General features: G+C 64.1%; 54 protein-coding genes (2 of these 54 cut by a window edge). 22 read left to right on the forward strand and 32 right to left on the reverse strand.

All coding sequences use genetic code 11. The features are described from left to right. From lpdA to mdh, 12 genes are all read right to left on the reverse strand, one after another. Positions 1-125: the 5' end (the start) of a dihydrolipoyl dehydrogenase gene (lpdA, locus tag LB566_RS16265; protein ID WP_224625134.1), read on the reverse strand. Its footprint begins 1279 nt before the window's first position; the window shows 125 of its 1404 coding nt (coding positions 1-125); it begins with the start codon at positions 123-125; its stop codon lies off the left edge, out of view. A 26-nt stretch (positions 126-151) separates the two neighbouring features. After that, positions 152-907: an SDR family oxidoreductase gene (locus LB566_RS16270; protein WP_224625135.1), complete on the reverse strand. Its 756-nt coding sequence runs from the start codon at positions 905-907 to the stop codon at positions 152-154. After that, the gene (locus tag LB566_RS16275; RefSeq protein WP_140550720.1) at positions 904-1410 is read right to left on the reverse strand and encodes a hypothetical protein; all 507 of its coding nucleotides are present in this window, start codon (positions 1408-1410) and stop codon (positions 904-906) included. The genes LB566_RS16270 and LB566_RS16275 overlap by 4 nt, the downstream gene beginning before the upstream one ends. Before the next feature lie 38 nt (positions 1411-1448). Beyond that, a complete protein-coding gene (gene odhB, locus LB566_RS16280) occupies positions 1449-2735 on the reverse strand; it encodes a 2-oxoglutarate dehydrogenase complex dihydrolipoyllysine-residue succinyltransferase (protein ID WP_224625136.1) in 1287 nt (428 codons plus the stop codon). A 46-nt stretch (positions 2736-2781) separates the two neighbouring features. Beyond that, positions 2782-5766 carry a 2-oxoglutarate dehydrogenase E1 component gene (locus LB566_RS16285; protein ID WP_224625137.1) on the reverse strand — a complete coding sequence of 995 codons (2985 nt, stop codon included), beginning with the start codon at positions 5764-5766 and terminating at the stop codon, positions 2782-2784. A 147-nt stretch (positions 5767-5913) separates the two neighbouring features. Then, the gene (gene sucD / locus LB566_RS16290; RefSeq protein ID WP_140492789.1) at positions 5914-6816 is read right to left on the reverse strand and encodes a succinate--CoA ligase subunit alpha; all 903 of its coding nucleotides are present in this window, start codon (positions 6814-6816) and stop codon (positions 5914-5916) included. Between the two features lie 26 nt (positions 6817-6842). Further along, positions 6843-7259, reverse strand: coding sequence for a PIN domain-containing protein (locus LB566_RS16295; protein ID WP_224625138.1), 417 nt, complete (start codon positions 7257-7259; stop codon positions 6843-6845). Beyond that, a complete protein-coding gene (locus LB566_RS16300; protein ID WP_224625139.1) occupies positions 7186-7491 on the reverse strand; it encodes a hypothetical protein in 306 nt (101 codons plus the stop codon). Before LB566_RS16300 ends, LB566_RS16295 begins: the two co-directional genes overlap by 74 nt. A gap of 84 nt (positions 7492-7575) precedes the next feature. Beyond that, complete coding sequence (locus LB566_RS16305; protein ID WP_224625140.1) at positions 7576-8073, reverse strand: DUF1579 family protein; 498 nt, start codon at positions 8071-8073, stop codon at positions 7576-7578. Positions 8074-8076: 3 nt separating this feature from the next. Further along, positions 8077-8448: a cupin domain-containing protein gene (locus tag LB566_RS16310; protein WP_224625141.1), complete on the reverse strand. Its 372-nt coding sequence runs from the start codon at positions 8446-8448 to the stop codon at positions 8077-8079. A gap of 4 nt (positions 8449-8452) precedes the next feature. Then, positions 8453-9646 (reverse strand): ADP-forming succinate--CoA ligase subunit beta, encoded by a 1194-nt coding sequence (gene sucC / locus LB566_RS16315; protein WP_224625142.1) that lies wholly within the window; start codon positions 9644-9646, stop codon positions 8453-8455. Between the two features lie 30 nt (positions 9647-9676). Then, the gene (mdh, locus tag LB566_RS16320) at positions 9677-10645 is read right to left on the reverse strand and encodes a malate dehydrogenase (RefSeq protein WP_140492808.1); all 969 of its coding nucleotides are present in this window, start codon (positions 10643-10645) and stop codon (positions 9677-9679) included. Positions 10646-10880: 235 nt separating this feature from the next. On the opposite strand from mdh, the gene LB566_RS16325 reads away from it, so the two are divergent. After that, positions 10881-11309 (forward strand): GNAT family N-acetyltransferase, encoded by a 429-nt coding sequence (locus LB566_RS16325; RefSeq protein WP_224625143.1) that lies wholly within the window; start codon positions 10881-10883, stop codon positions 11307-11309. A 61-nt stretch (positions 11310-11370) separates the two neighbouring features. Here the strand turns inward: LB566_RS16325 and zapE are convergent, their stop codons facing one another. The 3 genes from zapE to LB566_RS16340 all read right to left on the reverse strand — a co-directional run bounded on the left by zapE (position 11371) and on the right by LB566_RS16340 (position 13711). Then, complete coding sequence (gene zapE, locus LB566_RS16330) at positions 11371-12564, reverse strand: cell division protein ZapE (RefSeq protein WP_224625144.1); 1194 nt, start codon at positions 12562-12564, stop codon at positions 11371-11373. A gap of 28 nt (positions 12565-12592) precedes the next feature. Beyond that, a complete protein-coding gene (locus tag LB566_RS16335; RefSeq protein ID WP_140550731.1) occupies positions 12593-13132 on the reverse strand; it encodes a protease inhibitor Inh/omp19 family protein in 540 nt (179 codons plus the stop codon). A 135-nt stretch (positions 13133-13267) separates the two neighbouring features. Beyond that, positions 13268-13711, reverse strand: a complete 444-nt coding sequence (locus LB566_RS16340; protein ID WP_224625145.1) for a VOC family protein — start codon at positions 13709-13711, stop codon at positions 13268-13270. Between the two features lie 128 nt (positions 13712-13839). Between LB566_RS16340 and LB566_RS16345 the strand changes: the two genes are divergently transcribed. From LB566_RS16345 to LB566_RS16380, 8 genes are all read left to right on the forward strand, one after another. Further along, positions 13840-14841 (forward strand): MBL fold metallo-hydrolase, encoded by a 1002-nt coding sequence (locus LB566_RS16345; RefSeq protein WP_224625146.1) that lies wholly within the window; start codon positions 13840-13842, stop codon positions 14839-14841. An 85-nt stretch (positions 14842-14926) separates the two neighbouring features. Next, positions 14927-15088, forward strand: coding sequence for a DUF1328 family protein (locus LB566_RS16350; RefSeq protein ID WP_140550734.1), 162 nt, complete (start codon positions 14927-14929; stop codon positions 15086-15088). A gap of 72 nt (positions 15089-15160) precedes the next feature. Then, positions 15161-16045, forward strand: a complete 885-nt coding sequence (dapF, locus tag LB566_RS16355; protein WP_224625147.1) for a diaminopimelate epimerase — start codon at positions 15161-15163, stop codon at positions 16043-16045. Beyond that, a complete protein-coding gene (mtaB, locus tag LB566_RS16360) occupies positions 16045-17370 on the forward strand; it encodes a tRNA (N(6)-L-threonylcarbamoyladenosine(37)-C(2))-methylthiotransferase MtaB (RefSeq protein WP_224625148.1) in 1326 nt (441 codons plus the stop codon). Before dapF ends, mtaB begins: the two co-directional genes overlap by 1 nt. 12 nt (positions 17371-17382) lie before the next feature. Next, complete coding sequence (ftsY, locus tag LB566_RS16365; RefSeq protein WP_224625149.1) at positions 17383-19215, forward strand: signal recognition particle-docking protein FtsY; 1833 nt, start codon at positions 17383-17385, stop codon at positions 19213-19215. A 51-nt stretch (positions 19216-19266) separates the two neighbouring features. Continuing rightward, positions 19267-19941, forward strand: a complete 675-nt coding sequence (locus LB566_RS16370; protein ID WP_140550738.1) for a septation protein A — start codon at positions 19267-19269, stop codon at positions 19939-19941. 23 nt (positions 19942-19964) lie between these two features. Beyond that, positions 19965-20585: a pyridoxamine 5'-phosphate oxidase family protein gene (locus LB566_RS16375; protein ID WP_140550739.1), complete on the forward strand. Its 621-nt coding sequence runs from the start codon at positions 19965-19967 to the stop codon at positions 20583-20585. A gap of 29 nt (positions 20586-20614) precedes the next feature. After that, positions 20615-21145, forward strand: coding sequence for an NADPH-dependent FMN reductase (locus LB566_RS16380; RefSeq protein WP_224625150.1), 531 nt, complete (start codon positions 20615-20617; stop codon positions 21143-21145). Positions 21146-21148: 3 nt separating this feature from the next. Here LB566_RS16380 and LB566_RS16385 read toward each other — a convergent pair whose 3' ends face one another. Both LB566_RS16385 and LB566_RS16390 read right to left on the reverse strand, forming a co-directional pair. After that, positions 21149-21355, reverse strand: a complete 207-nt coding sequence (locus LB566_RS16385) for a tautomerase family protein (protein ID WP_013892236.1) — start codon at positions 21353-21355, stop codon at positions 21149-21151. A 24-nt stretch (positions 21356-21379) separates the two neighbouring features. Beyond that, positions 21380-22297, reverse strand: a complete 918-nt coding sequence (locus LB566_RS16390) for an SMP-30/gluconolactonase/LRE family protein (protein ID WP_140550741.1) — start codon at positions 22295-22297, stop codon at positions 21380-21382. 308 nt (positions 22298-22605) lie between these two features. On the opposite strand from LB566_RS16390, the gene LB566_RS16395 reads away from it, so the two are divergent. Next, complete coding sequence (locus LB566_RS16395) at positions 22606-22773, forward strand: hypothetical protein (RefSeq protein WP_140550742.1); 168 nt, start codon at positions 22606-22608, stop codon at positions 22771-22773. 113 nt (positions 22774-22886) lie between these two features. Here LB566_RS16395 and LB566_RS16400 read toward each other — a convergent pair whose 3' ends face one another. Beyond that, positions 22887-23480, reverse strand: coding sequence for a hypothetical protein (locus tag LB566_RS16400; RefSeq protein ID WP_224625151.1), 594 nt, complete (start codon positions 23478-23480; stop codon positions 22887-22889). A gap of 44 nt (positions 23481-23524) precedes the next feature. Beyond that, positions 23525-24142, reverse strand: coding sequence for a TetR/AcrR family transcriptional regulator (locus tag LB566_RS16405; protein ID WP_224625152.1), 618 nt, complete (start codon positions 24140-24142; stop codon positions 23525-23527). Positions 24143-24215: 73 nt separating this feature from the next. Between LB566_RS16405 and LB566_RS16410 the strand changes: the two genes are divergently transcribed. Next, positions 24216-25499, forward strand: coding sequence for an MFS transporter (locus tag LB566_RS16410; protein ID WP_224625153.1), 1284 nt, complete (start codon positions 24216-24218; stop codon positions 25497-25499). Positions 25500-25587: 88 nt separating this feature from the next. Here the strand turns inward: LB566_RS16410 and LB566_RS16415 are convergent, their stop codons facing one another. Continuing rightward, positions 25588-25869, reverse strand: a complete 282-nt coding sequence (locus tag LB566_RS16415; protein ID WP_140550746.1) for a hypothetical protein — start codon at positions 25867-25869, stop codon at positions 25588-25590. Positions 25870-26067: 198 nt separating this feature from the next. On the opposite strand from LB566_RS16415, the gene typA reads away from it, so the two are divergent. Both typA and LB566_RS16425 read left to right on the forward strand, forming a co-directional pair. Then, positions 26068-27897: a translational GTPase TypA gene (gene typA / locus LB566_RS16420; RefSeq protein ID WP_224625154.1), complete on the forward strand. Its 1830-nt coding sequence runs from the start codon at positions 26068-26070 to the stop codon at positions 27895-27897. 38 nt (positions 27898-27935) lie between these two features. After that, complete coding sequence (locus LB566_RS16425) at positions 27936-28496, forward strand: hypothetical protein (RefSeq protein WP_224625155.1); 561 nt, start codon at positions 27936-27938, stop codon at positions 28494-28496. 44 nt (positions 28497-28540) lie between these two features. Here the strand turns inward: LB566_RS16425 and LB566_RS16430 are convergent, their stop codons facing one another. After that, positions 28541-29167 carry a DUF1062 domain-containing protein gene (locus LB566_RS16430; RefSeq protein WP_224625156.1) on the reverse strand — a complete coding sequence of 209 codons (627 nt, stop codon included), beginning with the start codon at positions 29165-29167 and terminating at the stop codon, positions 28541-28543. Positions 29168-29551: 384 nt separating this feature from the next. Here LB566_RS16430 and LB566_RS16435 point away from each other — a divergent pair, with 384 nt between their 5' ends. Beyond that, positions 29552-30166: a LysE family translocator gene (locus LB566_RS16435; protein WP_224625157.1), complete on the forward strand. Its 615-nt coding sequence runs from the start codon at positions 29552-29554 to the stop codon at positions 30164-30166. Between the two features lie 62 nt (positions 30167-30228). Here LB566_RS16435 and LB566_RS16440 read toward each other — a convergent pair whose 3' ends face one another. Together LB566_RS16440 and LB566_RS16445 are read right to left on the reverse strand one after the other, a co-directional pair. Continuing rightward, a complete protein-coding gene (locus LB566_RS16440) occupies positions 30229-30552 on the reverse strand; it encodes a hypothetical protein (protein ID WP_224625158.1) in 324 nt (107 codons plus the stop codon). 130 nt (positions 30553-30682) lie between these two features. Continuing rightward, entirely contained in the window at positions 30683-31246 is a 564-nt protein-coding gene (locus LB566_RS16445) for a peroxidase-related enzyme (RefSeq protein WP_224625159.1), read from the reverse strand. Positions 31247-31381: 135 nt separating this feature from the next. Between LB566_RS16445 and LB566_RS16450 the strand changes: the two genes are divergently transcribed. Together LB566_RS16450 and LB566_RS16455 are read left to right on the forward strand one after the other, a co-directional pair. After that, complete coding sequence (locus tag LB566_RS16450; RefSeq protein ID WP_224625160.1) at positions 31382-36214, forward strand: NAD-glutamate dehydrogenase; 4833 nt, start codon at positions 31382-31384, stop codon at positions 36212-36214. Between the two features lie 171 nt (positions 36215-36385). Then, complete coding sequence (locus LB566_RS16455) at positions 36386-37762, forward strand: MFS transporter (RefSeq protein ID WP_224625161.1); 1377 nt, start codon at positions 36386-36388, stop codon at positions 37760-37762. A gap of 108 nt (positions 37763-37870) precedes the next feature. On the opposite strand, the gene purH is transcribed toward LB566_RS16455, so the two are convergent. The 4 genes from purH to htpX form a co-directional block, all read right to left on the reverse strand. Then, positions 37871-39487 (reverse strand): bifunctional phosphoribosylaminoimidazolecarboxamide formyltransferase/IMP cyclohydrolase, encoded by a 1617-nt coding sequence (gene purH, locus LB566_RS16460; RefSeq protein ID WP_224625162.1) that lies wholly within the window; start codon positions 39485-39487, stop codon positions 37871-37873. Positions 39488-39577: 90 nt separating this feature from the next. Continuing rightward, on the reverse strand, positions 39578-41302 hold the full coding sequence (locus LB566_RS16465) for a heparinase II/III family protein (RefSeq protein ID WP_140550755.1): 1725 nt from the start codon (positions 41300-41302) through the stop codon (positions 39578-39580). A 248-nt stretch (positions 41303-41550) separates the two neighbouring features. Then, the gene (locus tag LB566_RS16470) at positions 41551-42972 is read right to left on the reverse strand and encodes an RsmB/NOP family class I SAM-dependent RNA methyltransferase (protein WP_263498191.1); all 1422 of its coding nucleotides are present in this window, start codon (positions 42970-42972) and stop codon (positions 41551-41553) included. Continuing rightward, entirely contained in the window at positions 42930-43943 is a 1014-nt protein-coding gene (gene htpX / locus LB566_RS16475) for a zinc metalloprotease HtpX (RefSeq protein WP_224625164.1), read from the reverse strand. The genes LB566_RS16470 and htpX overlap by 43 nt, the downstream gene beginning before the upstream one ends. A gap of 118 nt (positions 43944-44061) precedes the next feature. Between htpX and LB566_RS16480 the strand changes: the two genes are divergently transcribed. After that, positions 44062-44280, forward strand: coding sequence for a DUF1674 domain-containing protein (locus LB566_RS16480; protein WP_224625165.1), 219 nt, complete (start codon positions 44062-44064; stop codon positions 44278-44280). Between the two features lie 164 nt (positions 44281-44444). Here LB566_RS16480 and LB566_RS16485 read toward each other — a convergent pair whose 3' ends face one another. Continuing rightward, a complete protein-coding gene (locus LB566_RS16485; RefSeq protein ID WP_224625166.1) occupies positions 44445-45110 on the reverse strand; it encodes an HAD-IA family hydrolase in 666 nt (221 codons plus the stop codon). A gap of 199 nt (positions 45111-45309) precedes the next feature. Here LB566_RS16485 and LB566_RS16490 point away from each other — a divergent pair, with 199 nt between their 5' ends. From LB566_RS16490 to LB566_RS16500, 3 genes are all read left to right on the forward strand, one after another. Beyond that, positions 45310-46179 (forward strand): transglutaminase-like domain-containing protein, encoded by an 870-nt coding sequence (locus LB566_RS16490; protein WP_140550760.1) that lies wholly within the window; start codon positions 45310-45312, stop codon positions 46177-46179. A 290-nt stretch (positions 46180-46469) separates the two neighbouring features. Beyond that, positions 46470-47948, forward strand: coding sequence for a TadE/TadG family type IV pilus assembly protein (locus tag LB566_RS16495; RefSeq protein WP_224625167.1), 1479 nt, complete (start codon positions 46470-46472; stop codon positions 47946-47948). 364 nt (positions 47949-48312) lie between these two features. Continuing rightward, positions 48313-49581 carry an SAM-dependent methyltransferase gene (locus tag LB566_RS16500; RefSeq protein ID WP_224625168.1) on the forward strand — a complete coding sequence of 423 codons (1269 nt, stop codon included), beginning with the start codon at positions 48313-48315 and terminating at the stop codon, positions 49579-49581. 1 nt (position 49582) lies between these two features. Here the strand turns inward: LB566_RS16500 and LB566_RS16505 are convergent, their stop codons facing one another. After that, complete coding sequence (locus LB566_RS16505; protein ID WP_140550763.1) at positions 49583-50323, reverse strand: MOSC domain-containing protein; 741 nt, start codon at positions 50321-50323, stop codon at positions 49583-49585. 8 nt (positions 50324-50331) lie between these two features. Then, complete coding sequence (gene acs, locus LB566_RS16510) at positions 50332-52287, reverse strand: acetate--CoA ligase (RefSeq protein ID WP_224625169.1); 1956 nt, start codon at positions 52285-52287, stop codon at positions 50332-50334. Positions 52288-52590: 303 nt separating this feature from the next. Between acs and LB566_RS16515 the strand changes: the two genes are divergently transcribed. Further along, the gene (locus tag LB566_RS16515; RefSeq protein ID WP_140492921.1) at positions 52591-52863 is read left to right on the forward strand and encodes an usg protein; all 273 of its coding nucleotides are present in this window, start codon (positions 52591-52593) and stop codon (positions 52861-52863) included. 230 nt (positions 52864-53093) lie between these two features. On the opposite strand, the gene LB566_RS16520 is transcribed toward LB566_RS16515, so the two are convergent. After that, the gene (locus LB566_RS16520; protein ID WP_224625170.1) at positions 53094-54128 is read right to left on the reverse strand and encodes an aldo/keto reductase; all 1035 of its coding nucleotides are present in this window, start codon (positions 54126-54128) and stop codon (positions 53094-53096) included. 77 nt (positions 54129-54205) lie between these two features. Further along, the gene (locus tag LB566_RS16525; protein WP_224625171.1) at positions 54206-55387 is read right to left on the reverse strand and encodes an MFS transporter; all 1182 of its coding nucleotides are present in this window, start codon (positions 55385-55387) and stop codon (positions 54206-54208) included. A 124-nt stretch (positions 55388-55511) separates the two neighbouring features. Between LB566_RS16525 and LB566_RS16530 the strand changes: the two genes are divergently transcribed. Then, positions 55512-55998: the 5' portion of a LysR family transcriptional regulator gene (locus LB566_RS16530; RefSeq protein WP_224625172.1), read on the forward strand. The gene runs 419 nt beyond the window's last position; 487 of the gene's 906 nt are visible here — the first part of the coding sequence; its start codon is at positions 55512-55514; the stop codon falls past the right edge of the window.

Here is a 55998-nt window from a genome sequence, read left to right on the forward strand (position 1 = left end):
AGGCAGGTGCCGCCGAAGGTCGGGTTCTTCTCGACCACCGCGACCTTCAGCCCGAGCTGCGCCGCCTTGATGGCGCAGACATAGCCGCCCGGTCCCGAGCCGATGATTACGACGTCATAAGCCATGTTTGTTTCCCTTTTTCTTGGGGCGCTCAGCGGCCGCCGCTGACATTCAGGATCGCGCCGGTCGTGTAGGACGCGGCATCGGACAACAGGTAGAGAACCGCGCCCGCGACTTCATCCGCGGTGCCGGCTCTTTTCATCGGCAGAAGATCGCGGAACCGTTCTATCCGGTCCGGCTGTCCACCCGAGGCATGGATTTCGGTATCGATGATACCCGGCCGCACCGCATTGACGCGGATGCCTTCCAGCGCCACCTCGCGGGCGAGCCCGATGGTGAAGGTGTCGATCGCGCCCTTTGAGGCGGCATAATCGACATATTCGCCCGGCGAGCCCAAAGTCGCCGCCGCAGATGAGATGTTGACGATGGCACCGCCCGAACCGCCGTGACGGCTCGACATCCGCTTCACCGCTTCGCGGGCGCAGAGGAACGACCCCACGACATTGATGCGCATCATGCGCTCCAGCCGTGAAACATCCATCTCATCGATGCGCGCCTTGACGTCGACGATGCCGGCGTTGTTGACGAGAGCGTCGAGCCGGCCATAGGTGCGGTCGACGGCTTCAAACATGGCAACGATATCGGATTCGACGCCGACATCGCCCCTGACCGCAAGGGCCTCGCCGCCCACAGCCTTGATTTCGCCGACCAGCGCCTCGGCGGCTGTCTGGTTGGAGGCGTAGTTGACCGCCACGCGATAGCCAGCCTTCGATCCGAGCCGGCAAATGGCGGCGCCGATGCCGCGGCTGCCGCCGGTGACAAGCAGCACCCTTTGCGCTTCACTCATTCCTGGCATCCCTTCAAGGCAAACACATCCGACGGCACTTTCGAAAACCCGGCGCCGCCATAGGCGGTGGATTGATGCAATACCGGACCGAGATCGGGCAGGATCAGCGTCTTCGGTGCTTCGACGCCTTCGGCCGGCAAAAGGCCGATGCCGCCCTTCTCATCCGACGTATAGATGACGCCGTTCCATAAGGTGCAGGCGGCAAGCTCGGTGCCGGTCACGTCGCCTGCCGGGCATTTGTACATCAGCGCCCCGTTCGGCCGCGAAACACCTTCATTCCATTGGACGATGCCGTTCAGCACCACATTGTTGTCGAGGATCAAGCGGAGCGTGTTGGTGACGGTCGCCGACGTGCCGGTCGGAGCAAAATTGATCTCACTGCCGCTCTGGGCATCGCCGTAGACGGCGAGTTCGATTGGGCATGCGGCATTGGCGTGGACGGCGGCGAATGCCATACCGGCCGCCAGCGCTATCGGTCCGGCGGGCCCAGGGACCAGGGCCATTATTGGCTACTCCGACCGCGAGCCGCCATCCGACCGCCTCAGAGATCAAGCACCAACCGTTCCGGATCCTCCAGGCTTTCCTTGACACGAACCAGGAAGGTGACCGCTTCCTTGCCGTCGACGATGCGGTGATCGTAGCTGAGCGCCAGATACATCATCGGCCGGATCACGATCTGGCCGCCGACCACGACGGGCCGGTCCTGGATCTTGTGCATGCCCAGAATACCCGACTGCGGCGCGTTGAGGATCGGCGTCGACATCAGCGACCCGTAGACGCCGCCGTTGGAAATCGTGAAGGTGCCGCCCTGCATGTCCCCAACCGACAGCTTGCCGTCGCGCGCGGCGATGCCGAGCCGGCCGATCTCCTTCTCGATCTCGGCGATAGACATCTGGTCGGCGTCGCGCACGACAGGCACGACCAGGCCCTTTTCAGTGCCGACGGCGACGCCGATATGGGCGTAGTTCTTGAAGATGATGTCGGTGGCGTCGATCTCGGCGTTGACCGAGGGGATTTCCTTCAGCGCGTGCGTGACGGCCTTGGTGAAGAAACCCATGAAGCCGAGCTTTACGCCGTGCTTCTTCTCGAACACGTCCTTGTACCTGGTCCGGAGCGCCATCACCGCGCTCATGTCGACCTCGTTGAAGGTCGTGAGCATGGCGGCGGTCGACTGCGCTTCCTTCAGCCGGCGGGCGATGGTCTGGCGCAGCTTGGTCATGCGCACGCGCTCCTCGCGCGCGGCATCGTCACCCGACGAGGGTGCGCGGGCGACCGCTGGCGCGGCGGGTGCGGGTGCCGCCTTTGGCGTCTCGGCCGGCTGCGACGGCGCGCCCTTGGAGATGGCATCGAGCACGTCGCCCTTCAGCACCTGGCCGCGCTTGCCCGAACCGGAAAGCTGGTCGACCGACAGATTGTTCTCGGCGATCAGTTTCGCCGCCGCCGGCGCGGGCGGCATGGCGCGCGGCTCGACCGGACCGGCGTCACCGGCGACCTTGGCGGTCTCGGCGGCGGCCTGCTTGGTGGTCTGCGCCGCGTCGGGGCTGGACGCCTGCGCCACGGCTTGCGGCTTGGTCACTGGTGCGGCGGCGCCGCCGGCCGAAATCGAGCCCAGAAGCGCGCCGACCCCGACTGTCTCGCCTTCCTTGGCGGCGATCTCGCCCAAGGTGCCGGCACCCGGCGAGGGAACCTCGACCGTCACCTTGTCGGTTTCGAGCTCGACCAGCGGCTCGTCGGCGGCAATGGCATCGCCCACCTTCTTGAACCATTTGCCGATGGTCGCCTCGGTGACGGATTCGCCGAGAGTGGGAACGCGGATTTCGGTAGCCATTGTGCCTGTCCGTTTCTGTCTGTCTGTTCTATTCGCTCAACTCTGCCTACTCGCCGAGCGCGTCTTCGAGCAAGGCGGCGAGCTGGGCGAGGTGCTTGGACATCAAGCCGGTCGCCGGCGAGGCCGATGCCGGCCGGCCGGTGTAGCGCACCCGCTGGTGCTTGGCGTCGATATGCGCCAGCACCCATTCCAGATACGGGTCGATGAACGACCAGGCGCCCATGTTCTTGGGTTCCTCCTGGCACCACACCATTTCGGCATTGCGGAAGCGCGACAATTCGGTGATCAGCGCCTTGGCCGGGAACGGGTAGAGCTGTTCGACGCGCAGCAGATAGATGTCGTTGATGCCACGCTTCTCGCGCTCCTCATAGAGGTCGTAATAGACCTTGCCCGAGCACAGCACGACACGGCGGATCTTGGAATCCTTGGTCAGCTTGATGGCCTGGTTGGGCAAGAGCTGGGCATCGTCCCACAACAGCCGGTGGAACGAGCTTTCGCCCGACATTTCCGGCAGCGTCGACACCGCCCGCTTGTGGCGCAACAGTGACTTCGGCGTCATCAGGATCAGCGGCTTGCGGAAATCTCGCTTCAACTGCCGGCGCAATATGTGGAAGTAGTTGGCCGGCGTCGTGCAGTTGGCCACTTGCATGTTGTCTTCGGCGCAGAGCTGGAGGAAACGCTCAAGCCGGGCAGACGAATGTTCCGGCCCCTGGCCCTCATAGCCATGCGGCAGCAGGCAGACGAGGCCCGACATTCTGAGCCACTTGCGCTCTCCGCTGGATATGAACTGGTCGAACACCACCTGGGCGCCATTGGCGAAGTCGCCGAACTGCGCTTCCCACAGCGTCAGCGCCTTCGGCTCGGCCAGGCTGTAGCCATATTCGAAGCCGAGCACGGCTTCTTCGGACAGCATCGAGTTGATGACCTCATAGCCGGCCTGCGCCGCCGAAAGATTGTTGAGCGGGATGTAGCGGGTCTCGTCGCGCTGGTCGTAGAGCACGGAATGGCGCTGCGAGAAGGTGCCGCGCTCCGAATCCTGCCCGGAGAGGCGGATCGGGTTGCCGTCGAGCAGGATGGCGCCGAAAGCGAGCGCCTCGGCCGTCGACCAGTCGATGCCTTCGCCCGATTCGATGGCCTGGCGGCGGTTTTCGAGGAAGCGGATGATCGTCTTGTGCGCCTCGAAATCCTTCGGCACCTCGGTCAGCTTCTTGCCGATCTCCTTCAGCGTCTTGACCGGCACCGCGGTCTTGCCGCGTCTTGTTTCATCCTGATTGTCGGCGGTGCGCAAGCCCGACCAGGCGCCATCGAGCCAGTCAGCCTTGTTGGGCTTGTAGTGCTGGCCGACTTCCCATTCGGATTCCAGATGTTCGCGCCAATCGGCCTTGAGCTTGTCGAACTCGGCCTGGGTCATGTGGCCTTCGGCGATCAGCCGGTCGGCATAGATCTGCACCGTCGTCTTATGGGTGCGGATGTTGCGATACATGATCGGCTGCGTGAACGCCGGCTCGTCGCCTTCATTGTGGCCGAAGCGGCGATAGCAGAACATGTCGACCACGACAGGCTTGTGGAACTTCATGCGGAATTCGATCGCCACCTTGGCGGCGTGCACCACGGCTTCCGGATCGTCGCCATTGACGTGGAAGATCGGCGCCTCGATCATCTTGGCTACGTCGGACGGATAGGGCGACGAGCGCGAGAAGCGCGGATTGGTGGTGAAGCCGATCTGGTTGTTGATGATGAAATGCAGCGTGCCGGCGACCCGGTGGCCGCGCAGGCCGGACAGGCCGAGGATCTCGGCAATCACGCCCTGGCCGGCAAAGGCGGCGTCGCCATGCAGCAAAAGCGGCAGCACCTTGGCTCGCTCTTCCAGCGGCACGATCTCCTCGCGGCCGCGGCCGAACAGGTAGTCCTGCTTGGCGCGCGCCTTGCCCATCACCACCGGGTCGACGATCTCCAGATGCGAGGGGTTGGCCGTCAGCGACAGATGCACCTTGTTGCCGTCGAACTCGCGGTCCGACGAGGCGCCGAGATGGTATTTGACGTCGCCCGAGCCCTCGACCTCGTCGGGCGCGGCAGAGCCGCCCTTGAATTCGTGGAAGATGGCGCGATGCGGCTTGGCCATCACCTGGGAGAGCACGTTGAGGCGGCCGCGGTGCGCCATGCCGAGCACGATCTCCTTCAGCCCGAGCTGACCGCCGCGCTTGACGATCTGCTCCAGTGCCGGGATCAGCGCTTCGCCGCCGTCGAGGCCGAAGCGCTTGGTGCCCTTGAACTTGACGTCGGCGAACTGCTCGAAGCCCTCGGCCTCGATCAGCTTCTGCAGGATCGCCTTCTTGCCGGTCGCGGTGAAGGAGATCTCCTTGTCGGCGCCCTCGATGCGCGCCTGGATCCAGGCCTTCTCTTCCGGATCGGAGATGTGCATGAATTCGACGCCCAGCGTCGAGCAATAGGTGCGGGTCAGGATGTCGAGCATCTGACGGACGGTGCCGAATTCGAGCCCGAGCACATTGTCGAGGAAGATCGGCCGGTCATAATCGGCTTCGGTGAAGCCGTAATTCTCCGGCGACAGCTCGTTATAATCCTCGAGCGTGGCGATGCCGAGCGGGTCGAGATTGGCGTGCAGATGGCCGCGCATGCGATAGGCGCGGATCATCATGATGGCGCGCACGGAATCGCGCGTCGCCTGATGCACGTCGGCGTCGGAGGGGACGGCGCCGTTGACGGCAGCCTTCTCCTTGACCTTCTTTTCGATGTGCTTCTCGACCAGGCCCCAATTGCCGTCGAGCGCCGACACCAGCTCGCCATTGGCCTGCAGCGGCCAGGAGGGCTTGGCCCAGGAGGCGCCCTTGGCGTTCTTGCGGACATCCCCGGCATCGTCCTTCAGGCCGGCGAAGAACTCCTGCCATTCGGGATTGACGGAGGCTGGATCGTCCTCATACGCCGCATAGAGCGCGTCGATATAATCGGCATTGCCGCCATAGAGGAAAGAGGTGAGCGAAAACTGGTCGTTGGCCTGATCTTGTCGTGCCATTTTTGTTCGCGGAGCCCGGCTCCGTCTCCTGTTTTTGGAGGGGAGTAGGGCAGTAGGGGAGTAAGGCAGTAGGGAAAGCAGGCGGCGCCGCGCTCATCCCGTTCTTCCTATTCCCCTACTGCCATACTGCCCTACTCCCTTACTGCCTTAACCCTTGATCGCCTCGACCAGCGTCGTACCCAGCCGGGCCGGCGATGGCGAAACCTTTATTCCGGCCGATTCCATTGCCGCGATCTTGTCCTCGGCGCCGCCCTTGCCGCCCGAGATGACCGCGCCGGCATGGCCCATGGTGCGGCCGGCCGGCGCCGTGCGCCCGGCAATGAAGCCGGCCATCGGCTTGCGGCGGCCGCGTTTAGCCTCGTCCTTGAGAAACTGCGCGGCGTCTTCCTCGGCCGAGCCGCCGATCTCGCCGATCATGATGATCGACTTGGTCTCGTCGTCGGCGAGGAACATTTCGAGCACGTCGATGAATTCGGTGCCTTTGACCGGATCGCCACCGATCCCGACGGCGGTGGTCTGGCCGAGGCCGACATTGGTGGTCTGGAACACGGCTTCATAGGTAAGCGTTCCCGAGCGCGAAACAACACCGACCGACCCCTTGCGGAAGATGTTTCCGGGCATGATGCCGATCTTGCATTCGTCGGGGGTGAGCACACCGGGACAGTTCGGGCCGATCAACCGCGACGTCGAACGGTCGAGCCGCGCCTTGACCTTGATCATGTCCATGACAGGTATGCCTTCGGTAATGCAGACGATGAGCGGGATTTCGGCCTCGATGGCCTCGATGATGGCTTCGGCAGCACCCGCCGGCGGCACATAGACGACGGAAGCATTGGCGCCGGTCCTGGCCTTGCCTTCGGCGACGGTAGCGAAGATCGGCAGGTTCTCGCCCTTGGCGCCGGTCCAGGTTTCGCCGCCCTTCTTGGGATGGATGCCGCCGACCATCTTGGTCCCGTGATAGGCCAGCGCCTGTTCGGTGTGAAACGTGCCGGTCTTACCGGTCAGGCCCTGCACGAGCACCTTGGTGTTCTTGTCGACGAGAATGGACATGGTGAGAACGCCTCTGAATTCAGCGATTACAAGAAAGGATTGACGGCTCGCACCGAGCCATAAACCTGGTTGCGGTTGAGATCTTCGGTGTAGAAAATCGGCGCGCCGAGATATTCGGCCGCGGCAAGAAGCGCGGCGTCGTCATAGTGAATTCGGTAGTGGCCTGCGAGGTCCAGCCCTGCGCGAACATAGCTTTCGTCGACAGGCACCAGCGGACAAGTGCCGAGGTGGACCAGCCATTGGTCGACCGGATCATCCCTGAGAAGGGATTTCGTCCGCGATACGGCGACGAATTCGGCCAAAGTTCGCCCCGAAACGCCAAAGATGGTCCCCGAGACAAGTTCTGAAGTGATTGGCGCGCGGCGCGGATCACGATTTTTCTCCGAAGCCGCGTAGATCAGGTCGTTCGTGTCGAGAAAGCAATCGATCTTCCCGGTCGGCATGGGCGTCCCTTCGATCCCACCTGTAGGAAGTGTCGGCGCTGTCGCTTCGTTTCGCGGCCTCATCCATGAGCCGCTCCATTCCCGCCTTGGCCCAAGCGATCCGGTCTTCCTGCTCGACCTCATGCGCAAGCAGCGAATGGATGTGGGCGTTGAGCGTCGTCTCGCAGTGTCCCGCAAGGCCTCGCGCCTTCTCGAGCAGAGCTTCGTCCATGGCCAGGGTGACGTTCTTCATCGTCCGTCTCCACATAAATACACAGGCATTATAGGTGTGTTTATGTGTGGTCCTTCAACTGGCTTGCCTGCGATCAGCATCTGCTCAGCCTTCCCTCATCTCGGAAGGCGAGACGCGCCGGTAGACGCCGCTCACCATGTCTTGCCAGGCATCACTGCCGGCGGGTTTGAAATGCAATCGCATGCGGTAAGCGTCGCGACCGTCGAAAATATATGCCACGCGCGCCGCGCCGCGCGGCGACGAGCGCTCCAGAGTGAGTTCGTCGCCATTCCACGCGCCGGTAGCGGGTGACATCGGCACAAATCCCATCGAGTCGAACTGGTGCATGGTGACGGCGCCGTTCTGTTGGTCGAAGCCGAACACATTGTGGGCGCCGAAAGAGACCGTGCCGTCGCGGCGCTGGCGATAGCGCTGCACCACGAATTGGCCGCCGACCTCCGCTTCCGCTATCACTTCCGAAGTCGCAATACCTTCATCGGTCCATTGCGTCGCCGCCACCTCTTCCACGCCGTGCCACACGCCGACCAGCGCCTGCAGGCGCTGGTGATCAGCCGAGAGCGAGGAGAAGGAGGCCGCGTTCATGGCTCAGAGCCGCTTCAGGTCGGTAACGGTGAGATCGCTCTTGGCGTTGCCGGTGTTGAGCGTCGTCGCCGGCTCGAACATCAGCACCACCGGTTCCGGTGTCAGCGAACGCGGCCGGTGCTCGACGCCGCGCGGCACGACGATGAAATCGCCTTCGCCGAGCTCGACCGGACCGTCGCGGAAATCGATGGCGATGCGGCCGCGCAGCACGAGGAAGGCTTCGTCCTCATCGACATGGGCATGCCAGTCGAAGGCCGCGCCGAACTTGGCGACCTTCGCCTGGCTGTCATTGACGTCGCCGGCGATATGCGGATCGAAGACCTTGGTGATCTTCTGATCCGCCGCCTCGACGAGATTTATCTTGCGCGGAGGCACTTGATCAGCCCTTCACCGCCGCCACGATCTTCTTGGCGGCGTCATCGAGATCGTCGGCCGACACGACGTTGAGGCCGCTGTCGTTGATGATCTTCTTGCCGAGTTCGGCATTGGTGCCTTCCAGGCGCACGACCAGCGGCACTTTCAGGCCCACTTCCTTGACTGCGGCGATGACACCTTCGGCGATGATGTCGCACTTCATGATGCCGCCGAAGATGTTGATCAGGATGCCCTTGACCGCCGGATCCTTGGTGATGATCTTGAAGGCCGCCGTCACCTTCTCCTTCGACGCGCCGCCGCCGACATCGAGGAAGTTGGCCGGCTCGGCGCCGTAGAACTTGATGATGTCCATCGTCGCCATGGCGAGGCCGGCGCCATTGACCATGCAGCCGATATTGCCGTCGAGCGCGACATAGGCAAGGTCGTATTTCGACGCCTCGGTTTCTTTCTCGTCCTCTTCGGTGGTGTCGCGCAGTTCGAGCACATCCGGGTGGCGAAACAGCGCGTTGTTGTCGAACGACACCTTGGCGTCGAGCACGCGCAGGCGGCCGTTCTTCATGACGATCAGGGGATTGACCTCGAGCAGGCTCATGTCCTTCTCGACGAAGGCCTTGTAGAGGATCGGGAACAGCGTGCCACCGTCCCTGGCGGCGTCGCCGTCGAGCTTCAGCGCGCCATTGAGTTTCTTCATGTCATCCGCGGTTACGCCCTTTTCCGGATCGATGGCGACGGTGACGATCTTTTCCGGCGTGTCGTGGGCGACCGCCTCGATGTCCATGCCGCCTTCGGTCGAGACGACGAAGGCGATGCGGCCGACCGAGCGATCGACCAGAACAGACAGGTAGAGCTCGCGCTCGATGTCGGCGCCGTCCTCAATATAGAGCCGGTTGACCTGCTTGCCAGCCGGGCCGGTCTGCTTGGTCACCAGCGTGTGGCCGAGCATCTCGTTGGCGTTGGCGACGACGTCGGCGACCGACTTGGCCAGCCGCACGCCGCCCTTGGCGTCGGGGCCGAGCTCCTTGAACTTGCCCTTGCCGCGGCCGCCGGCATGGATCTGGCTCTTCACCACATAGAGCGGGCCGGGCAGCGCCTTGGCGGCGGCTTCAGCCTCGCTCGCCTTGAACACCGGCACGCCTTCGGCCACCGGCGCGCCAAAACTCTTCAGCAGCGCCTTGCCCTGATATTCATGGATGTTCATCTGGATCGTCTCCGGATCAGCTGCTGGGGTTCACTTCGAGGCGAGCTGCGGCGCGATCTTGACGCAGGCCTCGGTCAGGCCCTGCACCGCTGCCACCGAGCTATCGAACATCTTCTGCTCTGGCTTGGAAAGCTCGATCTCGATGACGCGCTCGACGCCACCGGCGCCGATCACCACGGGAACGCCGACATAGGTGTTCTTCACGCCATACTGGCCGGAAAGATGAGCCGCGCAAGGCAGCACACGCTTCTTGTCCTTGAGATAGGCTTCGGCCATCGAGATCGCCGAGGCGGCCGGCGCATAATAGGCCGAGCCGGTCTTCAACAGGCCGACGATCTCGGCGCCGCCGTCGCGGGTGCGCTGCACGATCTGGTCGAGCTTCTCCTTCGAGGTCCAGCCCATCTTGACGAGATCGGGCAGAGGAATGCCTGCGACCGTCGAATAGCGGATCATCGGCACCATGGAATCGCCATGGCCGCCGAGCACGAAGGCGGTGACGTCCTCGACCGAGACCTTGAACTCCTCGGCCAGGAAATAGCGGAAGCGAGCGCTGTCGAGCACGCCGGCCATGCCCACGACATGGGTGTTGGGCAGGCCGGAAAACTTCTGCAGCGCCCAGACCATCGCATCCAACGGATTGGTGATGCAGATGACGAAGGCCTTCGGCGCATATTTCTTCAGGCCGGCGCCGACCTGTTCCATGACCTTGAGGTTGATGCCGAGCAGATCGTCGCGGCTCATGCCCGGCTTGCGCGGCACGCCGGCGGTGACGATGCAGACGTCGGCTCCCTCGATGCCGGCATAGTCGTTGACGCCGGTCAGCCTGGAATCGAACCCGTCGACCGGCGACGATTGCGCGATATCGAGCCCCTTGCCCTGCGGGATGCCTTCGGCAATATCGAACAGAACCACGTCGCCGAGGTCCTTGAGGCCGATCATGTGAGCGAGCGTCCCGCCGATCATGCCAGAGCCGATAAGCGCTATCTTGTTGCGTGCCATGTCAGGATAGTTTCCCTTTGTTCGTGACGTCGCTCAAATCGCTGACGATCTGATGACGGCGTCGAGGAAGAGACCGGAATGCTGCGGGAATCCCGCGAGATTTCGCCGCACCCAATAGCCCCGCCGCCGTGTAAATTCAAACGATTATTTTGGAGCGAGCGTTTTCAATCGGTTAGACTAACTGGGATTTACGTAAACGTAAAAATTTTGAGCTTGATTGGAGAGAATTTACACGATGAAGTTGGAGATCGTAAGACTTGAAGCCGGCGATGACGCCCTTGTGATGCAGGTCGCCGACGATGTGTTCGACGAACCGGTTAGGCCGGATCGCTTGGCAGCCTATCTCAGGGAACCCGGCCATTTCATGGTCGTGGCGCTCGCCGACGGCGTGACCGTCGGTCAATGCGCCGCCGTCATCCACCGTCATCCCGACAAGGTGACGGAGCTCTACATCGACGAGGTCGGCGTATCGCCGGCCTTCCAGCGCCAGGGCATCGGACGAAAGATGCTCGACGCGATGTTCGCGATCGGCAGGGAGAATGGCTGCGAAGAAGCCTGGGTCGGCACCGAGCCGGACAACCGTGCCGCCCGCGCGCTTTACGAGTCGCGCAAGGAACCGCACGGTCCAGCGGAAGATTTCGTGATGTATGTATACGACTTGTAGGGCTCCCATAGCAGGAGCCGTACGGATCAGCCTTCGAAGGACCCGTCGGCTGGTTCTAGGCTTACGCCTGCGCTTCGGTCGGCGTCGCCTTCGCCTTCCGCCGTTCCGCCCAAGCCTCCAGCCAGTCGCGGCTCTGCATCTCGATCAGCCGCGAAGCCGTGCGTTCGAACTCGAACACCTCGACGCCGCGCTTGGCTACATAGAGTTGCTGCGGCGGCGCCTCCGCGCTCACCACCAGCCTGGTGTGATGGTCGTAGAGCGTGTCGACCAGGAGGATGAAGCGTTTGGCTTCGTTGCGCCTGCCTTCACCCAGCACTGGTATGTGGTCGATAAAGACGGTCGAGAAGCGGTCGGCAATGACCAGATAGTCGCGCGCGCCGAGCGGTTTCTCGCACAGATCGGCGAAGGAAAATCGCGCGGCGTCGCCGGCGGCGCGCGGAACGGCCAGCTGCCGGCCCTTGACGGCAAGCGACGTCTCGGCCGTCGGCGCACCGCGCGTCATCGTTTGCCAGGCCGCGTCCAGCGCCTCATCGGCCGCCGCATCGGCAGGCGTGACATAGACCGGCGTACGGGCAAGCTTCTCCAGCCGATAGTCCTTGTCGGCATCGAGCGAGAGCACCTGCGCGTGCCGTTCCAATATGCCGATGAAGGGCAGGAAAAGCTGACGGTTCAGCCCGTCGCGATAGAGGTTCTCCGGCGCTACGTTCGACGTCGCCACCAGCACCACGCCGCTGGCGAACAGCGCCGAAAACAGCCGGGACAGGATCATCGCATCGGCGATGTCGGTGACCGAGAACTCGTCGAAACACAGCACCCAGGCCTGTTCGGCAAGCGCCCGCGCCACCGGCGGAATCGGATCGTCTTCCCTCACCGTGCCATCCTTGCGCTCCTGCCGGTGCTTTTGGATGCGGTCCTGCACCTCGGCCATGAAGTCGTTGAAATGCACGCGACGCTTGCGCCGCACCGGCAGCAGCTCGAAGAACAAGTCCATCAACATGGTCTTGCCGCGGCCGACGCCGCCATGGATGTAGAGGCCCTTGACCGCCTCGTGCGTTTCGCGCCTGCGAGCGAAGAGCCAGCCAAGCGCGCTCGATTTGTGCGCCAGCCGCTTCACCGAAATCTCTGATATCAGCCGGTCGAGAGCGGTGACGATCCGCTCCTGCGCCGGATCGCGTTCGATGGCACCGGTGTCGACCAGATGGTCGTAACGCTGCCTGACGGTCACATGGGTCTGGAGGCCGTCACGCAGATGCATAGGTCACGTCGTTGTCGAGGGGCTTGGCTTACCTTGTAAGCGAGATCGGCAGGCCATTGGAAGTCTGGCCGTCGAATTTCGAGCCGCCCGAGGAATAGAGCCGCGCCAGCGTGCCGCCGTTCTCGTCATAGAGGGTCAACTGCTTGCCGGCGACGTTCCACGACTTGATGCCGTCGATCGGCGCCGGGCAATGCAGTGGTCCGGCGCGGAAGCCGGCGCCGAATTTGGTCTGCGGCGTCGCCACCTTGCAGCTTTGGCCGGAAACGCTGGCGTTCCACACACCGGCGACACTGGCCGCGGTCAGGTCCGGCGCACCCGCCGGCGCCGAACCGTCCGGCGGCAAGGAGGCGACCTGGCTGTTCTGCGGCGCGGTCGGGAATTGCGACGGATCCGTGGTGCCGGGAGAAGCTGGGGGCGGCAACTGGTTGGCCGTCACCTGACCGGAGGGCGCCGGCTGCAGCGGCGCCGGCTGCTGGTCATCCATCGAGGAGAACCGTGAGGTTGAGCAGCCGCTCGCAACGAGCGCCGCCAGCGATACGGCCACCAGGCCGGTTTTCGAAAAAGTCATTCCAACCTCCGTCGGATCCGGCGGGGCTGCCGTCCGCACAATGTCACCCCCACCAAGATGGAGAAGGTGGCGAAATTTCAACCCGATATGGTTAAAATAGGGTTTGCGCCAAGAATTGTTGCAAATTTGTCGCAATCATCCTGCCAGCGGAGCGCTCGGTACGAATATATAGCCGTCCGGCCCGACGACATAGCTCTCGCGCAGGCCGTGCGGCTTATCGATCGCTCCGGCCAGCACGATATGGCCATGATCGCGCGCGGCGGCCTCGACCGCATCCGGGTCGGCGCCGTAAAGACGCAGCTCGATGCCGGCGCCGCGTGTCTCGGCGCCGGTGATCATCCGTGTCATGGCATTGCCGAGATAGGAATGGTCGGCGTGCAGCATGAACACCGAGCCCAGCAGCTCGATTGCCGCGAAATCCTCGTCGGCATAGACGATATCGGCGCCGAGCACGTCGCGGCAGAAGGCTTCCATGGCCGCCATGTCGCTCACCAGAAGGTTGACGCCGATGCCGCGCGCCAGTGAGCGGCCGAAATCCCCGGCTTTCATCCACGGTGTCCTGGTCCGCTTCATCGCCATGGCGTCGTCCTCCCTCGTCCGATCCTACTCGAGCCGGCAGCCCGGCCCTTGGCATTCGGCCGGCAAACGCTTGCGCCAGCCGGCACAGGGCTTATGTCTATCAAGACGAAATTCGCTGGAGCCGCAAATTGGCTGCGAGACCGAAAGCCGCCAATCGCTACTACAACGGCCCGCCCAGCGATCATTTCGACGGAACCTTGTTCTTCAATCCCGGCGGCCAGCCGCCGGCGCGTTTCGCCGATCTGCTGAAATGGCAGTTCAACGGCCAGCGCTCGAAATGGCCGGCCACCAATCCGAGTCCCTTTCCGCAGGCAAAGCCGCCCGCGCGTGTCGAGGGGGCCGGCCTGACCGTGACCATGGTCGGTCATTCCACGCTGCTGGTCCAGACCGCGGGCCTGAACATCCTCACCGACCCGGTATGGTCGCTGCGGGCCTCGCCGTTCTCCTTCGTCGGGCCAAAACGCGTCAATGTGCCGGGCATCGCCCTGGCCGACCTGCCGCCGATCGATCTCGTGCTGGTCAGCCACAATCACTACGACCATCTCGACATCGCGACGCTGAAGCAGCTCAAGGCCCGGCACGACCCGCTGGTGATGACCCCGCTCGGCAATGACGTCCTCATTGTCGGCGCGGTTCCCGGCATGCGGCTGTCGGCGCATGACTGGGGCGACAGGGTCGACATCGGTGGCGTGGCCGTCCATGTCGAGCCGGCGCATCACTGGTCGGCGCGCGGCACACGCGACCGGCGCATGGCGCTGTGGGCCGGCTTCGTCATCGAGACGCCGGCCGGCAGGATCTATTTCGCAGGGGATACCGGTTTCCACAACGGCATCAACTACCGGCTCATGGCTCACAAGCACGGCGGCTTCCGCTTCGCCATCCTGCCCATCGGCGCCTATGAGCCGCGCTGGTTCATGGCCTCCCAGCACCAGAACCCGCAGGAGGCGGTGCAAGGCATGACATTGTGCAACGCCGCCTATGCGGCCGGTTGCCATTGGGGCACGTTCCAGCTCACCGACGAACCGATCGACGAGCCGGCACGCAAGCTCGACGAGGCGCTGGAAGCCGAGGGCCTGCCGCGCGAGCGGTTTCGCGCCTTGCGGCCGGGCGAGGTCTGGGACGTGCCCTGACGAGTCCGGATGCGGCCGCGGAACCCAAGCGCTACCGGCGCGTTTGTGGACGGGGTCACATTCTATCGCTTCGCGAGGCATTTCCATGCTCAGATGGATCATCATTCTCCTGATTATCGCCGCCGCTGCGAGCCTGCTTGGCATGCCCGCATTAGCGGGTGCGGCCGCCACCGGCGCGCGCATCCTGATCGGCATCGTCCTGATCATCTTCCTGCTGATCCTGCTCGGCGTCTTCGCCGTCACCTGAAGGCGCGATGCACTGGTAATTCCCGCCCTTTTCCGCCATATAGCGGCAAACAGCACGGAATGACCGGAAGAAATGGCAGGCACCGCCCCCTTCGCCAAGATGAACGGCATCGGCAACGAGATCATCGTTGCCGACATGCGCGGCCGTGCCGACCGGGTGACGGCGGCGGCGGCGATCGCGCTCAACGCCGATGCCTCGACGCGGTTCGACCAGATCATGGCGGTCCATGACGCGCGGACGCCGGGCACGGCCTATTTCGTCGACATATTGAATTCGGACGGCTCAGGCGCGCAGGCCTGCGGCAACGGCATGCGCTGCGTCGTCCAGGCGCTGGCCGCCGAGACCGGACAAAAGACATTCACCTTCGAGACCGTCGCCGGGATCCTCAATGCGCAGGAACATGCCGATGGCTCGATTTCGGTCGATATGGGCACGCCGCGCTTCGGCTGGCGGGACATTCCGCTCGCCGAGGAGTTTCGCGATACCCGCATGATCGAATTGCAGGTCGGCCCGATCGACGCCCCGGTGCTGCATTCGCCCTCGGTCGTCTCCATGGGCAATCCGCATGCCATCTTCTGGGTCGACCGCGACGTCTGGTCCTACGAACTCGATCGCTTCGGTCCGCTGCTCGAAAACCATCCGATCTTCCCCGAGCGCGCCAACATCACCATCGCGCAGGTAAGCTCGCCCGACAGCATGATCATCCGCACCTGGGAACGCGGCGCCGGCCTGACCAAGGCTTGCGGCACGGCCGCCTGTGCCTCGGTGGTCGCCGCGGCCCGCACCAGGCGGACCGGACGCAGCGTCAGCCTGCTGACCCCCGGCGGCGGCACGCTGAATGTGGAATGGCGCGACGATGACCATGTCATCCTGACCGGCGCCGCCGAATGGGAGTTTTCCGGCAGCTTCGATCCCTCGAGCGGCGCTTGGGCGCGCGACACCGAAAGCGCGGCCTGATGCCCGCTCCTTTCAAGGACGGCGATGTGGCGAAGGGCCCCAATCGCATCGAGATGGTGACCTTCGGCTGCCGGCTGAACACCTATGAATCCGAGGTGATGCGGCGCGAGGCCGAAACCGCCGGTCTCGGTGCGCTGGCGGGTGGCGCCGTCATCTTCAACACCTGTGCTGTCACCGGCGAGGCGGTGCGCCAGGCCAAACAGGCGATCCGCAAGGCGCGCCGCGACAATCCTGAGGCTCGCATTATCGTCACCGGCTGCGCGGCGCAGACCGAGCCGCAGAATTTCGCTGCCATGGACGAGGTCGATCTCGTCCTCGGCAACGAGGAGAAGCTGAAGGCCAATTCCTATCGCGCGCTGCCAGATTTCGGCGTCAACGACAGCGAGAAGGCGCGCGTCAACGACATCTTCTCCGTACGCGAGACCGCCGGCCATATGGTCGATGCCATCGAGGGCAGGGCACGCGCTTTCGTGCAGGTGCAGAATGGCTGTGACCACCGCTGCACCTTCTGCATCATCCCCTATGGTCGCGGCAATTCACGCTCGGTGCCGATGGGCGCCGTGGTCGAGCAGGTCAAGCGGCTCACCGGCAATGGCTATGCCGAGATTGTGCTGACCGGCGTCGACATGACCAGTTTCGGCGCCGACCTGCCGGGCGCGCCGAAACTCGGCAGGCTGGTGAAGAGCATCCTTCGCCAGGTGCCGGACGTGAAGCGCCTGCGCCTCTCCTCCATCGATTCCATCGAGGCCGACGACGATTTGCTCGACGCCATGGCCACCGAGCCCCGGCTGATGCCGCATCTGCATCTGTCGCTGCAATCGGGCGACGACATGATTTTGAAGCGCATGAAGCGCCGGCATCTGCGCGACCAGTCGATCCGCTTCTGCGAGGACGTGCGCAAGCTGCGCCCCGACGTCGTCTTCGGCGCCGACATCATTGCCGGCTTCCCGACCGAGACGGAAGCGATGTTCGAGAATTCGGCAAAGATCGTCGAGGAATGCGGGCTGACCCATCTGCACGTCTTCCCGTTTTCGCCGCGCGAAGGCACGCCCGCCGCGCGCATGCCGCAGGTCCGCCGCGAAGTGGTCAAGCAGCGCGCCGCCCGCCTGCGCGCCGCCGGCGAGACTGCATATCGCCGCCATCTGTCGTCGCTCTCCGGAACGCGCCAGTCGATCCTGATCGAGCGCGACGGGCTCGGCCGCACCGAAGGGTTTACGCTTGCCGCGCTCGCCACCGGCGCGCCGGGCGAGATCGTTGAAGCAACAGTCACCGGCCATGACGGCGCCCGGCTGATCACGGCTCCGCTTGCCGCCCGCGCCGCCTGAGAAACGCAAGAGATGGCCGGGTTCTTCAAGAAGATATTTTCGTTCGGCAAGAAGGAGGTCGTCGAGGAGCGCGTCGACGAGACCGCCCCGCTGCCGCCGATCAAATGGGATCAGCTCGAAGCGCTGAAGCCGGCGGCCGAGCAGGCCGTTCCGGAATTCCTGAAGCGGGAGGAAACCCAGGCTCAGCCTGCCGTCGAGCCCGCGCCGCCCGAGGAGCCGACTCCCGAGCCTGCCCCGGCCATTCCGCCGGTGCCGGCGCCGGCCGTTCCGCCCGAGCCGGAACCGCTGCCGCAGCCGCCGCCGGAAGAGGAACCGGCACCGACGCCCGAGCGCCCGGAGCCGCCGGCCCCCGAGGAAGTTCCGACACCCCCGGCCATTCCGGAGCCTGCGCCCGAACCGCGGCCGCAGGAGCTACCGCCACCAGCGCCAGCCGAGCCGGAAATTGTCCCGTCGCGCCCGGAGCAGCTGCCGGAACCGGTACCCGTCGAAGTGCCGACTCCCGCCGAAGTTCCGATCGAGACACCGGCGCCAATCGAGATTCCTGCGACACCGTCTTCCGCGCAGCCTTCACAGGCCGGCGCCGCCCCTCATCCGCCTGCAGGCACCTTCTCCCCGTATAGTGACGGGGAGAACGAAGAAGCTGCAACGCCAACGCCTCCCTCTCCCCGTCATTCACGGGAAGAGGGTAAGGGTGAGGGGCAGCGCCGACCTGTCGAGAACCTGGCACCCAGTGCCGAAACCGCCGCCGAAATCTCGCCGCCAATTCGCCAGCCTGCGCCCATCGAGCCGCAGCCTGTACGCGCCGAAATCGCGCCGGAACCTGAGGCAGTTCCCGCGCCGAAGTCCACGCCCTCCCCCGTCAAGGTGACGGTCGCCAAAAAGGTGGAGCAGAAGGCCGAGCCGCAGAAGGCGTCGGAGCCGGCGCCGCGGCGCTCCTGGTTCCAGCGCATGCGGGACGGGCTTGCCCGCTCCTCGCGCGAATTGTCGGGCAACATTGCCGGCGTCTTCACCAAGCGCAAGCTCGACGACGACACGCTGCAGGACCTGGAGGACGTGCTGATCCGCGCCGATCTCGGGCTGGAGACCGCCTTGCGCGTCACCGATGCGTTGGCCGCCAGCCGCTACGGCAAGGATGTCTCCGACGCCGAGGTCCGCACCGTGATGGCGCAGGAGGTGGAGAAGGTGCTGACCCCCGTCGCCCTGCCGCTGGAACTCGACCTCAGCCACAAGCCGCATGTCATCCTGGTGGTCGGCGTCAACGGCACCGGCAAGACCACGACCATCGGCAAGTTGGCGGCCAAACTGACCGATGGCGGCCTGTCGGTGATGCTGGCCGCAGGCGACACGTTCCGCGCCGCCGCCATCGAGCAGCTCAAGATCTGGGGCGAGCGGACGAAATCGCCGGTCATCGCCTCCAAGCTCGGCGCCGATGCCGCCGGTCTCGCCTACGATGCCTTCGAGAAAGCGAAGGAAGCCGGATCCGACGTGCTGATCATCGACACGGCCGGCCGCCTGCAGAACAAGGCCGAGCTGATGGCGGAGCTCGAGAAGATCGTGCGCGTGCTAGGCAAGCTCGATCCGGAAGCGCCGCACACCGTGCTGCAGACGGTCGACGCCACAACCGGCCAGAACGCGCTCAACCAGGTCGAGATCTTTCGCAACATCGCGGGCGTCAACGGCCTGGTGATGACCAAGCTGGACGGCACGGCGCGTGGCGGTATTCTGGTGGCGATCGCGGCAAAACACAGATTGCCGGTCTATTTCATCGGCGTCGGCGAACAGGTCGACGACCTCGAACCGTTCTCGGCAAGCGAATTCGCCAGGGCGATCGCTGGCGTTGCGTAACGGCATGATCCCGGAAGTTGCCTCAACCGGATCGTGCGTAAGAAGGAAGATATGAACCCACCCATTCTCGAACGCGATCCGTCCGACCCGCAGAAAGAGAAGAAGGAAGGCGTCAACCCGCTGCTCAAGCTCGTTCTCGAGCTAGGGCCGCTGCTTGTGTTCTTTTTCGCAAATGCGCGAGGCGAATGGCTGACGCAGAAATTCCCGGCGCTGGCTGAATTCGGCGGCCCGATCTTCGTCGCCACCGGCCTCTTCATGGCCGCCACCGCGATCGCACTGGTCGCTTCCTGGCTGCTGACCCGCACCTTGCCGATCATGCCGATGGTGTCGGGCGTCGTCGTCTTCATTTTCGGCGCGTTGACGCTCTACCTGCAGGACGACATTTTCATCAAGATGAAGCCGACCATCGTCAACACGCTGTTCGGCGGCGTGCTGCTCGGCGGGCTGTTCTTCGGCAGATCTCTGCTCGGCTACGTCTTCGATTCCGCCTTCAGGCTCGATGCCGAGGGCTGGAGAAAACTCACCTTCCGCTGGGGCCTGTTCTTCCTGTTCCTGGCTCTCGTCAACGAGGTGGTGTGGCGGAATTTCTCGACCGATGCCTGGGTTACCTTCAAGGTCTGGGGCATCATGCCGATCACGCTTCTGTTCACCTTCAGCCAGATGCCGCTGATCCTGCGCCATTCACTGGATGACAAGGCCGGCGGCGAAGAGAAGGCGGGCAAATAAAGCTTGCAATATGGGGGAGTGCCATGGAATTCGTCACCACGCGCGAAGAGCTGCGGACGATCTACAAGACGCCGCGTCCGACGGATGGTTCGATCCGCAAGGAATTGAAGGCGCTGGACGGCCATTGCCGCTCCTTCATCGGCAAGAGCCCCTTCGTGCTGATCGGCTCCTCCGACGGCCAAGGCAATGCCGATGTGACGCCCAAAGGCGACAAGCCAGGCTTCGCCGCCGTGCTTGACGACAGGACCATCGCCATCCCCGACCGGCCCGGCAACAACCGACTGGATACGCTGGAGAACATCCTGCTCAATCCGTCGGTCGGGCTGCTGTTCCTCATTCCCGGCATGAACGAGACGCTGCGCGTCAATGGTGATGCCCGCATCACCGTCGATGCGGGTTTGCGCGAACGGCTGGCCGTCGACGGCAAGGAGCCGCAGAGCGTCGTCGTCGTCGCCGTCAAGGCCGCCTACATGCATTGCGCCAAGGCCTTCATGCGCTCCGATCTGTGGAAGCCCGACAGCTGGTACGACCGCGCCACGCTGCCGACGCTCGGCCAGATCCTGCGCGACCAGCTGGCGCTCGCCGATTCGGCCGAGGCGACCGACCGCTGGCTGGACGACGAATACAAGCAGACAATGTGGTAGCGTGCGCGAAGATTCGTCCGAGCGTCGCCTTGCTGAACCTCCTTGCCATTTCCGGCAGCCTGCGGGCGGCCTCCACCAATTCGGCCCTGGTCGCGGCACTGGCGCGGAACGCGCCAGAGAGCTGCCGCGTCGCCATCCATGAAGGGCTCGGCCTGCTGCCGATCTTCAACCCCGACGACGAGGGTGAGCGAACGCCATCCGAAGCATCCAGGCTTATCGATGCCGTCACCGCCGCCGATGGCGTCATCATCTCATGCCCGGAATATGCGCATGGCGTGCCAGGCGGCCTGAAGAATGCGCTCGACTGGCTGGTGTCGCGCGACGCCGCCGTCGACAAACCGGCCATGCTCGTGCACGCCTCGCCGCGCTCGCTCCATGCCCGCGCCGCATTGGCGGAGATCATGCGCACCATGTCGTTCGCGCTTCATGACGGCGAGCTGGAGATCGGGCTGCTCGGCAAGAGGCCGGCTGAGGTGGAGGCCGTCCTGGGAGGGCAGGCGAACGTGCTGGCAATGCGCGATGCGTTGTCCGCTTTCGCCGATTTCATTCGCGCGCGTTAGCGCCTACCCCTTCCTCAACGTCTCGACATCAGTCTTGCCGACGTACCAGTCGCGGGCATTGACCTCCTCGAAGACCACCCAGACATCGTCATTGCCGAGCCCGGTGGCGTCCATGATCGCCGCCGTGACTTTTTTGGCGATGTCGGCTTTCTTGCCGGCCGGATCGGCGGCGATCACTTCCTTGACGATGCGGATGTTGACGAATGGCATGACGTCCTCCCCTTATATTTCAGCTCAGTAGGTCTTGGCGCCGTTCACCATCAGCCGGACCATGTAGAGCGAGGTGGTGCCGGCGATGTAGAGACAGTTCAGCTTGGCGCCGCCGAACACGCAATTGGCGGTCACCTCGGGCACCTTGACCTTGCCGATCAGCGTTCCGTCCGGATCGTAGCAATGGATGCCGTCGGCGGCGCTGGTCCAGATGCGACCGGCATCATCGAGCCTGAAGCCGTCGAACAGGCCCGCGGTGCAATCGGCGAAGACTTTTTCACCCGAGACCTTCTTGCCGCCCTCGCCGACATTGAATACCCGCATGTGCGCCGGGTTCTGCGCGCCATGCGTGCGGCCGGTGTCGACGACATAGAGCTTGCTCTCGTCGAGCGAGAAAGCGAGCCCGTTCGGCCTGACCATGTCGGTGATGACGGCCTCGACCTCGCCCGTGCCGGGATCGACCCGGTAGACATGGCAGGCGCCGATCTCGCTTTCGGCCTTGTCGCCCTCGTAATCGGTGTCGATGCCGTAGGTTGGATCGGTGAACCAGATCGAGCCGTCCGACTTGACCACCACGTCATTGGGCGAATTCAGCCGCTTGCCCTTCCATTTGGCGGCGATGGTGGTGACCGAACCGTCGAACTCGGTGCGGCTGACGCGGCGCCCCGAATGCTCGCAGGTCACCAGCCGGCCCTGCCGGTCGACGGTGTTGCCGTTGGAATTGCCGCATGGCTGCCGAAACACGCTGACGCTGCCGTCAGTCTCGTCGTACCGCATCATGCGGTTGTTCGGGATGTCCGACCAGACGACATAGCGGCCTGCGGCGAACCAGGCCGGCCCTTCCGCCCATCGGCAGCCGGTGAAGAGCTTGTCCACTTGCGCATTGCCGTTGAACAGCCGCGCAAAACGCGGATCGAGAATTTCATAGTCGGCGGCGGCCATTCTTTCCTCCCGGTAACGTTGGCAATCCGGCGGCGATCAAGCCAGCAGGAGATCGATATGGCAAGGTCGGCGGCGATGACATTTCCGCAATTTGTAAGACAAAACGACAGGAACAGGCATTCCCATCACGCGAAGGGCAACGCGCCGGCGCCGGGGATGGCGTTCAGGCGCCATTAACCGGCTATGCACATAGCGCAATGGTGCATTGCAACATCTTCTTTTTGCGATGCACCATTCCTATGTCATGCTCCGTATCGATCAAGGGAGGAAGAACCGGCCGCCAAATGCGGCACAGAAGGAAACTCGCTATGATCCTCGACAGCCTCTTGACCCGCGCCCGCAGCAGCATTGCCAAGCGCAAGCACTATAACCGCCTCGTCGCTGAAATCGACAGCTTCTCCAGCCGCGATCTGGCCGATATGCGCGCCGACCGCTCGGAAATGCTTTATCAGGTCCACAAGCAGATCTACGGCTGAGCCCACAACAAGCAGATCCGCGCGCCCCGAGACACTGCTGTTCCCAGCGGCGATGACGAGGGCGCGTCAACCCGAAGCCTTTGACGCGCCGGCGAGCGGCGAACGCTTGTCCTTCAATTGTCGACGCGTCCGAAAGCCGGCACCTCGCCGATGACGGTGCGCCGATCCTTGCCGCAGGCGAAGGACCGTGCTTTCTCGTCGGCAAGCTTGCGCGCCTGATCGTTGGCAGCAGGATTTCCTGTAGCCAGCACCAGCGCGACCGTGCAGCCGTCGCGCGCATCCATTTGCGCGACCTTGGAGACGAGCAGCACGTCGGTGGGTTTCTTTTCGTCTTCCGGATTGCTGATCGAGCGGCGGTGAATGACCGCGAACGGCACCGTCTTGTCGCCGTCGGTCTCGATGCGCCACTCGATCCTGGCGCCTGAGGAATTAAAGCCGGAGAAACTTTCCCAGACCGATGTCATGTCGCCGCCGGGCGGGAAACCATAAAACAGCGATTCGCGCGCATCGTCATAGGCGATCAGCACCGGGTATCCACGATAGCCCGAACAGGCGAGGTCGGCCCAGTCGCCATCGCCGTCCCCGGCCTGCGCATAGGTGACGCAGTCGTTCTTCCAGTCGAGATCGGTGTAGGCGCTCGATATCTCGCCGGCATGCGCTGCCTGGCAGACGCTGGCGAGAACGAGCGGAAGAACCAGGCTGCGCATCGCGGACATCTCCGTTGAAGGTCGCAGCAGCCTATCGCCAAACACTATTTCTTCAAGCTCGCCTCGATCAGCAGATCGGCGTTCATGGCTACCGACGCCGCCGGGCCGCCGGCTCCGAACAACTGGCCGCTGATATAGGCGCCTTCGATCAGAAGCAGCAGACCATCGCCCAGCGTGTCGGCGTCGGCGGCATCCATCGCGGCGGCCATGGCGCGCAGGCGGCGGCGCAGTTCCTGCTTGTTGTCCTCGCTCACCACGCGCGCCGGATGGCCGCGCTCGGGATATTCTACGGCCGCATTGGTCATGCCGCAGCCGCGATAGTCAGGCTTCTGCGTGCGCTTGCCGACGCGGGTCAGGAAGGCTCGGATTTGCGCGCGCGGATCGCCGGGATAGGCGTCCACCGCCTCGTCGAAGCGTTCCCAGAACTCGAGATCGTATTGGCGCAGATAAGAGGCGGCCAATTCGTCCTTGGAGGGGAAGCTGCGATAGAGGCTGGGCTTCGTGACCCCGGCGCGCCTGACGATCTCGTCGACGCCGATTGCCCTGATGCCTCGCCTGTAGAACAGGTCGCGCGCCACGCCGAGTATCTTTTCCGCCGCCTTCGGCGGAGCCGACGCGTGAGCGCTGCTGATGGACGGTTCAATTTTATTGTCTGGTGGCATTCGCGGTCTCGGTTGACACTGTTACCGATCGGTACGTATACATGTTCCACCCTGCAACGTACCGGTCAGTAACATGCTAGCTCAATCCCGTCCGTTTGGCCAGCGCTACGCTTTCGTCGTGGTCGCCGTCATCTTTCTCTGCCTACTGATCGCGGCCGGCCTGCGCTCCGCGCCAGCCGTCATGATGCTGCCGCTGGAGGAAAGTTTCGGCTGGCGGCGCGACGTGGTGTCGCTGGCCGCCGCGGTCGGCATCTTCCTCTACGGCCTCACCGGGCCGTTTGCCGCCGCGCTGATGGAACGGATCGGGCTGCGGCGCACGCTGCTTGCCGCGCTTGTCGTGATGTCGGCCTCCACCGCGCTCAGCCTGCTGATGACCAAGCCATGGCATCTGCTGATCACCTGGGGCGTGTTTTCCGGCGTCGGCTCCGGCGCGGTCGCCACCGTGCTCGGCGCCACCATCGTCAACCGCTGGTTCAAGACCAATCGCGGTCTCGTCATGGGCTTGATGTCGGCCTCCAGCGCCACCGGTCTGCTGGTCTTCCTGCCGCTGCTGGCCTCGCTGGCGCAGTCAGGCGGCTGGAAGCCGGTCGTGGTCGCCATCTCCCTCGCGACGGCCTGTCTCGTGCCGCTGGTGCTGCTGCTGGTGCCGGAACGCCCGGCATCGATCGGCATGGTGCGCTATGGCGCGGAAGCCGACGACGTGCCGCCGGTACCGCCGGCGGCACAAGGCAACTTCCTGACCCACACGCTGACCACGCTGCGCCGCGCCGCCGGCACGCGCGTCTTCTGGTATCTGTTCGCCACCTTCTTCGTCTGCGGTTTCACCACCAACGGACTGGTCGGCACACATCTCATCGCGTTTTGCGGCGACATGGGCATCAACGAGGTGCAAGCGGCCGGCCTGCTGTCGATGATGGGCATTTTCGACCTGATCGGCACCACACTGTCGGGCTGGCTCACCGACCGTTTCGATCCGCGCAAGCTGCTCGGCGTCTATTATGCGATCCGCGGCCTTTCGCTGATCTATCTGCCCTATTCCGGCTTCTCGGCGACCAGCCTGATCATCTTCGCCGTGCTTTACGGCCTCGACTGGATCGCCACCGTGCCGCCGACGTTGCGGCTCGCCAATGAAGCCTTCGGCGACCGCAGCGGCCCGATCGTGTTCGGCTGGATCGTCGCCGGCCACCAGGTGGGCGCGGCAACCGCCGCCTTCTTCGGCGGCACCATGCGCGAACTGCAGGGCAATTACGAACTGGCATTCCTGATCGCCGGCATGACCGCAATTGCCGCCGCCTGTATCTCGCTCCTGATCAACACCAGCCGGCCGGCGTTCGACCCGGAGCCGCAGGCGGCATAATGCGCCTTCGAACGAGGGTGCCGTCGGCCAGATAGGCGATCTTTCGATAAGGGCGAGATTGGCGGCTTCGCCGACGGCGCGCAGCCGATCAGTCTGGATAGCAGACCGTCGGGACGTTGGGCCAAACCGCGCTATCGCAGTTGGCGCTTTCCTGCCTTTGCTTGAAGGCCGCGCTGACCGGTCCCGTTACGACCGGGTCGACGCCATCGGGCGCATCCGCAAAGACCTGTTCTGCGCTCGGGATATCGTTCGGCAGAGCGGGCCGCGCTTCCTTGAGCGTCGCCGCGGATTGGGCGGCGCCGGCAGCCAGCAGCACGGCGAGGGCCGCGGTTGCGAGAATCGGCCGAAATTTGACGACTGCGTTGGTCATGGTGTTCGAACTGCCCGGGCCCGCAAAAGGTTCCCGCCTTGGTTAACAAAACCATTTCACATGGCGATGCTTAAGATTTGATGATTATTTGGTGTCGCGCTTCCTCTTTCGCAATTGCGAAAAACCCTGTATGAGCCGCGCAACCGAAAGAGGCAGCGCCTTTTGGCCTGCTGCCTGCAACGCTCCCGAGACCAGATCATGAACCTCCGCAATATCGCGATCATCGCGCACGTCGACCATGGAAAGACCACCCTTGTCGACCAGCTTCTGAAACAATCCGGCGCCTTCCGCGACAATCAGCGCGTCGCCGAACGCGCCATGGATTCCAACGACCTCGAAAAGGAACGCGGCATCACCATCCTGGCCAAGGCGACCTCGGTCGACTGGAAGGGCACCCGGGTCAACATCGTCGACACCCCCGGCCACGCCGATTTCGGCGGTGAAGTCGAGCGCATCCTGTCGATGGTGGATTCGGCGATCGTGCTGGTCGACGCCGCCGAAGGCCCGATGCCGCAAACCAAATTCGTCGTCGGCAAGGCGCTCAAGGTCGGCTTGAGGCCCATCGTCGTCATCAACAAGATCGATCGGCCGGACGCCCGCCATGTCGAGGTGGTCAACGAGGTGTTCGACCTGTTTGCCGCGCTCGACGCCACCGACGAGCAGCTCGACTTCCCGATCCTCTATGGCTCGGGCCGCGACGGCTGGGTCTCGGAAAATCCGGAAGGTCCCAAGGACCAAGGCCTGTCGCCGCTGTTCGACCTCGTCCTCAAGCATGTGCCCGCGCCGACCGTGCATCCCGGCCCGTTCCGCATGATCGGCACCATCCTGGAAGCCAATCCGTTCCTCGGCCGCATCATCACCGGCCGCATCGAAAGCGGCACGCTGAAGGCCAACCAGGCGGTCAAAGTGCTGCATCATGACGGCACCCAGATCGAAACCGGCCGCATCTCCAAGATCCTGGCCTTCCGCGGCCTCGAGCGCCAGCCCATCGAGGAAGCGCAGGCGGGCGACATCGTCGCCATTGCCGGCCTGTCCAAAGGCACCGTCGCCGACACGTTCTGCGACCCGAGCGTGAGCGAGCCGCTGCATGCGCAGCCGATCGATCCGCCGACCGTGACCATGTCTTTCCTCGTCAACGATTCACCGCTGGCCGGCACGGAAGGCGACAAGGTGACCAGCCGCGTCATCCGCGACCGCCTGCTGCGCGAAGCCGAAGGCAATGTCGCGCTCAAGATCGAGGAATCGCCCGATAAGGATTCCTTCTTCGTGTCGGGCCGTGGCGAATTGCAGCTTGCCGTGCTGATCGAGACCATGCGCCGCGAGGGCTTTGAAATCGCCGTGTCGCGGCCGCGCGTGGTCATGCAGAAGGGCGAGAACGGCGAATTGCTGGAGCCGGTCGAGGAAGTCGTCATCGACGTCGACGAGGAGCATGCCGGCGTCGTCGTGCAGAAAATGTCCGAGCGCAAGGCCGAGATGGTCGAATTGCGCCCCTCCGGCGGCAACCGACAGCGCCTCGTCTTCCACGCGCCGACGCGCGGCCTGATCGGCTACCAGTCGGAACTCTTGACCGATACGCGCGGCACCGCCGTGATGAACCGGTTGTTCCATGCCTATGAGCCCTATAAGGGCGAACTGCCCGGCCGCACCAACGGCGTGCTGATCTCCAACGAGCAGGGCGAGTCCGTCGCCTATGCCATGTGGAACCTGGAGGATCGTGGCCCGATGGTCATCGATCCGGGCGTCAAGGTCTATCAAGGCATGATCATCGGCATCCACTCCCGCGACAACGATCTGGAAGTGAACGTGCTGAAGGGCAAGAAGCTGACCAACATCCGCGCCGCCGGCAAGGACGAGGCGGTCAAGCTGACACCGCCGATCCGCATGACGTTGGAGCGCGCGCTGGCCTGGATCCAGGACGATGAGCTGGTCGAGGTGACGCCGAAGACCATCCGTCTGCGCAAGCTCTATCTCGACCCCAACGAGCGCAAGCGCTTCGAGAAATCATCCAAGGCCGTCGGCGCGGCGTAGAGGCAGGCGCCAGAAGGCACGAACGAAATAGGCGAACCATGGCTGTCATTGCCGGCAAAGACTTGGAACGCTACTGGCAACATCACGACGCGCTGTTGGCGTTTCATAGTCTGTTCAACGAGCGGGAGACGGTGGACGAACGTGCCATTGCTTTAGTCGGCGCCACGTTTCTCGATAACATCCTTGAGCATATGCTCGTCAACTTCATGGTAGATGACGAGAAAGAATCGAAGAGGATGGTTGGTTTAGACTGTCCGTTGGGCACGTTTTCAAGCCGGGTAACCGCGTCTTACTGTCTCGGACTAATCTGCAAGACGGTGCGTGACGACCTTCGCGCCGTTGGCAAAATTCGCAACAAGTTCGCACACCAACTTGAGGCAGCGTTTGACATAGAGCCAATTCGCGGATGGTGCCTCTCGCTTAGGTGGCATGAGTTTTCCATGATGATGAAGGCTCCGGCAGATGCCACGCCGCGAGATGTTTTTAAGGTGGGCGTCAACCAACTGATCACTCACCTAAGTGGCATTTTGAGCATGGCTCGCTTGGAGCGCCGCAAGATGCGCGACGATGACCATGGTGGGCCGACACTGCTGAGATAGTTCCGGCGACATACTCAAGTGCAGAATGACCTTTTTTATTAATGTCACCCTGCCGCTGCTGAGATGACGACCTGCCGGTCAGGTTCGCCGGTCAGATCGATGTGGATCGTCGTTCCCGCACGCGCCGGCTTACGCAAAGCCCTGGCGCCGTCGGGAGCGACAACCAGCCGCCGCTTCTCCTCCAGCGCCTGAAGCCTCGACCGCGAGATGCCGAGTTCGCCGGCGAGCAGGCGATCGAGCCGCAACGATGTCGGCATTTCAAGCACGAGCCTGATTTCAAGCGCAGTTGCGTTCTCGTCTATGTTGCCGAGCCGATGCTTGCGAACAGCGACATCGGGGAACTCCTCGACCCGCCCCACCCGGTTGCGCAGTGCGACGATGTCGAAGGCGTAGCGCCGCGCCAGTGCCGGGTCGTTGCCTTCGAGCGCCCGCCGCAGTTCCGGTTCGATGTCGCGGCGGTTGCAGCGTTCGAAGATGCCGAAATTCCAGGAATTGTCGCAGTCGATGCAGCGATAGATCAGCCAGACATCGATGCGTTTGCCATTGGCGTTGACGCGAAATTTGCCGCTGCTGCGATGGGCTTTGACGCCGCCGCAGCGATTGCAGGTGGTCAGGGGGCGTGGTGCGGTTTGAGGTGCGATCGTCCAGCGGATGCGCAAGGTAGAAGACATGCCGGTAAGCCCTTCCCGTCGGGAAGTTCATCAGCTCGGCTATGTCGAGATACCCAGGCGGGCACGGCGTGGCGGTAGGCTGCGGTTCTTGGAATCGGGCGTCGCGGCGCATGCGACAGCGGCTCAGCAGTGCCAAACCGGTCTCGAACCGCCGCCCAGAGGAACACATGAAATGGAAAAAGGCACCGTTGTGGCGGCGCCATGCATTGTGTCGGGGGAGTTGACGAGACCGGCGGTTACGTAGGCAAAGTGAAGCTCGAAATTGTTTCGCGGCGATCTATCTAGCCGCGAGATGCCGGGCCGGCAAGCATGTTGATGCTACCGAAGCTCGATCGCTTGCGCTAATGTCTGGCATCGAAGGTTTTTCAAGCCGAGATCCTCGCCATGCACCTCACCTCGCTCCTGATCTTCGCCGCCGCGCTCTTCGTGGCCGCCGGTTCGCCGGGCCCTTCGATCGCGGCACTCGTCGCCCGCGTCATCGCCAAGGGATTTCGCGACGTGTTCCCGTTCCTGCTCGCCATGTGGATCGGCGAGGGCATCTGGCTGTCGCTGGCGGTGTTCGGGCTGGCGGTGGTGGCGCAGACCTTCCATTTCGCTTTCGTCATCGTCAAATGGGTCGGCGTCGCCTATCTCGCTTTTCTCGCCTGGAAGATGTGGACGGCGCCCGTCGAAGCGAAGGAAGGCGAGATGCCGCGCGAGGATTCGGCCGGCAAACTGTTCTTCGCCGGCATGGCCGTGACGCTCGGCAACCCCAAGATCATGATGTTCTACCTGGCCTTGCTGCCGACCATCATCGACCTTGCTTCGGTGACGGTGGTCGGCTGGGTCGAGCTGACCGCGACCATGGCCGTGGTCCTAGTGGTCATCGACCTCGCCTGGGTGCTGGCCGCCGCCCAGGCGCGCAAGCTCCTGAAGAGCAAGCGCGCCATGAGAATCGCCAACCGCGTCAGCGCCACCACCATGGCCGGTGCAGCCGCGGCGATCGCGGCGCGATCATAGGACATCCTCCCAACCGAAGCGGTGCTTCGGCAAGAGAGATCAGGCTTAAAACGGACGCTACGTCACTTCATTTCAATGATCGGGGCGATCTCAACGCTGAAAGCCGGGTTCATCAGGATAGGACATTCCTTGGCTTTGCCGACGGCGTCGTCGATGTCATCTGCTTCAATGATTGTGTAACCGGCGGTCGGGTTGCTGCCGCCATTGTTCTCGACCTTGCCGTCGGGCAGCACCGTCTTCGACATGCCGACCGGATTGCCGCCATCGACCACGGCCGAGCCGAGCTTGCCGTACCAGCCGTTCCAGGCATCCATGGCCGCTTTGCGTTCGGCCTCCTCGGCCGGCATCTTGCCGGAGCCGTGATAGACATAGAGAAATTTCGCCATGTTCTCCTCCCTTGTCGGCGGCATCGAACCGGCATGCGGATCATGCCGCCCGGCGATCATCGGACCAAACCGGGAAACAAGCAATGAGAATGAGAGACAGCTAATGTATGGCAAGGTCAGGCCCTGCTCGTCACCTTGCCATGGCGTGGTACTCGGGGTTCGGCCGCATATCGATTGCCGCCGCCACCCGGTTCGACATGTTGAAGAAGGCGGCCGTGGAGGCGATGTCCCAGATGTCGCGGTCGGTGAAGCCGGCCATGCGCAGCGCCGCGCGGTCGGCTTCGACGATCTTGGCCGGCTCCTCTGTCAGCTTGACCGCGAATTCCAGCATCGCGGTCTGCTTCGGTGAAAGGTCGGCGGCGCGGAAATTCATCACCATCATCTCGCCGAGCGAAGGGTCGCCCGACAGCTGCCGCACGGCGGCGCCATGCGCCGTCAGGCAGTAGTAGCAATGGTTGATGGAGGAGACGGCGACCGCGATCATCTCGCGCTCCAGCTTCGACAGGCCTGAATCGCCCAGCATCAGATCATTGTACATGTCGGTGAAGGCACGCAGCTTCTTGTCGTCGAAGGCATAGGCGCGCAACACGTTGGGGACCAGGCCGAGCTTCTCCTCGCATTTGGCGAAATAGGTCCTGGTCGCATCGCTCAGCTCAGCAGCGGCGAGATCGAGCGCGGTGATCTTGTCGGTCATGGCATTCCTCCTCGTTGGTCGCCGGCTGCCGCCGAATTGCGATAATTCTTGGCACGCCGTCAAACCTTTGTCGCCAAATAGCGGTCATCTGCTACAGATGTCCGCAAAAGCATACGACGGGAGGAAAGAAGCGTCATGGCCAGCGTGAAATCGGCGAGCAGGTCGAAGAAGAAAGCCACGGCGATGCCGAAGACGCAGGAAAGGCCAGCCAGGCTCGCCGACTACCTGCTCGCCCGCGCGCCTGCAGAAGACATTGCCGCCTATGAGGTGGCGGACCTCGAACGCGCTGCGGATCTCGCCGGCCGCGCCGTCGCCGGTCACAAGAAGGGCGCGTGCGCCGTCGCCGTCGATACCGATTCCGGTGTCGTTCGCGAGGGCCGACCCGTCACGATCGTCACCGTCGTCAACGACAATATGCCTTTCCTGTTCGATTCCATACTCGGCGAGATCACCGAGAGTGCCGGCGAGCCGACCCTGGTCACCCACCCCGTCATCACCGTGCGCCATGGCAAGGACGGGGTCGAGGAAATTCTCGGCGACGGCAATTTCGCCAGGGACGACGGCAGCCACGACCGGCTGAGCGTCATTCACGTCCATATTCCCCGGCTGACCCCGGAGCAGGCGAACGGCTTGGCCGAGCGGCTGCGCAAGATACTCGGCCAGGTCCATTCCGCCGTCAGCGACTGGAAGCCGATGTTGGCCCGCCTCGACCAGGCGATTTCGGAATTCCGCTATTCGGCGGTGCCGCTGGACAAGAAGAGCGTGGCCGAGGCGATCGCCTTCCTGGAGTGGCTGCGCGACGACAATTTCACTTTCCTCGGCATGCGCGAATTCACATATGTCGGCGGCGAGGAAAGCGGCACGCTGGAGCGTGCCGACAAGCCCGGCCTGGGCATATTGTCCGATCTGGACGTGCTGGTGCTGCGGCGCGGCACCGAAGCGGTGACGACAACGCCGGAGATCCGAGCCTTCCTGCATGGGCCGGAGCCGCTGATCGTCACCAAGGCCAATGCCAAGTCTTCCGTGCACCGGCGCATCTATCTCGACTATATCGGCATCAAGACCTACACCGCCAAGGGCGCGCTGGCGGGCGAACTGCGCATTGTCGGCCTGTTCACATCGACCGCCTACACGCGCTCGGTGATGAAGATCCCCTATCTCAGATCGAAGGCCGAAACCGTCATAGCAAAATCCGGTTTCGACCGGCACGACCACTCCGGCAAGGCGCTGATCAACGTGCTGGAGAGCTATCCGCGCGACGAGCTTTTCCAGGTGCCGGTGCCGATCCTGAGGAAGCATGCCGCGGCCATTCTGGGCCTCATAGAGCGGCCGCGCGTGCGGGCACTGGTGCGCGCCGACCAGTTCGACCGCTTCGTCTCCATCCTCGTCTTCGTGCCGCGCGACCGTTACGACAGCGTCGTGCGCGAGAAGGTCGGCACCTACCTCAAGACGGTGTTCGAAGGCCGGCTGTCGGCCTACTACCCGGCCTTCCCGGAAGGCGGGCTGGCGCGCGTGCATTTCATCATCGGCCGCTCCGGCGGCAAGACGCCGAAGATCGAACAGGCAACGATCGAGGCGGCGATCCGCGACATCGTGCGCACCTGGGAGGACGCCCTTTCCGAGGCGGCGGAAACCAGCGGCAGCGACCCGGCGCTGAAGAGGATCGCGGCACGATTTCCGGAAAGCTACCGGGACTCCTTCAGCGCCGGTGTGGCGCTGGTCGATGCCGGGCGTATCGCCAAGATCAGCGCCGGCAATCCGATCGCCATCGATTACTATCGCCATGCCGAGCAGAAGCCGCACCAGGCGGCGCTGAAAATCTATCACCATGGCAGCCCGGTGGCGCTGTCGCGGCGCGTTCCGGTGCTGGAAAACATCGGCTTCCGCGTCATCAGCGAGCGCACCTTCGAGGTCCGCGACGACCAGGCCGGCAATAGTGACCAGCCCGGCATGATCAATGGGGATCAGCCCGGCACGGTCTTCATCCACGACATGGAGCTCGAGAACAGCTACGGAAAGCCGATCGACCTCAGCAATGGCGGCGCGCTGTTCGAGGACGCGTTCCTGTCGGTGTGGCGCGGCGACGTCGACAATGACGGCTACAACGGCCTTGCCCAGACCGCCGGACTGTGGTCGGGCGAAATCACCATTCTGCGCGCCTATGGCCGCTATTTGCAGCAGGCCGGAATTCCGCAGAGCCAGGATTTCATCGCCGCGGCCCTCAACCGCTATCCCGAGATCGCGCGCGGCCTGCACGCGCTGTTCATCGCCCGGCTCGGGCCGACCGCCGAGACGGAAGGCGTGGTGGCGGCAAAGCATCTCAAGGCCAAGATCAGGGACGCGCTGGAAGACGTTCCCAACATCGATGACGACGCCATCATCCGCCGCTACCTCAATCTCATCGAAGCCTCGCTGCGCACCAATCATTTCGTTGCCGATACGAAAGCCAAGGGCCAGTCGCTGGCGATCAAACTCGATTCGCGCTCGGTCGACGGATTGCCCGAGCCGCGGCCATGGCGGGAAATCTTCGTCTACGGCTCGGAGGTCGAGGGCGTGCATCTGCGCTTCGGTCCGGTGGCGCGCGGCGGCCTGCGCTGGTCGGACCGCGCCCAGGATTACCGCACCGAGGTGCTCGGCCTGGTCAAGGCACAGCAGGTCAAGAACGCGGTCATCGTGCCGGTCGGGGCCAAGGGCGGATTCTATCCGAAGAAGCTACCGATGAGCGCCGGCCGCGACGCCATCTTCGAAGCTGGCACCTCGGCCTACAAGAACTTCGTCTCCAGCCTCTTGTCGATCACCGACAATATCGGCCTCGACGGCGTCATCCCGCCGGCCGGCGTTGTCAGGCGCGACCAGGACGATCCCTATTTCGTCGTTGCCGCCGACAAGGGCACGGCAACTTTCTCCGACACCGCCAACGCCATCAGCGAAAGCCATGGCTTCTGGCTTGACGATGCCTTCGCCAGCGGCGGTTCGGCCGGTTATGACCACAAGAAGATGGGCATCACCGCCAAGGGCGCGTGGGAGGCGGTCAAGCGGCATTTCCGCGAGATGAACCGCGACATCCAGACCACGCCCTTCTCCGTCGTTGGGGTGGGCGACATGTCGGGCGACGTGTTCGGCAACGGCATGCTGTTGTCGCCGAAGACTAGGCTGATCGCCGCCTTCGACCACCGCGACATCTTCATCGATCCCGATCCCGACATGGCGGCGTCGATGGCCGAGCGCCAGCGCATGTTCGCTCTTCCCCGTTCGAGCTGGCAGGACTACGACAAAAGCAAGCTGTCCGAGGGCGGCGTCATCGTCTCGCGCGGCCAGAAATCGATCACCTTGCCGGCCGCTGCTGCTGCTGCGATCGGCCTTAACAAGACGACCGCCACGCCGGTCGAGATCATGAGTGCCATCCTCAAGGCGCCCGTCGACCTCTTGTGGTTCGGCGGCATCGGCACATATTTGCGGGCCTCGACCGAGACCAACGCCGAGGTCGGGGATCGCGCCAACGACGCCGTCCGCATCACCGCGCTCGAGGTGCGCGCCAAGGTGATCGGCGAGGGCGCCAATCTCGGCGTGACGCAGCGCGCGCGCATCGAATTCGGCATGAATGGCGGGCGTTGCAATTCCGACGCCATCGACAATTCGGGCGGGGTCAACTGTTCCGACGTCGAGGTCAATATCAAGATCGCGCTGGCGTCCGCCATGCGCAAAGGGTCGTTGACCCGGCCTGCGCGCGACAAGCTTCTCGCCGAGATGACCGGTGAGGTCGGCGAGCTGGTCCTGTCCAACAACTACCAGCAGACGCTGGCGCTCTCGATCGCCCGCAAGCGCGGCCTCGCCGACATCGCACACCAGGCCCGCTTCATGTCGGCGCTGGAAGCACGCGGCCTGCTCGACCGCGCGGTCGAGACGCTGCCTTCGCCGGCGGCCCTTGCCGAGCGCGAGGCGCGCGGCGAGCCGCTGACCAGGGCCGAGCTCGGCGTGCTGCTCGCCTATGCCAAGATCGTGCTGTTTTCCGACATCGTCGCAAGCGACGTGCCTGACGAGCCGCATTTCGACCGCGATCTGTTGGGTTATTTCCCCGACCGGATGGCGAAGAAATACGCCGCCGAGATCCACGGCCATCGCCTGCGCCGCGAGATCATCGCCCGCGTCGTGGCCAATGAGCTGGTCAACCGTGGCGGTCCATCCTTCGTCAACCGGTTGCGGGAAGCGACGGGGCGCACCGCCGCCGACGTGGTGCGCACCTTTGCCGTGGTGCGCGACGGCTTTGCCTTGCCGGCGCTCTATCGCGAGATCGACGCGCTCGACAATCAGATCGACGGCCAGATGCAGCTCGACCTCTACCAGGCAGTCAGCCGGCTGATCTACGTGACCAGCGGCTGGTACCTGAAGAACGACGCCGGCACGGCGCCGCTTGCGCAGCGCATTGCCGAATTGCAGGAAGCGCGCAAGGCGCTGGAGCCGAAACTCGGTTCGCTGCTTCCCGATTATTCGCGCGAACGGATCGAAGAAAAACGGCATGGATTGTTCAAGGCCGGGACGCCGGACAGGCTGGCAGCGCAGCTGGCGCTGGCCGATGTGGCGGAACTGATCCCCGACATCGCGCTGGCGGCGCGAACGGCAGGAGCCGATATCGTCGCCGCGGCGAAGGCCTTCTTCGCGGTCAGCGACGCCTTCCGTATCCCGCGCGTCGAGGAGGCGGCGCGCTCGATTACACCTTCAGACTATTACGACCAGCTCGCCCTGTCGCGTGCCACCGACACGATCGGGACCGCGCGGCGCGGCATCGCGGTGGCGGCACTCGCGAACCACGCCGGGGCAGCCGACCCGGTGGCGGCGTGGCTGGAGGCCGGCGGGGAGAGGATCGGCCGCACCCGCGAGCGGCTGCAGGCGCTGACCGAGGGCGGCGACATCACCGTGTCGCGGCTGTCGGTGGCATCGGGCCTGATGAGCGATCTGACGGGGATGTGAGCCATCGTGGCCTCATCCTCCCGCTGGTGGGGAGGGTGGCTGCGAAGCAGCGGGGTGGAGGGTAGCGCCAGACCCCACTCGGACCTTCGACGCGTGCCCGTTTGCATGACCAGCGGAAAACATGCAGACATGGGGTGAACCGCCCAACGAACGAAGGCGACCGGAGGGGACATGGCCGAAGTAGCAGTGCAGCGGGCGTCCGGGCGAGGCATCTGGGGGTGGATGTTGTTCGACTGGGCGGCGCAGCCCTTCTTTACGGTCGTCACCACCTTCATCTTCGGCCCCTATTTCGTTTCGCGCATGGCCAGCGATCCGACCACCGGCCAGGCCGTCTGGGGCTACGGCATCGCCGCGGCCGGGCTGGTCATCGCCGTGCTGTCGCCGATCCTCGGCTCGATCGCCGACCAGACCGGGCCGCGCAAGCCGTGGATCGCCTTCTTCGCCGCGGTCAAGATAGCCAGCCTGGCCCTGCTCTGGCTCGCCGCGCCCGGCTCCAACCTGTTCCTGATCGTAGCATTGTTCTCGCTGGCGTCGGTGGCGGCTGAATTCTCCACCGTCTTCAACGATTCCATGATGCCGCGCCTGGTGCCCAAGAGCGAGATCGGCCGCATCTCCAACATGGCCTGGGGGCTTGGCTATCTCGGCGGCATGATCGCGCTGATCTTCGTCGTGCTGTTCCTGGCCGGATCGCAGGAGACCGGCAAGACCATCATCGGCCTCGACCCGCTGTTCGGGCTGGACCCGAAGCTCGGCGAGGATGCCCGCGCCACCGGGCCGCTGTCGGCCGGCTGGTATTTCCTGTTCATTCTGCCGATGTTCCTCTTCACGCCGGACGCCATCAAGGGCATCCCGATCGGGCCTGCGGTGCGCGAAGGCCTGTCGGAGCTGAAGTCGACCTTGGCCGAGGTGCGCAGGCGCGGCGGCATCTTCCGCTTTCTCGTCGCCCGCATGATTTATCAAGACGGCGTCAATGCGCTGCTGGCGCTCGGCGGCACGTTTGCGGCCGGCATGTTCCGCTGGTCGATCACCGAGATCGGCATGTTCGGCATCATCCTCAACGTCGTCGCCATCTTCGGCTGCTGGATTGCCGCACGGCTCGACACCGCCCTCGGCTCCAAGGCGGTGGTGATGATTTCTCTGGTCATGCTGTCGGTCGCCACCATCGGCGTCGTCTCGGCCGGCCCCGGCTTCACGCTGCTCGGGCTTATCCAGCTCTCGACCACCGATTCCGGGGGCTTGTTCGGCACCGCGGCTGAAAAGGCCTACATCCTCTACGGATTGCTGATCGGGCTCGCCTTCGGCCCGGTACAGGCCTCATCGCGGTCCTATATGGCGCGCAGCGTCACGGCGTCGGAATCCGGCCGCTATTTCGGCATCTATGCGCTGGCCGGGCGCGCGACCAGTTTCCTGGCGCCGTTCCTGGTGGCGACCATCACGGCGGTGAGCGATTCGGCGCGGCTCGGCATGGCGGTGATCATCCTGTTCCTTGCCATAGGCATGGCGATCCTACTCAGGACGCCGTATCCGGCGGATCAGCCTGTGGAGTAGCGCTTCTTCCTTCTCCCCTTGTGGGAGAAGGTGGCCTCGCGAAGCGAGGTCGGATGAGGGGTGTTCCAGGGAACGCCAACGCCTCACTTCGCTGGAAGCAAGAAGCGCTCAATGCCTGAAGTGTCTCACGCCCGTGAACACCATGGCGATGCCATGCTCGTCGGCGGCGGCAACCACATCGTCGTCGCGCATCGAGCCGCCGGGCTGGATGACGGCGGTGGCGCCGGCCTCGATGGCCGACAGCAGGCCGTCGGCGAAGGGGAAGAAGGCATCGGAGGCGACGACCGAGCCTTTGGTCAGCGGCTCTGTCCGGCCTGCCGCTTCCGCGGCGTCGAGCGCCTTGCGGGCGGCGATGCGCGAGGAATCGACGCGGCTCATCTGGCCGGCGCCGATGCCTACCGTGGCGCCGTCCTTTGCGTAGACGATGGCGTTCGACTTGACGTGCTTGGCGACGCGGAAGGCGAATTTCAGGTCGGCCAGTTCAGCCGGCGTCGGCGCCCGTTTCGTCACCACCTTCAGTTCGAGGTCGTCGACGACGGCATTGTCCCTGCCCTGCACCAGCAGGCCGCCGGCGACGGATTTGACGGTTGTGCCGATCGCGCGCGGATCCGGCAGGCCGCCGGCGACCAGCAGGCGCAGGTTCTTCTTCGCGGCCACGATCGCTGCCGCCTCGTCGGTGGCGCCTGGCGCGATAATGACTTCGGTGAAGGTCTTCACGATCTCTTCGGCCGCCTCGGCGTCGAGGACGCGATTCACAGCGACAATGCCGCCAAAGGCCGAGACTGGATCGCAGGCCAGCGCCCTGGCGTAGGCGGCCTTCAGCGTCGAACCCTCGGCGACGCCGCACGGGTTGGCATGCTTGATGATGGCGACGGCGGCCGAGCGCGCCGGGTCGAACTCGCCGGCCAGCTCGAAGGCGGCGTCGGTATCGTTGATGTTGTTGTAGGAAAGCTGCTTGCCCTGAAGCTGGCGCGCGGTGGCTACGCCCGGCCGCCTGTCGCTATTGACATAGAAGCCGGCGCCCTGGTGCGGGTTCTCGCCATAGCGCATCACAGTCTCCAGCCTGCCGCCGAAGGCGCGCCAGGTCGGGTGCTCGATCTCCAGCGCCTCGGCGAACCAGCCCGAGATTGCCGCGTCGTAGCTGGCGGTGCGGGCAAAAGCCTTGGCCGCGAGCTTCTTGCGGAAATCCAGCGACAGCGAGCCGATATTCATCTCCAGCGCGTTGAGCAACGAGGCATAGTCGCCGGGATCGGTGACGATGGCGACATAGGCGTGGTTCTTGGCCGAGGCGCGGATCATCGCCGGGCCGCCAATGTCGATGTTCTCGACGATCGCCGCGTAGTCGGCGCCGGAGCGGCGGACTTCCTCGAACGGATAGAGATTGGAGACGACCAGGTCGATCGGCTCGATGCCATATTTGTGCATCGCCGCGGCGTGATCGGGATCATCGCGCACGCCGAGCAGGGCGCCATGCACCGACGGGTGCAGGGTCTTGACGCGGCCATCCATGATCTCGGGAAAGCCGGTGAGCTCGGAGACGTCGCGAACCGCCAGTCCGGCATCGGCGATCGCTTTTGCCGTGCCGCCGGTCGACACCAGCTCGACGCCGGAAGCGGCGAGCGCCCTGGCGAGATCGATGAGGCCGGTCTTGTCGAAGACGGAGAGCAGGGCACGACGCACGGGAACGAGGTCGGGAGCGGGAATGTTCTTGGCGGCGACGGCCATGGGCGTGCTTTCACGGCTGGAGGGGCAGGCCCGCGCCGTATCATATGAGATCAGGAAATCAAGGCGCAAGCTCGGTCAGCGCCGGCACGGTCAGTTGTTTTCGGGATAGCCGGCGATGGAGGTGCGGGTGAGCTGCCAGTGGACTTCGGCGATGTCGGACGGCTGGAAGGCAAGCACGATCTGCCGGCTGCGGCGCGGGCCGCCGAGACCGGCGAAGTAGATTGATTCCTCGACCGCCGGCACCATCTCGGTGCAGGTGAACACCCAGCTGTCGACCTGCTCGGCGGTCAGCACCAGGCGGTCATGCTCGTCCTGCAAAAGGTTGATGTCGGGATGGACGTGGAAGCGCACGGTGACGAAATCGCGGCCATTGTTGCGGATCGCCGCACCTCCAGGACGCTGGAAGCGGTCCCTGCCGGTCAACACATTGCCGTTCGAGGACAGCTTCAGCTCGCGCTCGTGCAGGAAACCGAAGCGCTGGATATAGCCGTCATGGCGGGCGATGAAGCCTTGAACGCCCTTCTGATCGATACGCTTGCACTGCACATGCTGCGGGCCGCCGATCAAAGGCGACCCCAGAAGATCGTTGATGCGCAGCGAATGGCTGAACCGCGCCGACGAGGTGTCGTTGATGGTGGCGGTCGAATGCGCGGCAGTGGCGCGGGCCAGGGGCCGGAATTCGGCGGCGCCATAGGTGTCGATGCCGGCATTGACGATGTAATGCTGGCGGCCCGAGGACAGCTCGAATGCAAGGCAGCTGGCATGGGCGGCATTGGAGACGTGGACGGGCGGCGGCAGGCCGGTGTCGGCGATGACGGTGACGCCACCCATGGACAGCCGCTCATAGCCCGAATGCGGTGCATGCAGCAGCGGCGAGCCGGCGGTGTCGTCGTGGCGCAGGATGCTGGCGATGCGATCATGGATGGTGGCGCCCATGCCGTTGAAGCGGGCGAGGCTGCCGTCCTGGTGTCGAAAGAAGCGCAGGGCCGGCAGCATCCTGTCGATGGCGCCGATCAGGGCCTGTGGCGGCGCTTCCGCCTGGTTGGCGTAGGTCTGCCGCAGCGGCAAAAGGTCGGCGAGGATTTCCAGCACCGCCATCGGGTTGCGCGAGATGTGGCCGCCATCGGGAAGGATCTGGCGGTCGAGTTCCTCGGCGAGGTTGCGGGTGGCGCCGCGCAGCGCCGATGCGGGCGCCGGCAGTGACAGGGCGGCGAAGGCGAGGGCGATGCGGGCGCGCAGCCTGTCCTTGCCGTCAGGCATTTCGCGCGCCATCGACCTGAGGTAGCGGATCTGGACAGCCAGCGATTTCAGGAAGGCGCGGTAGAACGGGAATTCAGCGCCTTGCAGCACGATCGAGGAATGCTGCAGCCAGGCGATGATGCGCTTGGCGGCCGTGCCGGGCTCCCAGGCGATGCCGGAAATGTTGTTTCCATGCGTGGCGATCCAGTCGGACACCAGCGCACGCGCATTGGCGGCGGCAAGCTCGGTGCCGGCGGCGCGCATGTGTCGCAGCCAGCGAAAGCCATGCAGCGTCTTCTGCCAGCCGTAGTTGGGAACGCTGATCTGGAAAGGCGACTTGCCGCCGGTCTCGACCATATGTCCCGACAGGGGATAACGGCCATAGTAGATCTCGAGCGCGATCTGCGGGTCGGCCAGCCGCAGGTCCGGCGGCGCGATCAGCACCCGTTCGGGCGTGCGGCCGGAATAGCGCCAGCGATAGACCGGTCCGGCACGCAGGCGCCGGCGCGTTTTGCGCCAAAACTCCTTCGCGACAAGCGCCCACAGACGCGTCGTGTTGCCGGCAGCAAGTGCCAAAACCCCTCCTGATCGTCCTCTATCCCAACGGCAAGCTTATCTGATTCAACGATTCATGCGAAGGCGAAATCCCGCGAGCGGTGACGCTGCGCCTGGCGTGGCCGCGGATGCTCCCGAAAAAGGTCAGCAACGTCCTATACTTAAGCCCTGAAGCGGTTCAGCGCCCGGTGGGCATCCATACTCGGCTCCAGATCCTTGTTCCACGCAATTTCGGACGGATATCGTCACGCAGCTTTCGTGGAATTGCCTTAGCCGGCGCGACGCATGCGCGCGGCGAAAAAGCCATCGAGACCGGAACGTTGCGGCGAGCCGAGATCGAGGTCGGCAGGTGTGGTGCGCAGCGTGCCTTCCTGCGTCAGGAAGGGATCGATGCCGGCGATCTCGCCGGTGCGAAGCGGGTCGGCAACGATGCCAGGCGTCGCGGCGAGGAAGGCACGGTAAAGCTCCTCGCCTTCGAGTGGGTCGAGCGAACAGTTCGAAAAGACGATCCTGCCGCCCGGCTTGACCAGGGCGATGGCGCGCGCGAGCAGCCGGCGCTGGAGCTCGGCGAGCTTCTCGACGTCAGCCATCGTCTTGGTCCACGGCACGTCGGGATGCCGCCGCACCGTGCCGGTCGAGGAGCAGGGCGCGTCGAGGAGGACGGCGTCGAACAGATCGCCCGGCTCGTACTGGAGGAGGTCGGCCTGCACGATCTCCGCCGACAGGTGGAGACGTTCGAGATTCTGCGCCAGCCGCGCCAGCCGGTTCTTCGAGGTGTCGACCGCGGTGACGCGTGCGCCGGCCACGATCAATTGGGCGGTCTTGCCGCCGGGCGCGGCGCAGAGATCGGCGACGCGAAGCCCGCCGACATCGCCGAGCAGCCGGGCAGGCAGGCCGGCTGCGGCATCCTGGACCCACCAGGCGCCTTCGGTGAAGCCAGGCAGTTCGGTGACCGGGCCGGCAAGCTTCTCCACCCGAATTGTGCCGGTCGGCAGGACAATGCCGCCGAGCCTTTCGGCCCAGTGCTCCGGATCGGCCTTGACCGAGAAATCGACCGGGGCCTCCTGGCGGTGGGCGGCGAGTATCCGTCTGGCCTCGTCCACGCCATAGGCGGCCTTCAAACGGTCGGAAAACCATTTCGGCGCTTCGTCGGTGGTAGCAAGGGCCTCTGGAAGTTCGGCTTCCTTGATCCGCGCGAGCGTGCGCAGCACACCGTTGACCAAGCCGGCAAAGCGCAATGTGCGCGGATCGGACTTGGCATGGGTGACGGCGAGGTCGACCGCGGCGCTGTCGGGAATGTCGAGGAACAGGATCTGCGCGGCCGCCACATGCAATATATGCGACAGCGCGGTGGCATTGGCCGGCAGCGGTTTTTCCAAACGGCGCGCCAGCAGCCCTGATATGGTCATGCGGTAGCGCAGCGCGGTCACCAGAATGGCGCGCACGAGACCGCGATCGCGCAGGTCTAGCGCCTTGTATTGCGGATGGCCGTTTTCATGGTCGGTCAGGCCGTCGAGCGGCGTCCTGGCATCGATGACGGCGGCCAGCAGCCGCGCCGCCGCCTTGCGGGCGGCAAGGCCGGCAACAAACTCGCCGTCCTTGTTGTGTTCCTGACCACCTGTGCGTCGAGGTGCCCTGCCCGCCACGCTCACGACCACGGGCCCTTGGGCCCGGTCGGACTGCGACCCCATGGATTGGATTTGGGCTCTGCCGGCGGTTCCGGCGCGGTCGGCTTGCCCCACGGTCCGGCCGATTGCGGCTCGTCGGCCTGCGGCGACGCGGGCGCTTGGCGTTGTGGGATTGGCGATGCACCCGCGCCCATCCGCTGCGCCATCGCTTGTAGCGCGGCGATGCGATTCTCGGTGCTCGGATGGGTGGAGAACAGACTGTCCATGCGCTCGCCGGAAAGAGGGTTGATGATGAAGAGATGAGCCATCGCCGGATTGCGCTCGGCATCCGGGTTGGGTATGCGTTCGGCGCCGCGGGCGATCTTGTCAAGCGCCGAGGCCAGCCATAGCGGGTGTCCACAGATTTCGGCGCCGCGCCGGTCGGCTTCGTATTCGCGGGTGCGGCTGACCGCCATCTGCACGATCATGGCGGCAAAGGGCGCCACGATCATCGCCGCCAGCACGCCGACAAAGCCGAACGGGCTGTTGTTGTCGCGGTTGCCGCCGAGGAAGAAGGCGAAATTGCCAAGCATCGAGATGGCGCCGGCCAAGGTGGCGACGATCGTCATCGTCAAGGTGTCGCGATGCTGGACGTGGGCGAGCTCGTGCGCCATCACCGCGGCCACTTCCTCATGCGTCAGCCGTTGCAAAAGGCCGGTGGAAGCGGCGACAGCCGCGTTCTGCGGGTTGCGGCCGGTGGCGAAGGCGTTGGGCTGCGGATTGTCGATCAGGTACGTCCTGGGCATCGGCAGGCCTGCCTGCTTGGCCAGTGCCTGCACGATGGCGTAATATTCGGGCGCGTTCTTCTCGTCGACCTCGACGGCGCGGTTCATCGACAGCACCATCTTGTCGGCGTTCCAGTAGCTGAACAGATTGGTGGCGGCGGCGATCAGGAAGGCGATCATCATGCCGCCCGTACCGCCGATCAGGAAGCCGACGCCCATGAACAGCGCGGTCATCGCGGCAAGAAGCATGGCGGTGCGAAGTGTGTTCATCGTCTGCTCCCGTCCAAGTCGTGACGTAAGGGGGTCGATCCTCGTGGGCTCATCGCTATATGATGGGAAACGCCGGTACCCGTTTCAATCGGCCTGTTTCAATCCGCCGGAATATCGCATGAACGATGAGACCAGTAAAACACCTGCCAGGGACGACAAGGCGCGGCTGAAGACGCTGACGCCCGCCGCCCGTCGCGCGCTTGCAGAGGCCGCGGCCCGGCGCGAGGACTACCGCCGCAAAGAAGCGGCGGTGCCGAAGGAAGTCGGCGGCCGCGGCGGCAAGGAGCCCGGCCGCTACGGCGACTGGGAGATCAAGGGCCTGACCAGCGATTTCTGAGGTATGCTGAGATTCAGGTGAGGCCGGCCTGCAAGCGTTGGTTTCCTGCGCTTCCGGTGTTCACGTACTTTAGTACGCTCCGCTCCGGTTCTCGGAAACCATCGCTTTCGACTCGGCCTGACCTGAATCTCAACACGCCTTGAGAGGGCGTTGCATTACAATCTTTAGGCGGCGCTGAGTTGCGGTTCGAGCGCGATCCAGCCGCGCTCGTCGACGGTAACGCCGATGGCGTCGTAGCCAGCGATCGCGGCATGCTGCGTCGCCAGGGGATGTCGGTGCGTAGCGTTTATGACCATGACCGCTGCGCCCGCCGCCTCGGCCGCCGTGATGCCCGCAGGGGCATCCTCGAATACGAGGCAATCGCGCACATCGACGCCGAGCCGCGTCGCGCCGAGCTGAAAGCAGTCGGGCGCCGGCTTGCCGCGCGAAACATCTTCCGCCGCGATCAACACGGCCGGGACGGGGATGCCGGCAGCCTTCATGCGCAAGAGCGCCAGTTCCCGCGGCGCCGAGGTTACGATCGCCCAGCGCTCCGGCGGGAGCGCGTTGAGAAATGCGGCGGCGCTGGCGATCTGAACAATGCCCTCCAGATCGGCGGCTTCGGCCTTGAGCAAGAGGTCGGCCTCATGCGCCGGATCGACGCCGGGGAGCGCCAGACCGGCGATCGTCTCGATCGCCCGCACGCCATGGATCGTCGGCAGGAAGGCGGCGACGTCGAGCCCTTGCCGCCGCGCCCAGTCGCTCCACACCCGTTCGGCCGAGGCAATGGAATTGATGAGCGTGCCGTCCATATCGAAGAGGAAGGCGGCGAATTTTCTGCCTGCGTACATGATTTTCCTTGATTTCGGGGAGGGTCTTTCGAGGGAGCGCCGATGGTAACGTCCCGGCATCGGCATTGGAAGCCGCGCGGCCACCTTTTCGGCCATTTCCCCTTTTCGGCCAGTCCCCTTTTCGGCAAGTCAGGGAACCGCGATCCGCCTCCGGCGTTTCAACTTCGCTGCTTTTCCACGACCATCGAAGGGGGACGCGATGCTGATTCGGCTCGGCTACGAAATGGCCATTGAATGCGCTGGAGCCACGCCGGTGATTTCGCTGCTCGAGATCCACAGGGACAGGCAGGCCGATATCAAGCGGCAGACCCGCGTGCTGACGTCGCCCGCGGTTTCGACCAAGCTCTACAGCGATCTGCATGGCAATTCGTGCCGTCGCTTTACCGCGCCCGCCGGCACCTTTCGCATCCTCTACGACGCGGTGGTCGAGGACAGCGGCGAGGCGGACGAGGTCAACACGCTGGCGCGCGAGGTGCCGGTGGCGGAGTTGCCCGACGAGGTGCTGTTCTATCTGCTGGGCAGCCGCTATTGCGAGACCGATCACCTGAGCCAGCTTGCCTGGGAACTTTTCGGTCGTTTGCCGTCCGGCTGGGCGCGGGTGCAGGCGATCGTCGACTATGTCCACAACCGCCTGTCCTTCGGCTATGGCTATGCCCGCTCGACCCGCACCGCGGCGCAGGCGCATGAGGAGCAGGTCGGCGTCTGCCGAGACTTCGCCCATCTGGCGATCACGCTCTGCCGCTGCATGAACATTCCGGCACGCTATGTGAACGGCTATCTCGGCGACATCGGCGTGCCGGCCGATCCGGCGCCGATGGACTTCTCTGCCTGGATGGAGGTGTTTCTCGACGGCAAGTGGTACACCTTCGACCCCCGCCACAATGTTCCGAGGATCGGCCGCATCGTCATCGCGCGCGGACGCGATGCCACCGACGTGCCGTTGCTGCACAGTTTCGGCCCGCACCGGCTCAGCCTGTTCAAGGTATGGACCTACGAACAGGAGAACAATCTGTTCAACCCGCCCTACCACGCCATCGACAGGACGGTCACCGCGCAGATGCTGGCCTGACCCGGATTTCCATGCACCCGCATACTGCCTCGCTCTGGCACAGGTGCCGCTGTGCCGTGGCGGCACGCGGCCGCGGGCCCTGTACCGCGACTGGCAGGATCTTGGTAAGCGCTTCGTAAATGCCGCCAAACGCAGCATCGGCGTTTACCGGTCATTCACCTTTCCATTCCTGAAAGCAAAGCAAAAACAACAATCTAGTCCCTGGTGCGCGGCCGCTGACCGCGCCCGGCCGGAATCCTGCATCGATCCGTTTGCCCGGCGACGAGGCCGGGGCGAGCGGAGAGAGAACGATGCGGATTTTCGGGGGACTTGTGGACGCGGCCGGCGGTTTTGCCAGGCATCGCGGCGGAAATTTCGCCATCCTGTTCGGATTCGCCGTCTCGGTCTTGGCGCTGGGCGTCGGCTTCGCCGTCAACATCACCCAGCTCTACAACGCCAAATCGAGTCTTCAGGGCGTGGTCGACGCCGCGGTGACGTCGACGGCGCGGGACCTGACGACCGGCGTGATCAAGGAGGCCGACGCCAACAAATCGGTGCAGGCCTTCCTCGACGCCAACAGCACGGCCGGCATCCTGCAAGCCAACCAGATCGTGCTCGACAGGCTGACGGTCAACAGGACCGCCAGGACGGTGCAGGCGGACGCCCATGTCGACGTCGCCTTCTATTTCCCGCTGTTCGGCACGAGGGACATGCAGCGCGTCCCCGCCTCGACCACGGCGCTCTATTCGGACAAGCAGATCGAGGTGGCTATGATGCTCGACATCACGGGCTCGATGGCGAAGCGAGGCAAGGTCGACAAGATCGGCGATCTGAAAGCAGCAGCGAAAAACGCCGTTCGGACGATGCTCCAGAACCAGGATCCGAAGACCCCCCGCATCCGCGTCGCGATTGTGCCTTACGCGTCCGGCGTGAACGCCGGCAAGCTGGCGGAAAACGTCTATGCCGAGAAGCCGGCGAGCTCTGAGCTGCCACCCGTGGCCGGCAGTTCGCTTCTCGTCACCAAGACGGGCAAAACTCTGCTGCCGTCCTTCAGCGACTATATCTCCATTGTTGGCGCGGCGATGCCACGCCCCGACAATTGCGCCACGGAGCGCAAGGACAAAAATGGCGATGCGGATTTAAGCGCCGACGGCCCAGATGCTGTTCGCACGGACAAGAACGGCAAGAAGTACTACGCCCTGGTCAACCGGGACGATCATCTCGACGGCGAGGGAATGAACAAGTGTCCCGATGCGGAAGTGATCCCGCTGACCGCCGATTCCGGCGCATTGCTTGATTCGATCGACGACTTCCAGGCTGACGGTTATACCGCCGGCGCGATCGCCATTCAGTGGACCTACTATATGCTGTCGCCGCAATGGCGCGCTGCGATCAAGAATGCCGGCCTCGGCAACGGCGCCTCGGACGTCAACGCGAAGAAGATCGCCAAGGTCGCGATCCTGATGACCGATGGTCAGTTCAATACCGCCTTCGCCGGTGCCAGGGGCCGCTACAACAGCCAGGGCAATCTTGCGCGCGGCAACGCCGAAACGCTGTGCGGCAACATGAAAAATGACGGCATCGAGATTTTCACCATCGGCTTCGACCTGAACAACAAGGACATGTCGGCAACCGAGCGGGATCAGGCAAAAGCGGTGCTGAAGGACTGTTCGTCGAAAGATGCCTCCACCGCTCAAAAACATTATTTCGAGGTGTCGACCGGGGTGGAATTGGACGCCGCCTTTCAGGAAATCATCCGCAACACCGAAAAGGTCGCGCTGACGCAGTAAGCCGCACAAGGAAAAGGCCGCCGCTTCTTTCGAAGCCGGCGGCCTTCCGTGTTTCCGTCCATGGCGCGGCTCCTGGCGGCAACCCCAGGGGTCGCCCGCCGCGCATCTCGCGCCTTAACGGGAAGACTGCTTCCCGAAAGTGCAATCCGCTGAGGCCACGTTCTGGAAAACGAAATCACTCGACATCGGATCACCTCCTTTCAGTTTGTTGAACACGCACTGATGATGGGGTGCGTTGCAGCAAAAGACAAGACGGCGAATGGAAAAAGACGTTTTTCCGGCTTGGCCGCGTCCTTTCGTGCAATCGGGTTGCGGCCGGCGGTTCAAGCGGACAAGATCGGCCTACCGAATGCAGGGGAAGGGCATGGACGCCACCGAAAGAGCAGCACGCATCGTTCGAACGGTCGTCGAGGCATTGAAGCCGGGCTTTGCCGTCAGGCTTTGGACCGGCGAGCGCATCGGTCCGGCCGGCGGCCCGGTGCTTGCCATCAACGACCAGGACATCGTCTGGCAACTGGCCCGCCGGCCAAATTTCTCCACGCTGGTCGAGATGTGGATTTCCAAGGCGGTCGACGTGGAGGAGGGGTCGCTGTTCGACTTCTACGCCTTGCCTTCGCAAGGCAAGCTGCGGACGAAGCTGAAGTCATTGCCGAAGCTGGCGATCCTGCGTGACCTGCCAGCTGTGCTGTTTTCAAGGAAACAGATGACGGCGCGGGCCGACCTTTCGGGGCGCAATCCCTTCGTCAGCGGTTCGAGCCAGGAAGCGATCCAGCACCATTATGACATTTCGAACGCGTTCTATCAGCTCTTCCTCGACGAGCGCATGGTCTACAGCTGCGGCTACTTCAAGGATTTCGCCAACAGCATTGATCAAGCGCAGGTCGACAAGCTCGACCATATCTGCCGCAAGCTGCGGCTGAAACCTGGCGACAGACTGCTCGACATCGGCTGCGGCTGGGGAGCGATGCTCATCCATGCGGCGAAGAACTATGGCGTTGTCGGCCACGGTGTCTCGCTGTCGGACGCACAGACTAACCTCGCCCGCGAACGCATTCGCGCCCAGGGTCTGGAAGACCGGATCACCATCGAGATAAAATCCTATGCCGAGCTCACCGGAAGCTTCGACAAGATATCCTCGATCGGCATGTTCGAGCATCTGGGGCTGGCCAATCACGCCACCTATTTCTCGACCGTCCATCGCCTGCTCAAACCGGGCGGCATCTATCTGCATCATGCCATCACCAGGCGCAGCAAGGGCGATCTGAAAAAGACCCTGCGCAAGGGTCCGGAATACAAGGCGCTGATCAAATACATCTTCCCCGGCGGTGAACTCGACACGATCGGAATGACGTGTGGCAACCTCGAAGCACATGGCTTCCTCGTCCACGACGTCGAGAATTTACGCGAGCACTACGCCCGCACCTGCCGGCTATGGGCCGAGCGCCTGCATGCGCGCTTCGACGAGGCCATCGCGGAAGTGGGAGAGGCCAGGGCACGGTTGTGGCTGCTCTATCTTACCGGCTGTTCGATTACCTTCGAACGCGCCTCGGCGCAGATTTTCCAGACGGTCGCCACCAAGCGGACGCGAGGCCCGAGCGGCCTGCCGCCGACGCGGGCGGACCTTTACCGGTAGTTCAGGCGAATCGCATCCCGTCGCCGACCTTGACGCTGGCCGCGCGGTCGACGGTGCAGTAGACGCCGAGATTGTGCGCGTTATGACGTACCAGATTGCGCAGGATCGCCGGGTCGTTGGCGAAACCGTCCTGGGCGATGATGGTGAAGCCGCAGCGGCGGCACGGCTCGGAGATGGTCAGCAGCAGGTCGCCGACGGCGAGCTTCCTGCCGATCCATTCGGTTTCGGGAAAAGTGCCTTCGACCGCCGCCATGTCGACCACGATGTTGGGACGGAAGCGGCGTGAGTCGGGAGTGCCTTGCGGATGCAGCGCCTTCAGGCGGGCCAGGGAGGCGGTGGTCAACAGGTGGATCGGCGCCTTGCGGTAGCGCGCCTCCGTCAACGGGCCGGCATAGGCCGGCGGGGCGTTCTCCAGGCCGAACGGACGGATCGAGGCTGGAAAGCCGAGATAGTCGGAAACGGCGCGGTCGCTTTCGGTGCCGGGCGCCGCCAGCCAATCTGCGCCGGGAATCGCGATTTCGAGCCTGCGGTCGTCCGTCAGCCGGGTGCGGATGCGCGGCACCTTGTGCCACTTCGGCTCGCGATCGGGCCGGGCGATCTCATTGTCGGAGGCATCGACCAGGCCGAACATACGGTCGCCCTCGATGCTATCGGTGCCGACCGCGATCGTCTCCAGGCGTTCGCCGGCGAGCGAACTCGCCGGATAGCGCCAGAGTTCGGCAACGCTGCCTATCACGGCCACGGCCGGCGTCAGCCTTTCTTGTTCTGGCGGTTGGCGACGAGATCGTCGACGACGGCCGGATCGGCAAGCGTCGAGGTATCGCCAAGGGCGCCGAAATCGTCCTCGGCAATCTTGCGCAGGATACGCCGCATGATCTTGCCCGAGCGGGTCTTGGGCAGGCCCGGTGCGAACTGGATCTTGTCGGGCGTGGCAATGGCGCCGATCTCCTTGCGGACATGGGCGAGGAGCTCCTTGCGCAAATCCTCGCTCGGCGTCTCGCCGGCCATCAGCGTGACGTAGCAGTAGATGCCCTGGCCCTTGATGTCGTGCGGATAACCGACGACGGCGGCTTCCGAAACCTTGTCGTGGCTGACCAATGCGGATTCGACCTCTGCCGTGCCCATGCGGTGGCCGGAGACGTTGATGACGTCGTCGACGCGGCCGGTGATCCAGTAATAGCCGTCGGCATCGCGGCGGCAGCCGTCGCCGGTAAAGTACTTGCCCTTGTAAGTCGAAAAATAGGTCTGCACGAAGCGGTCGTGATCGCCATAGACGGTGCGCATCTGGCCGGGCCAGGACTCGGTGATGCACAGATTGCCGTCGGCGGCTCCTTCAAGCACCTTGCCCTCGCCGTCGACCAGTTGCGGCTTGACACCGAAGAAGGGCCGCGTGGCCGAGCCAGCCTTGAGGTCGGTGGCGCCCGGCAGCGGCGTGATCATGATGCCGCCGGTCTCGGTCTGCCACCAGGTGTCGACGATCGGCACCTTGGCGTTGCCGACGACGTTGAAATACCACTCCCATGCCTCCGGATTGATCGGTTCGCCGACCGAGCCCAGCACGCGCAGCGATTTGCGCGACGCCTTTTTCACATGATTGTCGCCGGCGCCCATCAGGGCGCGCAGCGCCGTCGGCGCGGTGTAGAAGATGTTGACCTGGTGCTTGTCGATGACTTCCCAGAAGCGCGACTGCGAGGGGTAGTTGGGCACGCCCTCGAACATCAGTGTGGTGGCGCCGTTGGCGAGCGGCCCGTAGACGATGTAGCTGTGGCCGGTGACCCAGCCGACATCGGCGGTGCACCAGTAGATGTCGCCGTCATGATAGTCGAAGACATATTGGTGCGTCATCGAGACGTAGACGAGATAACCGGCCGTGGTGTGCAGCACGCCTTTCGGCTTGCCGGTCGAACCCGACGTATAGAGGATGAACAGCGGATCCTCCGCCTTCATCTTCTCCGGCTTGCACTCAGCCTTAACGGTCGCGGCCTCTTCGTGGTACCAGACGTCGCGGCCCGGCGCCCAGCCGATCTTGCCGCCGGTGCGGCGGACCACCACCACCTTTTCGACCCTGGTACCGGCTTTTGCCGCGATCTCGATTGCCTTGTCGGTGTTCTCCTTCAACGGGATCGGCTTGCCGCCACGCAGGCCCTCGTCAGCGGTGATGACGATGGTCGACTTGCAATCGTCGATGCGGCCGGCGAGCGCGTCCGGCGAAAAGCCGCCGAAGACGACCGAGTGGATGGCGCCGATACGCGTGCAGGCGAGCATCGCATAGGCCGCTTCCGGGATCATGGGCATGTAGAGGGTGACGCGGTCGCCCTTCTTGACGCCGTGCTTCTTCAGCACGTTGGCGAAGCGGCAGACATGCGCATGGAGCTCATTGTAGGTGATCTTACGGTCGTCGTAGGGGTTGTCGCCTTCCCAGATGATGGCGGTCTGGTCGCCGCGCTTCTTCAGGTGGCGGTCGATGCAGTTGTAGGAAACGTTGGTCTGGCCGTCCTCGAACCATTTGATCGAGACCTTGCCGTCGAAAGAGGCGTTCCTGACCTTGGAGAACGGTTTGAACCAGTCGATGCGCTTGCCGTGCTTGCCCCAGAACCTGTCCGGATTCTTCACGCTGTCGGCGTACCATTTGAGATAGGTGTCGTTGTCGATCAGCGCATTCTTCTTCCAGGCCGGCTGAACGCGGTGGACATGAATCTCGGACATTCCTGCTTTTCCTCCCGAAACCGACGCCGGCTTGAAACGCCGGCGGGATCGCGGCGACGCGGCCGCGAATTCGCGCGCATTATTAACAGTTCCGCGATGACGGCAACATTAGACGTTGGGTTTGCGCGGCGGGATGCCGCACATGGGCCCGCGGCTGCTGTCAGCACTTGCGCCGGACGGCTGCTAACTTCATGTTTTCGCGGGCTAAAGCCGGTTTCGATCAAGAAAAAATCAATAGACGGTTAAGCAACCGCGCGCACAATCCATTGTTGGGAGGAAGGAGAATCAACCCGGGGAGCAAAAATGCGCGACCAGCTTGAAATGGACCTGATGCTGAGGGGCTATGGCCTGACTACGGCCAATATCCTTTATCATTTCCCAGACCATCCGCATCTCTTGCAGAGCTTCATATGGCAGGACTACGACATCGCGCCGAAGTTTCCTGTGCTGATCCGCTTCATCGAGTTCTGGAAGACCAAGCTCGAGGGGCCGTTGCATTCGGTCAGCTACACGCACCAGAAGCTCATCGCGCCCAACGAGTGGCGCAAGGTCGACGGCGAGTTCGTGCTGCATTAGGGCCAACGTAGGGAAGGCCGTTGAGGTAAACGCCCTACGGCGCCCCCCTCTGCCCTGCCGGGCATCTCCCCCACATGGGGGGAGATCGGCAGCATCGCTGATGGCGCCATCCTTTTACGCTGGAGATCGGCGAAAGCCGAAGTGACACCCAATCTCCCTCCTGGGGAGATGCCCGGCAGGGCAGAGGGGGCGCTGTCCCGCGACCCTATCCCGGCAGCGACCTTTCGCAATCACACCGCCGGCGGGTTGAGCCGGGCAAAGCCTTCCTGCCGCCGATAAGGGAAGTACGGATAGGGCGCGGTGACTTCGCTTGCCGCGTCGAGTTTCCCGATCTGCTCCGGCGTCAGCGCCCAGCCGACCGCGCCGAGATTCTGGCGCAATTGCTCCTCGTTGCGGGCGCCGATGATGACGGACGACACGGTTGGGCGCTGCAACAGCCAGTTGATGGCGATCTGCGGCACGGTCCTGCCGGTTTCCTGCGCCACCGCATCTAGGGCCTCCACGACCCGGTAGAGGTGCTCGTCCCCCACCGGCGGTCCGAAGCTCGCGGTGTCGTGCAGCCGGCTTTTGTCGGGCAATGGCTGTCCGCGGCGGATCTTGCCGGTGAGACGGCCCCAGCCGAGCGGGCTCCAGACCAGCGCGCCGACGCCCTGATCGAGGCCGAGCGGCATCAACTCCCATTCATAGTCGCGGCCGACCAGCGAATAGTAGACCTGATGCGCGACATAGCGCGGATAGCCGTGCCTGTCGGCCAGCCCGAGCGACTTCATCACTTGCCAGCCGGAGAAATTGGAGACGCCGACATAGCGTAGTTTGCCGGCGCGCACGAGGCCGTCCAGCGTCGACAGCACTTCCTCGATCGGCGTGCCGGCATCGAAGGCGTGCAGCTGCAACAGGTCGATGTAATCGGTGCCGAGCCGGTTCAGAGCGGCGTCGACGGCTTTGATCAGCCGCGAACGCGAGGAACCATAGTCGGCCGGTCCGTCGCCCATCGGCAGCGAGGTCTTGGTCGAGATCAGCACGGCATCGCGCCGGCCCTTGATGGCCTCGCCGAGCACGTCTTCCGAGGCACCGTTCGAATAGACGTCGGCGGTGTCGAACAGATTGACGCCGGCCTCGAGGCAGATGTCGACCAGCCGCCGCGCTTCCCTGGCGTCGCTGTTGCCCCAGGCGCCGAACAGCGGGCCGGAACCGCCGAAGGTTCCCGCTCCGAACGAGAGCACAGGCACTCTGAGGCCCGATGCGCCAAGATTTCGATAGTCCATTTTCTTACTCCTTGTGATTTTGAAAGAGGCGGGTGGTTTGGACAGAGGTCGAACTGTTCCGGCTTGGCCGGCGAGCTTCACGACCGGACGCAGACAGGCGCGCCGAGCGCGGTGCCGCGGTCGAGACGCAGGGCCAGTCCCGCCACGGCGAGTGCCGCGACCGGCAGCAGCGCGGCGACCCAGGTGAGCGAACCCAGGCCAAGACCTTGCGCGATGACCGCGCCGCCGAGCCAGGCGCCGGCGGCGTTGCCGAGGTTGAAGGCGGCGATGTTGAAGGACGAGGCAAGGCTCTGGCCAGCACCTTGTGCCTTTTCCAGCACCCACATCTGCAAAGGCGCCACAGTGGCGAAAGCGGCGGCGCCCAGCAGGCCGACATAGATCACGGCCAACAGCTGGCTGTGTATAGCGACGCTCATGGTCGCCAGCACCAGGGCGAGCACCACGAGGCTGCCGAGCACCGCCGGCACCAGCCAGCGGTCGGCGATCTTGCCGCCGGCGATATTGCCGGCGATGAGGCCGCCGCCGAAGACGAGCAGGATCGGCGAAACGGCCGCTTCCTTGAAGCCGCTGATCTCGGTCAGCAACGGCGCGATGTAGGTGAAGACGGCGAAGACGCCGGCATAGCCGAGAACGGTGGTGGCGAAGCCGAGCAGAACCGGCGTGCGGCGCAGCACGGCGAGATCGGCGCGCAGGTCGCTCTTCTCCGGAGCTGTCCGATTGCGCGGCACCAGTGCCAGGATGACGGCAAAGGCCGCGAGACCGACCGCGGTCACCGCCCAGAAGGTGGCGCGCCAACCGAAAGCCTGGCCGAGCCAGGTACCGAACGGAACGCCGAGAATGTTGGCGATGGTCAGGCCGGTGAACATGAGCGCGATCGCCGAGGCCTTCTTGTTGGGCGCGACCAGTCCGGTGGCGACCACCGAGCCGACGCCGAAGAAGGTGCCATGGGCAAAGGCGGTGACGACGCGCGCGCCCATCAGCGTCCAATAATCAGGCGCCAGCGCACAGGCCAGATTGCCAATGGTGAAGATCGCCATCAGCGCCAGAAGCACGGTCTTGCGCGGCCACTCGCCGGTGGCGATCGTCAGCAGAGGCGCGCCGATGACGACGCCCAGCGCATAGCCGGAAATCAGTTGGCCGGCGGCCGAGATCGAGACGCCGAGATCCTTGCTGACGTCGATGAGCAGGCCCATGATGACGAATTCGGTGACGCCGATGCCGAAGGCGCCGGCGGCGAGAGCATAAAGAGCGAGAGGCATGATGTTTCCACTTCGGCGGTGACGGGCGCCCTGTCCAGGCAGCGCCCCGACCGGGAAGATCGTGACGCCATGCGAGGTGAACCAGACTTGCTCCAGGCATACTTTCTGTGAAATAGATTCACAGATGGCGAGATCCGACATCAACCGTTCCGGCGAGATCGAAGTGTTTGTGCGCGTCGTCGAGGCGGGCAGCTTTTCGGCGGCGGCACGTGCTTTGCGCATGACCCCGTCCGCGGTGAGCAAATTGATCGCGCGGCTGGAGGCCAGGCTCGGCGCGCGGCTGGTCAGCCGCTCGACGCGCAAGCTGCAATTGACGCCGGAAGGCGCTGCTTTCTACGACAGCGGCATGCGCATCCTCGCCGACATGGACGCAGCCGAGCGCGAGGCGGCCGCGGGAGCCGCGCCGCGCGGCCGGCTGAAGGTCAACAGCTACGTGCCGTTCGGCCACCACCGGCTGATGTCGCTGCTGCCTCGGTTTCTGGAGCGTTATCCCGAGATTTCCGTCGACGCCGTGCTGACCGACAGCGTGATCGACCTTCTGGAGGAGCGCGCCGATGTGGCGATACGCGCCGGGCCGCTACGCGCGTCCCGGCTGGTGGCCCGCAAACTGG

This window comes from Mesorhizobium sp. CA13, assembly GCF_020165235.1.
GTDB lineage: Bacteria > Pseudomonadota > Alphaproteobacteria > Rhizobiales > Rhizobiaceae > Mesorhizobium.

Excerpts from the sequence above, each read along its gene's own strand:
- LB566_RS16270 (WP_224625135.1), bottom strand. The coding sequence starts at position 907 with ATGAGTGAAGCGCAAAGGGTGCTGCTTGTCACCGGCGGCAGCCGCGGC.
- LB566_RS16275 (WP_140550720.1), bottom strand. The coding sequence starts at position 1,410 with ATGGCCCTGGTCCCTGGGCCCGCCGGACCGATAGCGCTGGCGGCCGGT.
- odhB (WP_224625136.1), bottom strand. The coding sequence starts at position 2,735 with ATGGCTACCGAAATCCGCGTTCCCACTCTCGGCGAATCCGTCACCGAG.
- LB566_RS16285 (WP_224625137.1), bottom strand. The coding sequence starts at position 5,766 with ATGGCACGACAAGATCAGGCCAACGACCAGTTTTCGCTCACCTCTTTC.
- sucD (WP_140492789.1), bottom strand. The coding sequence starts at position 6,816 with ATGTCCATTCTCGTCGACAAGAACACCAAGGTGCTCGTGCAGGGCCTG.
- LB566_RS16295 (WP_224625138.1), bottom strand. The coding sequence starts at position 7,259 with ATGCCGACCGGGAAGATCGATTGCTTTCTCGACACGAACGACCTGATC.
- LB566_RS16300 (WP_224625139.1), bottom strand. The coding sequence starts at position 7,491 with ATGAAGAACGTCACCCTGGCCATGGACGAAGCTCTGCTCGAGAAGGCG.
- LB566_RS16305 (WP_224625140.1), bottom strand. The coding sequence starts at position 8,073 with ATGAACGCGGCCTCCTTCTCCTCGCTCTCGGCTGATCACCAGCGCCTG.
- sucC (WP_224625142.1), bottom strand. The coding sequence starts at position 9,646 with ATGAACATCCATGAATATCAGGGCAAGGCGCTGCTGAAGAGTTTTGGC.
- mdh (WP_140492808.1), bottom strand. The coding sequence starts at position 10,645 with ATGGCACGCAACAAGATAGCGCTTATCGGCTCTGGCATGATCGGCGGG.
- LB566_RS16325 (WP_224625143.1), top strand. The coding sequence starts at position 10,881 with ATGAAGTTGGAGATCGTAAGACTTGAAGCCGGCGATGACGCCCTTGTG.
- zapE (WP_224625144.1), bottom strand. The coding sequence starts at position 12,564 with ATGCATCTGCGTGACGGCCTCCAGACCCATGTGACCGTCAGGCAGCGT.
- LB566_RS16335 (WP_140550731.1), bottom strand. The coding sequence starts at position 13,132 with ATGACTTTTTCGAAAACCGGCCTGGTGGCCGTATCGCTGGCGGCGCTC.
- LB566_RS16340 (WP_224625145.1), bottom strand. The coding sequence starts at position 13,711 with ATGGCGATGAAGCGGACCAGGACACCGTGGATGAAAGCCGGGGATTTC.
- LB566_RS16350 (WP_140550734.1), top strand. The coding sequence starts at position 14,927 with ATGCTCAGATGGATCATCATTCTCCTGATTATCGCCGCCGCTGCGAGC.
- dapF (WP_224625147.1), top strand. The coding sequence starts at position 15,161 with ATGGCAGGCACCGCCCCCTTCGCCAAGATGAACGGCATCGGCAACGAG.
- mtaB (WP_224625148.1), top strand. The coding sequence starts at position 16,045 with ATGCCCGCTCCTTTCAAGGACGGCGATGTGGCGAAGGGCCCCAATCGC.
- ftsY (WP_224625149.1), top strand. The coding sequence starts at position 17,383 with ATGGCCGGGTTCTTCAAGAAGATATTTTCGTTCGGCAAGAAGGAGGTC.
- LB566_RS16370 (WP_140550738.1), top strand. The coding sequence starts at position 19,267 with ATGAACCCACCCATTCTCGAACGCGATCCGTCCGACCCGCAGAAAGAG.
- LB566_RS16375 (WP_140550739.1), top strand. The coding sequence starts at position 19,965 with ATGGAATTCGTCACCACGCGCGAAGAGCTGCGGACGATCTACAAGACG.
- LB566_RS16385 (WP_013892236.1), bottom strand. The coding sequence starts at position 21,355 with ATGCCATTCGTCAACATCCGCATCGTCAAGGAAGTGATCGCCGCCGAT.
- LB566_RS16390 (WP_140550741.1), bottom strand. The coding sequence starts at position 22,297 with ATGGCCGCCGCCGACTATGAAATTCTCGATCCGCGTTTTGCGCGGCTG.
- LB566_RS16395 (WP_140550742.1), top strand. The coding sequence starts at position 22,606 with ATGATCCTCGACAGCCTCTTGACCCGCGCCCGCAGCAGCATTGCCAAG.
- LB566_RS16400 (WP_224625151.1), bottom strand. The coding sequence starts at position 23,480 with ATGCGCAGCCTGGTTCTTCCGCTCGTTCTCGCCAGCGTCTGCCAGGCA.
- LB566_RS16405 (WP_224625152.1), bottom strand. The coding sequence starts at position 24,142 with ATGCCACCAGACAATAAAATTGAACCGTCCATCAGCAGCGCTCACGCG.
- LB566_RS16410 (WP_224625153.1), top strand. The coding sequence starts at position 24,216 with ATGCTAGCTCAATCCCGTCCGTTTGGCCAGCGCTACGCTTTCGTCGTG.
- LB566_RS16415 (WP_140550746.1), bottom strand. The coding sequence starts at position 25,869 with ATGACCAACGCAGTCGTCAAATTTCGGCCGATTCTCGCAACCGCGGCC.
- typA (WP_224625154.1), top strand. The coding sequence starts at position 26,068 with ATGAACCTCCGCAATATCGCGATCATCGCGCACGTCGACCATGGAAAG.
- LB566_RS16425 (WP_224625155.1), top strand. The coding sequence starts at position 27,936 with ATGGCTGTCATTGCCGGCAAAGACTTGGAACGCTACTGGCAACATCAC.
- LB566_RS16430 (WP_224625156.1), bottom strand. The coding sequence starts at position 29,167 with ATGTCTTCTACCTTGCGCATCCGCTGGACGATCGCACCTCAAACCGCA.
- LB566_RS16435 (WP_224625157.1), top strand. The coding sequence starts at position 29,552 with ATGCACCTCACCTCGCTCCTGATCTTCGCCGCCGCGCTCTTCGTGGCC.
- LB566_RS16440 (WP_224625158.1), bottom strand. The coding sequence starts at position 30,552 with ATGGCGAAATTTCTCTATGTCTATCACGGCTCCGGCAAGATGCCGGCC.
- LB566_RS16445 (WP_224625159.1), bottom strand. The coding sequence starts at position 31,246 with ATGACCGACAAGATCACCGCGCTCGATCTCGCCGCTGCTGAGCTGAGC.
- LB566_RS16450 (WP_224625160.1), top strand. The coding sequence starts at position 31,382 with ATGGCCAGCGTGAAATCGGCGAGCAGGTCGAAGAAGAAAGCCACGGCG.
- LB566_RS16455 (WP_224625161.1), top strand. The coding sequence starts at position 36,386 with ATGGCCGAAGTAGCAGTGCAGCGGGCGTCCGGGCGAGGCATCTGGGGG.
- purH (WP_224625162.1), bottom strand. The coding sequence starts at position 39,487 with ATGGCCGTCGCCGCCAAGAACATTCCCGCTCCCGACCTCGTTCCCGTG.
- LB566_RS16470 (WP_263498191.1), bottom strand. The coding sequence starts at position 42,972 with ATGGGGTCGCAGTCCGACCGGGCCCAAGGGCCCGTGGTCGTGAGCGTG.
- htpX (WP_224625164.1), bottom strand. The coding sequence starts at position 43,943 with ATGAACACACTTCGCACCGCCATGCTTCTTGCCGCGATGACCGCGCTG.
- LB566_RS16480 (WP_224625165.1), top strand. The coding sequence starts at position 44,062 with ATGAACGATGAGACCAGTAAAACACCTGCCAGGGACGACAAGGCGCGG.
- LB566_RS16485 (WP_224625166.1), bottom strand. The coding sequence starts at position 45,110 with ATGTACGCAGGCAGAAAATTCGCCGCCTTCCTCTTCGATATGGACGGC.
- LB566_RS16490 (WP_140550760.1), top strand. The coding sequence starts at position 45,310 with ATGCTGATTCGGCTCGGCTACGAAATGGCCATTGAATGCGCTGGAGCC.
- LB566_RS16495 (WP_224625167.1), top strand. The coding sequence starts at position 46,470 with ATGCGGATTTTCGGGGGACTTGTGGACGCGGCCGGCGGTTTTGCCAGG.
- LB566_RS16500 (WP_224625168.1), top strand. The coding sequence starts at position 48,313 with ATGGACGCCACCGAAAGAGCAGCACGCATCGTTCGAACGGTCGTCGAG.
- acs (WP_224625169.1), bottom strand. The coding sequence starts at position 52,287 with ATGTCCGAGATTCATGTCCACCGCGTTCAGCCGGCCTGGAAGAAGAAT.
- LB566_RS16515 (WP_140492921.1), top strand. The coding sequence starts at position 52,591 with ATGCGCGACCAGCTTGAAATGGACCTGATGCTGAGGGGCTATGGCCTG.
- LB566_RS16520 (WP_224625170.1), bottom strand. The coding sequence starts at position 54,128 with ATGGACTATCGAAATCTTGGCGCATCGGGCCTCAGAGTGCCTGTGCTC.
- LB566_RS16525 (WP_224625171.1), bottom strand. The coding sequence starts at position 55,387 with ATGCCTCTCGCTCTTTATGCTCTCGCCGCCGGCGCCTTCGGCATCGGC.